Raw genomic sequence first — 50064 nt, 5'->3', positions numbered from 1 at the left:
AATAAAAAAAAAAAAAAAAAAAAAAAAAAAAAAAAAAAAAAAAAAAAAAAAAAAAAAAAAAAAAAAAAAAAAAAAAAAAAAAACCAAAACAAATCAGATAAAAAATGCCGTTTTTTTTCCCCATCGTTGCTGAACTCAAGGATGACTTGAGTACAACAATAGTAATACTTAAAAATATAAATAATTATTGATAATGACTATAACCTTTTAAGATAATAAAGAATGAAACCGTTTGTCAAAATAAATAAAAGAAAAATGAACGATATGTTCATTTTTGACTGTTTTTGTAATTATTTTTGTGATTGTTATTAATTAATTTTGGAATTATTTTTGTGATTGTTATTAATTAATTTTGGAATTATTTTTTCAGAATTTATTTTGAATATTTCCATTTTTTGACTTTTTGCAGATTATTCGGATTCGCCGACAATCATGCGAAGTCCGATAACCGTTTTTTCAACATCTTGTGCCGGGATTGAATACAATAATTCGTCGGGCATGATTTTGGTGTATGCGCGGCTGCCGCTGCATCCGATGGTGACGTTGGGTTTGCCGGATTTGATGACCTGGGCGACGGCATCGGAACAAACGCTTTGTTTTCCTGAAAATGCCGCCTCGATCCGGCCGCCGTCACGGTATTCCCAACCTTGCGTCAAAAGCATTGCCTGTTTCGGGTTGCAGATGAAAATCACGACATCCGGTTCAAATGTTGCTTTTTCAAGAGGGCCGTACACGGCCGCAGAATTGGAATTCGGCGCCAAAAAGGTAATAAGGTCCACCGTTTTCTTGGCCGCTTCAATCGTTTCAAAATGATGAAGCCCGTCACAGTAAAATTCCCCGCTTCTGACTTTATCGGAAAGCTTCGTCAGACCGAGCGCTGCGGCCCCGCCTTTGCACTGCTGCTCTTCCAACGTCGTGTAAAACATATCTCCCGTTCGGCGGACATGGTCCGTGATTTGACAGTGGCGCATCTGCCGGTCAAGCTTTTCATATTTGCCGATGACATCCGCTTCATTGCCTTCAGGAATCAGCTTAACGGCAACAGGAAATCCCTCCAGCTGAAGAAGCGACTTCAATTCAGCGCCGTAAGCATTGATCTGCTCCAAATTCATAATTTCCCTCTCTTGTTTTTAAAAAATATTAAAAATGATTTAACATTCGAAAAAGCAATCATTCTCCTGCAATATACGATAAATGACAGCGTTTTCGATATTCTATAATTATAAATGATGTTTAATAACTTTACCCGCATTTGCAGTTTTTTTGTTTTTGTTTTTTGTTTTGTTTGATTTTTAATTTCGTTTGAATTTTTAACTTTCGTTTACTTTTAATTTCGTTTACTTTTAATTTCGTTTACTTTTAATTTCGTTTGTTTTTTAATTTCATTTTGATTTTTAATTCGTTTGTTTTTTAATTTCATTTGTTTTTTAATTTCATTTTGATTTTTAATTTCGTTTGTTTTTTAATTTCATTTTGATTTTTAATTCGTTTGTTTTTTAATTTCATTTGTTTTTTAATTTCATTTGTTTTTTAATTTCATTTTGATTTTTAATTTCGTTTGTTTTTTAATTTCGTTTGCTTTTTAATTTCCGTTGTGTTTTCCTGTCTTCGATCAAGAAGTGCATAATTTCATTTCAGCTTTTAATTTTCGTTTTGTTTTTCTTTTTTTCATTCATTTTCGATGAAAAGTTTACAATAAAAAATTCCGTAAAACGCAGAAATATATAACGATCTGTCATTTTAAAACGGCTGAAACCGCCGGAAAAGAAAATATAGATTCGATTTCGGAAGAAATTTTGCTTGGAGGACGTTTAAGCATTCAAACCGGATTATAAATTCGGCCGAATTCGTTTTAAAAAAGATGCGGGAAATTTCACCACCATAAGGTTTTTAAAGTGAGACGAAATTGTAAAAAATATTGAATCTGGGAGGCTGTTTTCAGGGATTACAGATCAGAGGAGTTTATCATGATAATTCATGGACGAATATGTCATGATAAATAATTCAAAGAAGCATATAACATTAAATAGCAGAATAACGTCTGCGATTTACTCATACTGATTATTAATCTCTGATAAGAGGAGAAAAACAGTATAAGAATAACAGCCAAATAAACCTAAATGCATCTCAGTTTTCAATAGAGGAAGTTATTCAAAAAACGGCGAGAGAGGTTTTATCCCCGATCCGATCGGCGATAAAAAAGGTGATTGAATGAGTAAAACAGTAGAAATTAAACCGACAACCCGACACGAAGGCCATACGAATCTGGTCCTGACAGTCGATGATGAAGGAATCGTCGAGTCAGGAGCATATCACAGCGTGACGCCTGTCCGCGGGTTTGAGAAATTTTTATACGGAAAAGTTGCGGAGTTTGCACCGATTGCGGTTTCCCGTTTCTGCGGTATCTGCCCGACAGCGCACTCGACGTCTTCCGTCGAAGCGCTCGAACGCGCCTGCGGTATGGAACCGACAAAAGACGGCCTGATTTTAAGAGAATTGACCGCCATCGGAAACAAAATGCACTCCCATCCGCTGCACCAATTCTTAATCGCGCCGGATTATGTTCCCCAAGAGGACTATGCCGAAGTCGTGAAAAGAATTCAGGAAATGAGAAAAATCGGTCAGTATTTCGTTGACACAATCGGCGGCGAAGCCATTCACCCCCCGAACATCAAAATCGGCGGCATGGCCAAGAACATCTCACCGGAAGCCAAAGATAAGCTCATCGCCCGCGCGAAGAACTATCTGGAACTTGCGGCCGTTCAATGCGATTACATGATGAACATATACAACGAAGGAAAGCTCAACGACGGAACAGAACTTCCCGAAAAGCTCGGCTACCACGACTTCCCGCTTTTGGCAACCAGCTTAACTTACGGCGACATTTCCAAATTCGACTATTCACAAGCCGTTGAATATTCACCCTTTGAAGTTTATCCCAAAGAAGTGGCGCTCCACGCCTGCACCAACATTCCGAAATACAAAGGAAGTTTGGTCGAAGTCGGCCCGCGCGCCCGCATGGTCACATTTAAAGATTTCAAAGAAACAAAAGGCGCTCTCGGAATTCACAAAGCACGCGCTTTGGAAATGGCATGCTATGCCGAAAGAGCACTGGAATTGCTGGGCGAACTGAACACGAACGGCGCACCCTTCTGCACGGACCCGATTGTCGGAGACGGAGAAACAGTCGGTGTCGGCGCAATCGAAGCGGCCCGCGGCCACAACGTTCACGCAGCAATCGTCGGAAAAGACGGACGTATCGTTCACTACAGCGCAATCGTTGCAACCACCTGGAACATTCCGGTCATCGGAGAGGCAATCACCGGCAGTCATTACAAATTTGCCGAACACGTTGTCCGCGCCTACGACCCCTGTGTTTCCTGCGCAACACACATGATTGCCAAGGATTATGACGGAAACACCGTCGGTGAAAAGATATTCAAATAAAAGTCCCGCAAAGTATTTTTCCAATGATTTCCATATAAAAGACTTCATATAAATAAAAAAGAAGTGAAATATAAAGATTAATTCAGGTGACTTTATGCCGGAATACCTTGAGAAAGAAACATTAATTCTGGGCTGCGGAAATATCTTATTGGCAGACGACGGATTCGGGTTCGCTGTTGTTCAGCGTTTAAACGAAATGAAACAGACAAACCCGGAATTGAATTCGGAAAAGATCGCCATTATTGATGCAGGAACAGGCGCTTCACACTTCATTCTTTCTTTGATTGATGAAGAAACAAAAATCAAAAAAGTGATCATCGCTGATATTATCGATTACGGTTTGAATCCGGGAGAGTTGACCAAACTTTATCCCGAAGATCTGCCCAACATTCCGAAATATCACATTGACGCACATGACATGCCTCTTGCGGGAATGCTGAATGACATTCACGAAAGATTCGGCGTTGAAATTGTCGTCATCGGATGCCAGTACAAATATTTGTCTGCGCCGGATGTCTGCCTTGAACTTTCAGATGAAGTGACCGCTGCTGTTGATAAAGCCGCCGAGATGGTTTTGGAAGAACTGGAAAAATAACGGGACAGAGTAAAAGGCATTTACCAGATTTGTAAATGTATTTGAAATGTAAATTCGGGTGATTATATTGGTAAAAATCTCACATGTCCACATGAGCGGCTGTACGGGCTGTTTAATCTCGTTTGCTGATACTTATGAGAAACTGCTTGATATCTTAGGCGCCGTGGATCTCGTTTACGCCATTACATTGGCGGATGCCGTCACAAAAGTGACGGAAACAGAGGACAAACTCGTCATTGAACGCGTTTATCCGGATGAAGTTGATATTGCATTGGTGGAAGGAAGCATTTGTTTGGACGATCCCCATGCGGTTGAATTGATTAAAGAAGTGCGTGAAAAATCGAAAGTCGTCGTTTCACTCGGCGCCTGCGCCGCAACGGGCGGTGTCACACGCTTCGGCCGCGGCGGTCAGAACCCGCAGCCGACACACGTTTCATTTGTGCCGGTCGCGGAAGTCGTGAAAGTCGATTTCGCAATTCCCGGCTGCCCGCCGTCAACGGACGCAATCGTCAAATTCCTGATGGCTGCGCTTGAAGGCGACACGGACTATTTGGAAATGTACGCGGAATTCGTCAAATACCAGGACGCAAGCGGCGAAAACCTGATCAAACAGGTCATCAGCCAGGGTCTTTGTATGGGATGCGGCACGTGCGCCGCAGCCTGCCAAATGCGTGCGGTTGCCATGTATGACGGCAAGCCGGACGTTCGGATGGAAATGTGCATCAACTGCGGCTCCTGCGTTTTGCAGTGCCCGAGAATCAGAATGCCCAAATCAAAAGGACTTTTGGAGGTGTAAATGATGACAAAACCGATCGGAGAATATATTGAAATTATTTCCGCGCGCTCCACCGACCAGGAAATCTTAAAAAGATCTCAGGACGGCGGCATTGTAACGGCAGCATACATTTACGGTCTTGAAAACGGTCTTTTGGACGGCGCAATCGTTGCCGACACGACAGACGGCTTCAAGCCGATGCCGAAAATCGCCAAAACCCGCGACGATATTTTATCGGCCCGCGGCACGAAATATTCGCTCAGCCCGAACATGTCTCTTGTCAAGGATGCCGTTAAAGAGCACGCCCTTGAAAAGCTCGGATTTGTCGGCACGCCCTGTCAGGTGATTGCCATGAAAAAGATGATGCAGTACCCGGCCGCATTCCGCGGAACCGTCAACAACATCGGTCTTGTCATCGGCATTTTCTGTATGGAAAACTTCCCGTACAACGGCATGAAAACATTGATTGAAGAATATGCCGGCGTTAAAATGGAAGACGTTTTAAAGACGGACATCGGCAAAGGCAAGCTCTTCGTTTATCCGAAAGACGGCAGCGAACCGATTGCAATCCCGATTAAAGAAACACATCCGTTCGAACAGAAATCCTGTCATGTCTGCATGGACTACACGTCCGAATACGCGGACTTTTCAACCGGATCTGTCGGCTCGCCCGACGGCTGGAGCACGGTGATTATCCGAAACAAACGCGGCAAAGACTTCATTGACAAAATGATTGCTGCCGGCAAATTGGAAACTCAGCCGCTTGACATGGAAGGCAAAGTCGGATTCCCGATGCTTGAAAAATTGTCAAACGACAAGAAGACCAAAAACGCCAAGGAAATCGAACACCGCATTGAAATGGGATTCCCCGTTCCTTATTAAACAACAAACATTTGCTGAATTTTTAAATTTTCAAAATTCAAGAAAAACGGAAAATGGTCCGGAAAAACAGTTTTCGGATCATTTTTATTTTCGATTTGATTTGGGTTTTATTTGTTTTTTTGTTTCTTTGTGTTTGATTTTTTTCGCATTTTGATTTGTTTTTGGTTTGTTTTTGGTTTTAATTTATGTTTTATTTTTGGTTTTGTTTGTGCTTCATTTATTATACTTTAAAAGATAATTTAAAAACGGGGCCGCGGGTTTTTGTATATTTGAAAATGATGCGTTCGCGCGCGGCGAATGCCGGGAGCGGTGAATGCGGGAACAGCGAATGCAGGAACAGTGAATGCGGGAACAGTGAATGCGGAAACGGCGAATGCAGAAAACAGTGCTTCAAAAAGAAATGCGGCAATGCTGTAAGAATATCTGCTCAAAACTAAACGTATATAAATATTAAAAATAATTTACGAAACATCTATTTTATGTTTTTACATAAAGCTGCTAAAAACAGAAAAACCGGTGAAAATTATGGCAAATTTTTCAAAATATTTAGGCAAAGACGAGCGTGTCCTCAATTCCATTGACATGAAAGATGAGACCGTCTGGTCGCAAAATAACGTGGCAGCCTCCGAATACAAAAGCTGGACAACGCTGGTGCTGACAAATAAACGTCTTTTTTCATTAAACAAAAGAAAATTAAGCATGCGGGAATTCCGTTTGGAAGATGTTGTTTCAACGGGATGGACTTACAGACCTCAATGGGGCAAAATCCTTTGGGGCGCGGTCTATTTGATTGCCGCCGTATTGGTGTATTTGAATGCGGGAGCAATCGGCACTTTTTTGGCGAATTTCGCATCCGAATATTTCGGTGTTGACGGCGGCTCGGATGTTGCCGTGATGCTGTCGCAGTGGGCTGTTTACGGCGCGGTTCTCCTCGGTGTTTTGGCAATCATCAGCTTGTTTTCTTATTTCCTTTTGAAAAGAACAACTTTTTCAATGACAACGAAAGACGGCAGAGAATACAGTTTCCTGCTTCGCGGCAGACGCAATCATATTGACGAATTCCGTATGGCGGTTCAGGATGCCAGAGATTTGTACATTGAAGAAACCGAAAACCGTTATTTCGACAAGATGAGAACGGTTTTGTTCGACCAGTCCAATTATGAATACGCGCTGAACAATGTTCAGCCTGCGGGAACACCGGTTGAAGAACCGCAGACGGAAAAGCTGAAAAAGGAAGAATATCTGCTTTGGGAACGAAAGAACGCAAAGCTGGACAGCGGTCCGGAAAGAGAGCAGATCGGAAACGGCACAGGCCAGACACTGCTTCCCGAAACAACAATGCGGCTGGCATCCGACGGAACGCTTCTGCTGGACACAGGCGGCGCGCATCAATTGACGGCAGACGGAACGCCCCTTTTAGACGGCGGCCAAGACAATCTTGAAAACAGCGGAACCGTTAAATCGGCGGCAAACCTGGCCGAAGCGTCTTTGGCGGTGAAAGCGGCCGACCTTTTCGAGCAGACCGGTTTTGAAGTTTCAAGATTAAATGCGGATGACGCCGATTTGCTTCTTTACAAGGACAATTTCAGATACATTGTCGTTGTCGACGAAGACGAATTCGGAACAATCACGCCCGAAAAGATTGACCGGGTCATCAGCGCGAAAAGTCACTACAAAACAGATTTCGGCTTGTTTATTTCAGCCGGCGACATGCCGGACAATGTTCAGGAATATGCCAACCGGAACAATGTGAAAATTGTCTATATCAAAAAAGCGGAATAACCCTCCGCTTTCATTTTTTATTTTGATTTTGTTTTTTAATTTGACTTTATTTTTTCGTTTTGAGTTATTGTCTTTTTTTGATTGATTTTTTGACATTCATCTTATTTTCATCCGATTTTCAATCAGCATTCATCCTGTTTTCAACCAACTTTCATCCGTTTTTCAATCAGTTTTTACCGTTTTATCATTTTTTATTTTTCATTTGTTCTTAAAACATGAAGAAATTTTATTAATCTGCCAGTCCTATTCGCTGATATGTCAATTTATGATCAGCTTCAAGTTCTTCAATATGAATATGAGAAATACAGAGATTCCGATACCGATAAGCCGTCGTTTTTTTATTTTGTCGAGCATTGCGGAAGGGTCAAAGAGGTCACAGACAACTTTTTTGAAGAAGTTTCGGAAATGGGTGATGAAGGCCGGCCGCTTTTGGGGAAAAATGCCCGGACTGTTCAATTGATTCGAAACGCGGGGAAGAAAGCGATGGCGGAACAAAAATTAATTGCGCGGGCATCGGAACTTCCGATCAGCAGAGCCTGGACGGCGGACGGGATTGATGAAACGATTGCGCGGATTAAAAGATTGGAGCAAAACGCGTCTGCCAAGATTGAAAATTTGACGAAGATCGAAACGATGGTGACCACCACGATGACGGTCGGCAATTATAAAAAGATTCGAAAAATGGCTGCGGACGGTTTGAGAAAAAAGATTGACAATCCGAGATTTTCCTTTGAAAGCATAATTCCGGCTAAGTATCGGATTTTCGTCGGCAAAGAGGATATTCAAACCATCAACGCGATTTTGAATTTTATTGTTCCGGACATGGAAAAGCAGGATGTCGACGAGATTGAAAACATGAATTACGTCAGTTTCAAATATTCGATTTTGATGCTGATTACGGCGCTTCGCTTAACTTACGAATTCCCGCCGAATTATGAGATGTATAGATTCTGCGCAGCGCTTCCGAAAAATCCGAACGAAAATTCGGAACTGATTCCGAAGCTCGAAAATTTAATCAAATCGACGGATTCGAAAATGTCGAACATCATCAAATTGGCGAAAACATATGACAAATATGAACAATATGAAATGAAAGTTCTCAAAGAAAACGAAAATTGAAAAGAATCCCGTCGTAAGCGGATATTTGAAAAAAATTTACACATTTTAGAAAAATTATAAAAATATACGGCTTATGAATTTTTAGTCTATGACAAGAAGCTTCAAATATTTAATTTGCCTAATTCATAGTATGGATGGGAAAAGAAATATAATATTTTTATTTTTAATTATTTTATCATCGTGTCTGTTTATTTCAGGATGTCTTGACGACGGAGAATCTGAAAACGGATCTGTCGACGACAGCCAAGTTATCAGAGGAGCGACTTTTTACATTGATGATTACGGCGAAGCCAAAGCATCGGATGAAGAAGTTGTTTTAATGCTGGCGGAAATCATCCGGAATTTCCATATCATCGGCCTTCAGGGGATTTCGGATCCCGACAGCAAAGCCATGGATATTTTAATCAAAGAGATTAACAACGGCACGGATGAAAACGGAAAAGCTTATAATTACCAATACAATTTGAGCGACTCGGTCGGCCTCAATTCTGATTCAAAAGAGCAGTACGCTTACATTTACGACAGAAATGTGCTGTATCCGTCTTCTATTCCGCGCATTTACGCGGACAATGAGAATGCTTTTAATTATGACCCGTACATGATTGCGTTTCGTTCATATGCGGGACAGGGCGATGTTTTGTTTATCGTGTTAACGATAGATGAAAACAATACCAAGCAGGAAATTGATGCGCTGCCGCAATTGATTGAAAATGTCAAAATCAGATATGCCGGTCATGAAAATATCACGATTGTCGGAAATCTGCATTCCGACCGGCCGTATTATGATGAAACGTCCGATTCACCGCTTCGGTCCGACGATTTTGTCTGGATTATTACAAACGACATGGTGACCTCAACCAAAGGCAACTACACGTACGACAGAATTATCGCAACATCCAATCTGAAAAATTTCTATGCGGGAAAAGCCGGTGTTTTCAACTTCACCGAAGAATACAATTTAACGCAGGAAGAAACGGAAGCCATTTCAACGCACTATCCGGTTTACGTTGAATATTACAGCTCCCGGCCGAGATGAAAATAAGAAGGGAAACAGAAACGGAACTCCCGTTTCTGATTCCGTATTTTATTTCTTCAACTTTTCATTTTTTTCATTTTTTCATTTTTTCATTTTTATTTCTTTATTTTTCATTTCTCATGTCTCATTTTTCTTTTATTTTTAACAGAACCACCGCCGTATGTATTTTGTTCAAAAACCGTGGTTTCGTTTTGATTCGTTTTTCAAACGGATGCGGCTCGCGCGTAGCGGACGGTGGGCGGCAGCTGACGGGCCGGCAAGTCGCAGCCGACAGGCCGACAAATCGGCAACTGTATTGACGGAATCAGCAAGGTACTGTGCCAAACGGAAACGGTAAGGTACTGTGCCAAACGGAAGCAGCAAGGTACTGTGCCAAACGGAAACAGTAAGGTACTGTGCCCACGCTCGCGTAGCGAGCGGATGTGATAAAAATGAGATGATGCATATGGAAACGCAGCTCTCATTGCAAACGGAAGCAGTGGCACACAGGAATGCAGCTCTCATTGCAAACGGAAGCGGTGACACACTGGAATGCAGCTCTCATTGCAAACGGAAACGGCGACACACAGAAACACAACCCACACTATCAAGCAGAAGCGACGGCACACAGAGAAATGCGAATGACAGTGACAGCACACACAAAACAGAAACAAGAACAAGAATTTAAAGGGCGGTTTTTTGTTTTAATTGAAAATCATTTGGTCCATCTCCAATCCTCCTAATGCTTGCTCCGCTCACAAAATTCGGATTGGAGGGGCGGTTCACAGGGTTTTCATCTCATTCATTATATAAACCGAAACATCGGTTTATTTAAAGTTAAAGAAAAACGAACCCCCCGTTTTTCTTTTTTATTGTTTGAAGGCGGGGTTCGGGTTTGAAAAGTTATGAAAAACGATGTTTCAGTTTGACGAAAATAGATAAATCCGGTAACGCCGTTTCTTTGAGTATGAAATCGAAAACTCAAACGATTTTAACCGTTCTTTTGACTGTATTGCTTTTGACTTCTTTTTTTGCGGGCTGCATTGACACTGACATCGGATCGCCGACTTTGAACGAATGTCCGGCAGGCGATGAAATTCCGCCGGCCGTCGGAAACGAAACCGTCGGATCAAATGATTCGGTCCAAACGCCGGACCCGGGATATGAAACACCGGCCGCGGATCAAATTTCGATTGCGGCTTTTAACATTCAGATTTTCGGGCAGTCCAAGGCCGCCAAAGACGATGTGATGGAAGTTTTGACAAAAACGATCCGCCGCTATGATATTGTCGGCATCCAGGAAATCCGCGACGCAAGCGGCACGTCTTTGCCGAAGCTTGTGGAAATGATTAACGGCGGCGCGGATGAAAACGGCAATGCTTACAATTATGATTATGTTGTCAGCGACCGTCTCGGCCGGTCTTCCAGCAAGGAACAGTACGCTTACATTTACAACGCGAACAACGTTTTTGTCGCCAGCGAACCTTTGGTCTATCCCGAGCCTGACGGCACCGACCCGTTTGAGCGCGAACCGTATATGGTGACGTTCAGAGCCAATGACGGCGATTTTGACGCGCTTTTCATCTTGATTCACACCAAACCGGATGACGCTAAAAATGAAATTAACGAGCTTGACACAGTCGTTCAGTATGCCAAGTCCATTTACAAAGGACAGGAAAATTACGTCGTCATGGGCGATTTTAACGCCGACGGCAGCTACTTCAACGAAAGCGGCGATTCCGCCTTAAAGTCCGGCGAATACATCTGGCTCATCGGAAACGACGAAGTGACGACAACCAAATCCAAAAACACGTACGACAGAATCGTGATTACAACATCGCTTGCCCCGTACTTTACAAATGTCTCCGGCGTTTTCAATTACAGCGCCGAATACGGTTTAACGGAAGAAGAGACGCACGCGGTTTCCGACCATTATCCGGTTTTCGCCGAGTTTTGGACGGTTGTCGGCAATTGGTTCAGAATGTTGTTTGCGCATATGAGAATAAACGCATAAAAATATTAAAGAATTATGCAGAAGAATTTTCATCGCCAATGAAACGTATAGGAGTAAAATGGAATTGATTTTCCTGAAATTCTTGAATCAACAAATCCCTCATTTTAGAACTGACAATCCAATATCTTTGAACAAAATAAGGTGAACCATACTGACTTCCGAAAGATTCAGATGTTTGATTGATATCTTTTACATTCAAAAGAATATCACGGGGATAATACAGTTTAAAATCAGGAATTGTGATTTTCAAAGGAAATCGGGAAATTTTTATTTTTGTCGGAGGAACAGTAGGTGGTAAGAAACTTGAGCAGATAATTTGATAACGTTGCTGAATTAAAGAACTATCAACATCGATTTTTTTAGCAATTACGCCATCAAAAAAAGATTCAGTGACCTCTTCAAAAACTGTCCGAACCGGACGCGCATAAAATCCTCCAATATTGTTCTTTTGAAAAAGATTAAGGACTTTTTCTGTAATGATAATTTCACCAAAAATAGAAAGAATAATATCTTTATTACCTGTCTGTGCTAAATTAATTACTAGATTGGTTGTCGCCATTGAAATCGGTAATTCCGTCGATTTCCTTTTTTTGTTGGTAATTTCATAAGTTGCACTGATACCTGCATCTGCTCCGTTCGGTATGTAAAGATATAACTCAGACGATACAAGTTTTGACAAAAAGTAAGGCAAATCTTCTGTAAGTATGTATTTCCGAATGAAAAAAATGAAAAAAGTATCAATCACCATAGGAAACAACAAAGAAGACCAAACTCCGAATATTTGAGAAACACTCTCTGAAAATTCCGGAAAGAAGTTGGGAAATGAGTTTACAATAAAAGCAGATAAAATAACATTTAAAATCCAAAGCCCCGGAGTTGTAAAAAATAAACGGAGAAAGAATGAATCAGTTTTCGGATTCCAAGAAAAAATAAAATTCTTCTGCAATGCTAAATAAATTCCCGGAAGAATCGGAATAATCAAAAACAATAACTCATAACGATCTAAAAGCATAATTCAGGCCATCCAAAGTTCTTCCGGATTTTTTCCCTGAGCCGAAATTTTATGAATATGTCGGAAAAAGGAAATAAAAACAATATCAAAAATCAAAATAAATGCGTATATAAAAAGGGGAGAATTCCATACGAAAGAGTTGCCTGTGAAGTAAATGAGCAAATTATCAAATATTGTAAGAAGCAGAAATGGGAGAATTATAGCATTAAGAAGATACCCGGTCAGGTAAAAGAAAAGAAAAATACCTTCTGATGTAAGGAAAGAATCTCTTCGGACATTGATCATGAAAAAACCGCAGTTGGAAATACAATAAAATGCAATCCAAATTTGAACAAAAATAATACTCCATGCCAACATGTATCCATCGGGTTCAATAAAAACAACAAATAAAAAATAAAAAATGAATAAGAATACATAAAATGACCGAATTAAATATCTATAAGATTCTACAAAACCCATGATTTTACTCCTTATAAAAATAAAGAGTGGCAGTATTACTACCATTCTTTAAAAGTTATTTCATCAACATTTTATATTTTCTTTTATCCGTTTAATAAACTTGGATTGCAAATTGGGCAACTGCTGACATACCTAACAATAACAACCCGCCGAATAATATATTCCGGCTGTTCAGCAACAACTTCTGCAACAGCTTGTAAATCATTCGGATTTTGTGAAATTGTTTGGAATATAAGATCTTGCTCAGCTGTAGACATTATTTCTTTAAGAGTTTGAGAATTTAATTTGAATTGTTTCAAAGGAACAAGTTTTTTAATTGGAGTTAATGAACCTGCAACGCCGCCTAAAGCGAAATCTGATAGAACTGCATTACCGTCACCCACATAACTCATGTTCACCTTTTTATCCAGATAATAGCTTTCTGTGGCCCTTCCAGCCATTCCACCAATTGTGTTTCCGCAAGCTCCTGCCAAAGGCATGATTGTTGCCTGCAAGTAAGCCGCTCCAACCATTTGCCCACCGGATGATGTGATTGCTGCAGCAGAAAGAGCAGAACCTGCACCAAGAGTTAATCCAGCAATGCCGCCAGCAACGGCTCCGCCGAGGGCAGCACCATAAACCTGATTCATGTCAACTTCGCCACCATTTGCTTTTTGAGATAAGTATGAAACACCGCCAGCGACCAATCCACCTACAGCTGCACCGATTGCTGCCGTTACCAAAAGAGGTAAATGGCCGTCAGGATCAGTATAAGTTACAGGATTATTCAAACAATAGGCATAACGATTCAACGCTTGTGGATTATAAACGTCCGGAATAATACTGTCTGCCTGTGTGAAAGTAAAAGTTGACGGATTATAGTATCTGGCATCATAATAATAGAGACCGATGTCTTTATCCATTTCTTTTCCATTGAATGTATAAGTTTCCGATGCATATGAAAAAGAGACTGTAGACGCCATTGGGATGGAAATTGTTGTTTTATCAACACTTCCCAAATAAGGAATATTCTCATTGCACCATTCTACATCGGGTTCATTTCCTTCACCAAAAGTTTCTGTCAAGTCGATTAAAATGGGATCAGAAATATTCAATATTGTACTTTTCACCCCTATTGAACTCAACAAACTGAGAGGATTTGATGTTTCGGCGCTGTCACAGGTATAAACAGCACTGACAGTTTTTATAAATTCAGATTCATCAAACTCGAAGTCTTTTTGCCGAGTCGATTGAGCTGTCATCATTCTGTCAATGTCAGTAATTTCGGCCTTAATGTAATATTTATGACCACCTGCAATTTTTTGAGCTTCAAAAACATCTTTGGTTTTAAGAACTCTTTGATTTTTAAAAGCAGCCCATTCATCAGACAAAGAATGAGCCGAGGGATTAGCAGATGAATGCTCTAAAACTTGAACATTTCCATCATCTGCAAATCTGGAAATTTCAAATCCGCTTTCTGAGTCCAATTCCGATGAAACAGCCGTGGCTGCAGAAACTATTTCATTCACAAGGAGGTTTTCGCCACTTGTTTCTTCAAGCAAATTCTCAAGTCCGTTTTCAATAAATTCGTCCTCTGAATGAATATGGCCTGTAAGGACATTACTTCGTTCCATTGTAAAATCCATTTGCATAAACAAATTATCGACTTCGATTTGTTGGAAACTCGGTGTCAAAACAGCATCTCGTGGATTTCCGAATGGGTAATACATTATTTTTTCACTCAAATTACCGCTATTGTCAACGATTACATTTGTTGAACCCAAATAATCATTCAAATAGAAAAACAATCCTTCAGAACTTTCCTTGGCAACACGTTCACCGTTTGCAAAATAATAAACAGTTTCATTGCCGTCTTGAACATTATAAGCCAAATTGACATAATAAGAAGTGTTTCCATTTTCAATTTTTTTGATACGGGTACCACTTTCATCATACCAATATTGTGCAATTGTTAAATTATTATTTGATTTGTCAAAAACTTCTTTCAAACGATTAGCTTCATCATAAATGTACAAGAAATTACCGTCTTCAATCAAATTTCCATTTGAATCGTAATAAAGAGACATATTGCCGGCTTTTGTCGGGGCATGAATGCCGGCATTCTCTCCATGTTCAAAAAATGTAAGTTGTGTGCCGTCATAAAAAGCAAGCATACATCCCAACGGATTATAGATATAATTGTGGGAATAAGAATCACCATCAACATGAACCAAACGATCCAAATCATCATAATTGAATCTTTGTGTTTCATTAATTAGATGATCTGTGATTTTAATAATATTTCCTTTTGAATCAAATTCATAAGAAAAATTTTGCAAATTATTCGTTTGAAGATTTTTCAACCGATTTGTTTCGTTGTCATATTCAAAAATTGTTGTCATGCCATTTGAATATTCTTTTTTTGTTGTCAATGTTGAAGAATCATATTCAATGTTGTCAATGATTCCGGGAATCGATTTGAGTAAACCGCTTTCATCATATTCGAACGTTTGAGTTTGATTGTTCGGATATGTTATATTGACAGCACGGTCAAGTAAATCATATTCATATAATGTTGAATAAGTAATGTTGTCCAAAGTAATAGTTTCATTAATAACACGGAACCGGTTATCATACTCAAATTCTTTCTCCATAATTTCAGAAGTAACTCTGGAAAGTGTTCCAATACGGCCAATATCGTATTCATATATTGTTGCCGACTGTGTGGGATAATCAACTTTGGTTAAACGGTTCAAGGCATCAAATTCATAGTCAGTTTCAACTCCACGGCCATCTGCTTGCCAAATAAGATTTCCGTTTGCATCATATTCGTAGAACCATTCGCCCAAATCAGGGTCATCCATCTTTATTTGCTGACCTAATGAGTCATAGACAAATGTTGTATTGGCAACTTTGTAAGGAGCAGAATAAGGAATACCAACAGGGGAATCACTTTCAAACTTAAGAGTGGCAATAGACAAAGATCTGTTTACAAGACCGAGAGACGAAATATCAAATTCTACTTTGGCATTTTCGACGGTTTCCGCCCCGGTATTTCTTACTGTCAATTGAATTGATTCTGGAGAAGAAACTTGTTGAGTAACAATTTCGGGTGTATGCTTATGCCCAAAGATATAATCAATAAATGTACCACCGTCACGACCACCTTTTTTATAATAAAGCGAAGTCAGTTCATTTGCCGGGATGGTGCCGTTAAAAACATGAACAAGCTCATTGTCGTAATAGAAAGATGTCGTATTGACAGATGCATCATAAACGATTTTGTACAACATCATATTCTGAGAATAGGAATAACCTGAAGCACTTTGATTTCCGGACATATAAGATTGTGTCGGCATCCACATCATGGTTGTCCAATTTGTCGTTTCCGTTACATTAAAGCCGGCAAAATTAGTTCCAATATTGTCATTTGAAATTCCTGTATGATATATATTTTCAGGAGCAAATTCAAACGGATCAAATCTTGTATAAAAAACATATCCATCGGAAATGTCAACACTTTCAACAGACGTAAATGTATTCATATTAGAATTTAATGAACTGATGAAAACACCGACACCATCAATACATCCGATAGATTCAGTAACCCATGGGAATTGTCCCGTGCCGTTGCGTACCCAACCATTGTTAGATGTAAAATGATCATAGAAATCAAACAAAACTTTATTTTGAGGATTAGAACCATTTAAAGAAACATTAATTGTCATTGATTCATTCGCACCCAATGATCCGATTTGAATGATAGCTGTTTTCGAATCTAAAAGGAAATAAGGCGTAAGAATTTCATTTGAAAATGCAATGGAAGATTGATCATAATTTTGCATAGGAATTATTTTAACTAACCTGTCACAGGCATCATATTCATAATTTGTCTCATAAACCTCAAGGCCGTTGAATTCAATTACTTTCAAGATATTGCCATAAACGTCTTGCACAACTTTTGTTGCATGATCTTTTTCATCATACTGTGTGATGTTTAAGCCGTCATATTCAATAATTTTATAAGAATTATCAGGATTTGTTATTTTAATGACTCTTCCGGCTTGATCATATTCTGTTTTTGTGCTTCTTTTTTGTTCACCTGGAGCATACGGTTCAATTTCTTCAATTGCTTCTCCGTAATAATTGTACTTTATTTCCTCAGTGATAAGAATGTTATCGGGGCCGGGACGTTCAGTTTTTACAATGCGGCCGGCTCCATCAAAATATTTAAATGTTTCCAAAGTTTGATTGTCAGCCTCTTTAACTGTTGTTCGAATGCATTCAGGCCAGTTGCCGTCAAAGAAATACGCGTATTCTAAAGAAGGAGAAGCATATGAATCGAAAGGACGAATAACTTTGACAACACGGCCAAAAGTATCAAACACGTTTTCGATGGAAATACCATTAGGATCAGTCAATTTTATTAAATTGCCCGTTTTGATATCATATTCAAATTGTGTTGTTTGATTTAAAGCATTTGTCATGCGGACCGGATACAAATAGCCGGATGTTGCTGAATATTCCGCTTCTGTTCGTCCTCCATTCGCATCTGTTTCAGTAATTAAATTACCAAGAGAATCAAATTCATAAGAAGCAATAGCATCAGATCCATTATTATTCCATTTTATAACTTTTGTAACCAACCCTTTGGAAGGCGATATATTTTCATTCGCTGCTCCGTCATAATAATAAGTTGTTTTTGCAATTTCATTATCATCAGAATCATAGATTGATGTAGACTTTACGGAATTTAAAATCCATTTACTTGTATTATAATTATATTCAGTAATTGTTTTCCGTTCATCTCCAACAACTGTTACATCACCGGATTCTGCAATTTCAAGAATGTTTCCATAATTATCATAAGTATAATTTGTATGAATCGTTGCCCCGTCTAAGCGAGATTCTGTGGAAGACAATAAAATGTTGTAGACACCATCTGACGAAACCGTTTCTTCATATGTATGAATGTTTGAAGATCCAGAGAGAATCCAACGGGCAATAATAGAAACGCTTGATTCTAATCCTTTTTTATATTCATCCTGATGGAAATAATGATGCTCAATACTTCTGTGTGTTGTTACGCGGACATGATTGAAACCTCGGAATTCACTTTTGCCTTTAGGAGCAATAATCATAACCCCGCCCGTATAATTGTACTCTTTCTCAAGAGAAAGAATTGTATTGCCCTCATCTGTATAAACAGAACTGACCAACCACATTTTGCTGGCCATTTGCGGAATGTCTTGACTGTCATTATGATTATAATAAGCAGAATGTTTATAGGTAATATGAGTCGATGATCCAGCAGAATGAGAAATTGATGATAATTTGTACGGCGCTTTCGTATTCCGAACAGACGTACGATTGACATTCGGATTGAGGGTATTCTGCGTGAAATCAATCAAGCCGTCATGATTCATATCCACCGCAATGACCCCAAGATCAATGCCATTATTTGTAAAAGCAAAAGGAACATTGAAAGAATTATTTTCAATGAAACCATATCCCGTATTCAACCAAGTTCTGTTATAAGACGGATATTGAGAGTTTTGAGTGATGTCAATTAAACCGTCCCCGTTTAAGTCTAACAACCTGACACCCAGATCTTTTGAATTATTAACAAATGCAACAGGAGACTTCCAATTTTCATCTAATACGAAACCGGTTCCGGTGTTAATCCATGTTCTGTTATAATTAGGGTTTTCGGAGTTTTGAATAATATCAACAAGTCCATCACCATTGATATCAACAAAACGCACTCCTGTGTCTTGTGTATTATTTACTGTTTCAACTGGAATTCTCCAATTGTTATCCAACTCAAAACCTGCTCCTGTATTAATCCAAGTACGATTAACTGTCGGAGAAACAGTATTTTGAACAATATCTGTTAAACCATCACCATTAATGTCAATAAACTGCAAACCTGCACTGATTGAATTGTTAACTATTGCTTCAGGAATATTCCAAGTCGCATTTAATTCAAACCCTGTTCCTGTATTAATCCATGTTTCATTAACAGTTGGATTTAATGAGTTTTGAACTACGTCCACCAACCCATCACCATCAAGATCTACTAAACGAACGCCTGTGTCTTTTTTATTATCCATTGTAGCTGTCGGAAGTTTCCAACTGTTATTAAGAGATGTATTACCGCCAGAAATCCATGTTTCATTTGAATTAGGATTTAATGTATTTTTAACGAAGTCAATTTTGCCGTCACCATTCAAATCAACCGGAATAACGCCCAATGCCGAATAATTATCATAAGTCGGTGTCGGTAAATATAGAGATGTGTTTGAATAATTCGTACCAGGCAAATAATAATCAAAAATTGTCGCCGGTAAAGAAGTGACATTATCATCTCCGAAAAGAGCTATGGAACTTAAAAGAACATGATTTGCAGAGGTATTGTAATCAAAAGCATATCTTCGAACAAGCTCGGAATTCACATGCATAGAAATTCCGGATAAAAGATTCATTTCTTTATACCTGCACCCTTCTTCGTAAATATCGAAGTAATTTGTTTTAGGAATGCGTAAAAACTTTATTTCAGCTGATCCGTTGTTATAAGAAATGGTGTCAAGATAAGTAGCACCGATTTCCCCAGATGATGGATTTTGAATATAAGTGTAGTTAATATTTTTATCAAAAACGTCTGTGACCTGATCCAAATACCAACGAGATACATAATTTCGTCCCTCGACCGAATTCATAAATTCAGAATCAACATTGTATCCAAATCGATAAACATTTCCATCAGGTGTTTTAAGAACCCAATATTCTCCGTTCTGATTAGATGCTCCGGATTCTTTTGTAATATACATATACGTTTCAGATTTCGTATGATACCGATTTTCAGTTGCATTATAAATTAAATCATACCCTGTTCCATTAAAAATTAAACGAAAACTATCATCAGTTGTATTCAAAGGTGTATAATTCACTTTTCTGAAAATGTAATTATCATTAAGTTCCCAACCGTCACCAAGCCATCCGTAAGCACCTCCTGATGACAGACTGTTATAAGAGAGGGAAATAACGGGTTCAAATCCTGCAATACCTGCCGGGACTTGGAATCCATAATCATATGTTGCAGCACCAGAAAAAAGGCTTGTCAAATAAGCATCATTTGAATATGTAAATTCAGGGCCATTGACTTCAGTTATGCAGCCTGTATTTATAACAGATGGAATAGAGGATGCAAGCCTATTTGTTAAAAGCTGTTGATCATTATTTTTTGACTCGTCATAATTCAAATCGGAATCAAATTCATTATTTGAATCTGTATCATCAAGAATTTGAACAGAAGGTTCAAAATCAACACCATAAATATCGGAAGCATCAATATCAGAATTTTCAGTTGCCAATGAAAGTGGCAAAGTAGAAGTTAGAATCATCACGCTAAAAATACAAATCAATAATTTTTTCAAAAACATATAAACCAATTCCATTTCAGTCAATAGAGTTAACAAATAAATTTACTAAATAATCAGAAAATAAAAACAAATTGGGTTCATAGGATATAAAAATAACGTTGTAAAAATAAAATGAATGAGATAATAATTAATGAAAATTAAAAAATGATAATAATGAAAAAATATATATTAGAGAGAAAATTGTAGCGAACAAGATAATAGATAGAACTAATAAATATCAAAATGAATCATTTGATGTTTATTAGAAATTAAAAATGTTTAAAAAATAGGATTCATCAACTTCAATTTCTCCTTGGAAAGGGGATTCTGCTTCGCAGAATCCAGCAATCTGCTTGCGGATTGCCATAAGATATCTGTTGATCGTAATACGGCTTACGGTAATATGGGATATTTGAGTTGCATCTAAATCCAAAACAAAAAGCTTCACAATTTGATTTTACGAACGAAAAATGTATTTATTTTTCATTTGCATAGTCATGATTTTAACACCAAGTTAATGGTTGTTCTTATCATGACCAAAAAAAATTAATAAACAATTGCACCTTGAGAAACTCGAGAGCCGTCAGGAACAACAGCATTCGGCATGATAACTGCACCTTGCCCGATAACTGCATTTTTTCCAATAACAGCATTTGATTTTACAACAGCCCCTTGTCCGACTTTCGAATTTTGACCTATTTTGGCACCCGATTCAATGACAGCGCCTTGCCCTATGCTCACACCGGATTCAATTGTAACATTATTTCCAATTGTTGCTCCTTGGCCAATTTTTGCATCAGACGCAATACCCGAACTTTGCGGTGTTTCTATTCTTTGATTATTACTTTGATTAGAAGATGGAGCCGGCTCGGTGCCGTAATAATTCACATCAATGCATCCTGCCGATAAAACGACAGCCGACAATACAAACCCAATACAAAATATTTCATAATTCCACCATAATTTTTATTTCTGATTTTGCCCTTCAAAAATCTCCTTATACCGCGGATCCAATTCAAACGCTTTTTCAAACGCTTCTTCCGCTTTTTCCGGATCGCCGATGACCTGAAGCGCCACCGCTTTTCCGAAATAAGCTTCGGCGGTCGGCTCAAGCGCAATGGCATGGTCGTATAAATTCACGGCTTCTTCGGGGAAGCCGGTTTGAACGTAAACGAAAGCGGCTTCCATGTAAGCGGGCGCAAATGTCGGATCGATTTCAATGGCTTCTCTGAAAGAGCCGGCGGCATCGTCGAACTGTCCCAAAACAGCGTGCGTGTAGCCGCGGTTGAACCAAACATCCGCCTGGTCGCCGTCAATTTCGGACGCTTGAATAAAACATTCGAGCGCTTCGTCAAATCGGCCGAGCGCGTTTAAAAGAATGCCCATGTTGTTCCAGGCATCATCGTATTCGGGACGGATTTCAACGGCTTTTTTGTAAGCAATCAGAGCGTTGTCGGCATCACCCATGGAATCCAAAGCAAGCGCTTTGTAATACCAGACATCGGCGTTGTCGGGCTCTGATTCAAGCGCCTTGTCAAATGCGGCAACAGCTGCGGAAAATTCCCCGAGCGCACCGAGCGCGACAGCCTTTCCGAAATAAGCTTCTTTGTAATCGGAACGAAGCGCAAGCGCTTTGTCGTAAGCTTCCACCGATTTTTCAAAATTGCCGAGCTCGCCGTACGCAATGCCCTTGCCGAGCCACGGATTCGGGAACTGCGGGTTGGATGCAATACTTTGATCAAAAAACTGAAGCGACTCTTTCGCGCGGCCGCTTTCCATTAAAACATAACCCGCGCCGTTTGAAAAGACGGCGTCGTCCGGATAAAACGAAAGCGCCTTTAAATAAACCTGATAAGCCTCTTCCTTCTTGCCGTAACGGCTGAGAACGGCCGCTTTGCTGCGCAAAAGAACAGTATTCTCAGGCTCCAGCTCAAGACCGCTGTCAAAAGCATCCATCGATTCGTCAAGCGCGCCGTCGGCCGCCAAATCCATCGCAATCTTGTGCCACTTCTGCGCGCTGACCTCTTCGCCGCCGTCGGCATACGGGCAGGAAAAAGCTTCTTCATCTGCGGGAATAAACATATTTAATTTGTTTTCATCAGACATTTAAAAAACCTCATAACTTTCGTAAAAACAGATGTAAAATGATTACGAAACAGCAATAAAATATGTAATACAAAATACGGTTCAGATATATAAGCCATGAATAAGCCGCAAACGAATAAATAAAAAACGGATAAACAAAAAACGGATAAATAAAAAAACATGAGAGAATCGGGGTTATCAATATAAATCATGAAAACCATTTCAAATTGAAAAACCAAAGCAAAAATAAAGCAAAAATCAAATCGAACAGGCGAATCTTTTAAAGAATTTTTGAGGAATTTCCGGTGGACGTTAAAATTAAAGAATTATCATTTGAAGCTGTTTCTGAGGCTGTTGCAGACATTTTGAGAATCTCGGAAACAACGCTGCCGGAAGACACCATAAACGCCTTAAACCGCGCGGCGGAAACAGAATCCGACCCGATTGCAAAAGCACAATTGGAAGCAATTCTGAAGAACATTGAAATCGCCGGCGCTAAAAGCGTTCCGATCTGCCAGGACACAGGCATTTTCATTTTCTTCGTTGAAATCGGACGCGAACTCTGCCTGAATTTTGACCTGGAAGGCGCTGTTCGGGACGGATGCGCAAAAGCAACGGCACAAATTCCGCTTCGCCCCAATGTTGTCGATCCGCTGACGCGGCATAACACACAAAATAATCTCGGGGACGGGCTTCCCGAAATCAACTGGACATTTGCCCCCGGCAAAAATCTGAAAATAACAGTTGCGCCGAAAGGCGCGGGCTCTGAAAACATGAGCGTGCTGAAGATGTTTACGCCGACCGAAATTCCGAAAATCAAAGAATTTATTGTCAAAACCGTCATGGATGCCGGCGGCAAGCCGTGTCCTCCGGTGATACTCGGAATCGGAATCGGCGGTTCGTTCAACCAATCTGCAAAATTGGCAAAAGAAGCACTTTTGGAAGATTTGAGAGACCCGAACAATCCCGATTCGGGCTATGACGATTATGAAAAAGAAATCCTGGACGCAATCAATGCACTCGGAATCGGCTGCATGGGACTCGGCGGAGACACGACCGCGCTTTCCGTTCGAATCAAAAAAGCCTCCTGCCACACCGCATCCCTTCCCGTTGCCGTAAACATCCAGTGCTGGGCGAACCGTCACGCTTCCGCCGTTTATGAAGGAGGAAACCGCTGATGGTGCTGATGGCGCAAAAAACACACTATCTGAAAACACCGCTGCGTGAGGCCGATGCCACGGCAGTCAGCGCCGGCGACATTGTTTACCTGACGGGAACAATTTACACCGCCCGCGACGAAGCACACCTTCGGATTTTGGAATACGACGAAGAAAGCAAATCGCTTCCGTTCGATTTATCCGGCGGCGCCGTTTACCACTGCGGCCCGGTCATGGAAAAAAAGGACGGGAAATGGCACACTGTTGCCGCCGGTCCGACAACAAGCGACCGGATGACAAAAATGACGCCGGCTGTTTTAAAGAATCATGAGATTCGCATTCTCATCGGAAAAGGCGGAATGACCGGACTTGCCGGAACAATGGAAACACAGAAATGCATTTATTTATCATACACCGGCGGCTGTGCTGCAATGGCTGCTGACATGATTCAGGAAGTCCGCGGCGTCAGCTGGGAAGATTTGGGAATGCCCGAAGCCGTCTGGGAACTGCGGGTTGAAAATTTCGGCCCCCTGATTGCCGGGATTGACACCGCCGGAAATGATTTGTTCCGAGATGTTAAAGAAAGAGCTGAAACTGTTTTTAAAAAACAGTTTAAAAAGCCGTTTGCACGCGATTGAAACTTATTGAAAAGCAGCTTAATGGAACAATGATATTCCGGCAAACATCCGATGAAACAAATAATTAAAGGTCAAAATCAAGCCGAAAAACGGCCGTAACGAGTTTAAAAAAATGGCAGCTGATAAAATCATCATGCATATTGATATGGACAGCTTTTTCGCGTCTGTTGAAATCCGCGACAAGCCGGAATTAAAAGAAAAGCCGGTCGTTGTCTGTTCCAAGACATTTCATTTGCATATGGACACTTCCAAAGGCGTTATCAGCGCAGCTTCTTATCCGGCCCGCAAATTCGGTCTGCACTCGGCAATGCCGCTCTCGGAAGCCGTCAAACTCTGCCCGGATGTCATTTGTCTTCCCATGAACAATACGCTTTACAGACAGGTTTCCGACAACGTGATTAAGATCATTCAAAAACACGTCAAAACCGTCCAGAAAGTCAGTATTGACGAAGCTTATGTTCTTTTCAAAGACAACGTTATTTCTTACGAGGACGCGGCAGATTGTGCTTTAAAGATTAAAGAGGAAATCAAAGCCACGGAAAGAATCACGTGTTCGGTCGGAATCGCGCCGACAAAATCCGCCGCAAAAATCGCCTCCGGATTTCAAAAACCGGACGGGATAACCGTTGTCCGTCCGAATGAGATCAAAGATTTCCTGGCCCCGCTGCCGGTGACAAAAATTCCCGGCGTCGGCAAAAAAACGGCGGAAACATTTGATTTGCTCGGAATTCAAACCGTCGGCGATTTGGCAAAAGCCGATAAACGCCGGATTTATGAAAAACTCGGCAAACACGGAATGAATTTCCAGGACGTTGCCAACGGACTTGACACGACGCAGGTCATGGAAACGGCCGATGCCAAATCAATCAGCCGGTTTCATTCGTTAAGCCCTTATACAAACGATCCGGCCGCCGTGAAATTAGGATCCGAATCCGTCTGCGAAGAAGTTCATTCCATCTTAATGCAGAAAAAAATGTATTTTAAAACAATTTCCATCGGACTGAGATATTCAGATTTTACGACCGCGACAAAATCAAGAAGCCATACGGTTCACACAGCCGACATTTTCTTCTTAAAACGACATGCTCAAGATATGATTGACGAGCTGATGGCAAACACGGATTCCAAGAAAAAAGTCAGACAGATTAATATCGGCGTTTCAAACTTAAAGAAAACAGATGCCGGCCAAATGCAATTGACAGACTTCTTTTAACCGCGGCAGCCGCAGCCGAACGAAATTTACTTTTGCAGAATTGCATTTTTTGTTTTAAACGGCTCATTCTAAAAAATAAAAATACAATTACCCGATGAGAAAAACGGTTAAAAAAAGAACAAAAAGCAATCAATAACAATCGTTATTGAAGTTACTTCTTAAATTTGTTAATGCAGAGAACGACAAACAATGCTAAAAATGCAGAAGCACCTAACCCGACACCGGGTATTGTTTTAGCGGGTTCGCCGGAACCTGCCGGCGTGTTGTCAAATCCTTGCGCATGTTCATCAATTACGATGATTAAAGGAACATCATCAATTCCGTATGCTTTTCCTGCATCCTGAACAATCCGAATGACCTTGTTAATGTCTTCATCGGAATAAGTGCCGGAAACATAAACCTGGACATAAGAATGATGACATCCGTAACCGATAATAAATCCGCCGTTATCCCATAAATGCGGGTCCAACTGATTTTCGTCATTAATCTTTTTCACGGTTCCTTGAAGCAGAACAAACCATTCATATGATTCTCTGCCGGGTAATAAAACAGGAATATTTCCTGCGGCAGCAACGGTATTGCTGTCTTTTTTGGCCTGTTCAAATAAAACAGAATCCGGTGCAGGTGTGTTATTGATAATTTCCTGAATATATGATTCAGAGAAATAACTTTCCGTATCTGTCGCTCCGGCCAATGCGGGGGAAATTAATGAAATCAGTATAACTAAAACAAATAAATGGCGGATTGCCACGTTTTTGTTGTTTATCAGTTTAGTCATATTAATCAGATCGGAATTTTTAATTAAATATTTTAATTAAATTATGTGAATTAAACCATTTTTATGTCATACTATTATTTCGAATAAATAATAGTCGTAACATTTTGTGGTTACGTTTCCGACATATAAATACGTTTCCGACCGGGATACCGATTACAGCCAAATAAAGCAGGAGAATGGCAGAATATTAATCGGTTTAGATTAAAAAAAGTAAAATTCTATTAATAATTAGAGAGTGATAAAATTGGAGAATTCGATTAAGCAAAATTAAAACTTGAAGAAAAATTATTTTTTAAATTTGCTCACAATTAAAACGGCTGCAATAACTAATAATGCTCCGACCCCTAATCCGACTCCGGGAATTGTTTTCACGGCATCAGGCTGCGTCTGAGCATACCCTTGCGGAGGAAGGCTTTTTTCAATAATAATCGGAACATCGGAAATACCGTGTTTCTCGCCTGCGGATTGAACCGCTTGAATAACTTTTTTAACCTCACTGTCAGAATACTGCGCTTCGGAATGAACAGAAATTTCAATATAATCAGGAGTGCAGCCATACCCGATAATAAATCCGCCGTTATCCCAATGATAAGAAGCCAATAAATCTTCAGTGTGAATTTCTTTTAAAATGTTTTGAAGAATTAAATTCCAGTGATATGATTCCTCCCCTTTCGGAAGAGTCGGAATTGTACCGGAAACTGCAACAGTATTTTGACCGGAAGCGGCCTGTTTAATTAATTCAGGATTTGTTGCAGGCGTATTGTCGATAATAGATTTAATATAATCCGTCGGAAGTAAACTTTGACCGGTTTCGCCGTCAGAAGCAACCGATACGGGAAGCGTAACAGACACCAATAAAAGAATAAAAACAGCATATTTTAATAAATTATGCCGTAATATTTTTTTCGTTTCCATTAAGAATCCCTTCGCTCAATAATTAACGCCAATACAATTAATAACAATGATAAATAGTTGCAGATTATAATCAATTACTATAATTGATAGATACGAACAATTGGTATAAAAACATTACGAACAGAAACATAAATACGAGAAAATTAATAAAAATATTTATGATCAATAATCATATATCGTCAATGGAACAACATTAATATTCTCTTTAATTTCCGTACACGGAACATAATAAACCGTACCGTTTCCGTCCCCGCCTTCTAAAATGCCCAGAAGGACGGCAACATCTTTTTCAGTGCCGTTTATTTTCATATCTGTTTGGAGATAAATCGGCCCCCCGCTGTCTCCGGGAACAGAATAAGAATCAGCGGATGATTCTTTTATAACGCCGACATGATCAACCGTATAATTGATTGTGCCGTTTTTGACCGTGAAAGTTTGATTGTATCGGACACCGTAATAAGTTCCTTCGGTGTTTCCCGAAACCATTCCGGATTTACGGAGCAGCATTCCGCTGCTGACAGAACCTTCATGACCGATAACATCTAAAATCCGGTCGTCGCCTTCCCCCGTATAAATCGCTGCTTTAACATCAGAAGAATTCATCGGGATAAAAACAGAATCTCCGTCTTTACTCATTTTCGTGAAAAAACCGATTTTATTACCGTCCGTATATCCCTGACGAGGCTGATAAGCCGTTTTGTTTTCAAAATGGAAAACATGCGCAACCGTCACAATTCCGCGGATATCGGAATCAGAAATATCTTTCGCTGCGTAACCGACCGTGCCGCCGCTTGTAGAAGTTGCAACCATTAAACCGCCGACAATCGGACGGATTTTTTCATCGGCAAATTCTTTTTGAGTAATACGGCCGTCTGCCGGAAATTCCGTATAATCATCCGATTTGAAAATCGAAAAAACAGATAGAAGGCGCTCAATGAAAGAAAGATCTCCCGAAAGGGCTGTGTTTTCGAGATCCACAGACGCGGAAGAAAAAGCAGACGCATCCGGTGCAGTATTTAATCCATCCCGCAGAGGAGTCAGATTTTCATGTCCGTCATTAATTATTAAACCGCCGTATCCGGATTCCCAAAGTTCTAAAACCTGTTCTTCCGTCAGATATGAATCCGCCATTTTGCTTTTGAAAAATACAATCGGAGAATCGGAAAGTCCTTCAAGGGAAGCGTAATAATCAACCCGTTCTTTGACGGCAAGCATGTCTTCTTCCGTAAATTCATCTGCCCGTTCGTCCCAAATGATAATGGAAGTATAACAAACACATTGTGTTCCTTGACCGATAACAGCGCCGCCGTTCGAATAATGCATACGCTGAATGACAGGATCTTTGGAGAGAGCTTTAGAAATGTTTCCCATCTGAAGCCAATATTCGTAAGCTTCAATGCCTTTTGCTTTTTCGGGAATAATGCCGTAAACCGCCAGCACATCCGAATTCATTTGCAATTCATCAAACCGATCAATTTGAGTGCCTGTTGTTTCATCAACGACTTTTTGAATCGCTTCGGCCGTCATATTATGATAAGCAGAATATCTGAAATCATTAAACCCGAAAGCAGGCGTAATTAATCCTGTGACTGCGATGAATAAAACGGCACAACAAATGAATTTTGTATGAATCCGCATATAAATTGCCTCTTGATTGTTTTTGTCAAAAAATATAAAATCGGAACACAACAATAAAATGATGAATTTCGATAATAATACAATTATACAACAGTATATTATAATTTGCATTGAATGAGATTATTTGACCTGCCGAGACGAAAAATTTTTGAGAAGAACTTAGAGATTCAACACCGCGAAAAAAATGGCTGAATGAACAAAACGGAAAATAAGAACAAAGAAAATGAAAAATAAAAATGAAAACAGATAAAATCAAAAGAAAAACAAACAATATGGATTGATGAAATAAATTCAAAAATAAAAATATCGAAACAAAAAAAGAAATTTTAAAAATATAAAATAAAAAATGATCCGTCAAAAATGAAATGATATTAAAAATATCAATCATTTATAGTCAACGGAACAATTCCCATCTGTTCTTTAATTTCGGTACACGGAACATAATAAACCGTTCCTTTTCCGTCGCCGCCTTCAAGGATTCCGAGAAGAACCGCAACATCTTGTTCGGTACCGTTTACGGTCGCTTTTATTTTGGCATAAATCGGTCCGCCGCTGTCTCCGGGAACGGAACAGTTTTCTTCAGACATTTCCTGAATCACACCGACATGATTAACAGTGTAGTTGATTGTGCCGTTCTTTACCGTGAAAGTTTGGTTGTAGCGGACACCGTAATAGGTTGCTGCCGTATTTCCGGAAACAACGCCGGATTTATAAAGCGGCATTCCGCTGCTGATTGCGCCTTCGTAACCGATGACATCAAGAATTTCACCGTCACCGTTGCCGGTATAAATGGCCGCTTTAAGATCAGAAGACTTGACCGGAATAAAGACCGAGTCAATTTCTTTCGCCATTATTGAAAATGTGCCGAGCGAATTATTAGATCCCTGCTTCGGCTGATAAACAGTTTTGTTTTCAAAGTGGAACACGTGCGCCACTGAAACGATTCCTGTCACGTTGGAATCATTGGCGGCTTTTGCCGCATAACCGATTGTTCCGCTGCTTGTGGGCGTTGCAATCATCAATCCGCCGATGAGAGGACGAACTTTTTCAGTTGCCAAATCAACATCATTGCCGATATATCCGGTTGCGGAAAGTTCAATGACATCGGATTGTTTTTTGAAAAGTGACAACAAGCGTTCAATAAAGGATGTTTCTGATGAAAGCGCCCGATTTTCAGAATATTTTTCAAAGCCGATATTTTCGGCAGAAATTGAAATAAGGCGATTGTTTTGAAGCTGAGTCAAATTTTCAAACCCGTCCGTAATTGTCAGCCCGCCGTACCCGGATTCCCAAAGTTCCAGAAGCTGTTCTTCGGACAGATAAGAGTCAGGCATTTCACTTTTAAAGAATGCAAGCGGGGAGTCTGTGAGGCCTTCAAGGGATGCATAGTAGTCCACACGTTCTTTGATTCTCAGCATATCTTCTTCAGTAAAATCATCCAAACGCTCATCCAGAATCATAATTGAAGTATAGCAAATACACTGCGTGCCCTGACCAATCACAGCGCCGCCGTTTGTATAATGCATACTTTGCATAACTTCATCATTTGACAGTGCTTTTGATATATTTCCCATTTGAAGCCAATATTCATAAGCTTCAATTCCTTTCGCCTTCTCAGGAATTATACCGAAAACGGCCAAAGCGTCCGGATTATGTATCATCATTCCGTCAAATCTGTCTATCTGTGTTCCGGTTGTTTCGTCCACAATTCTCTGAATTTCTTCTGCCGACATATTATGATAAGATGAATATCTGAAATCATTAATTGCAGCAGCCGGAGAAAGCAAACCGAAAGCAACAGTAAGTATTAACACAGTGAAACATATCATTTTTGTAGTTACCCGCATCCCGATACACCATTTGATAAAAGTTTTTTTATTGAATTTTTTTGAAAGATAGCTCATTTTTGAAATAATATAGTTATCTTACATCTTATAACTAAATATATATTTAAATTTTCTCACGAAAATATACCTAATGAATAAAATAAACTAAATGGTAAAAATTTCCAATAAAGTGTTTTGATTAAGAACAAATCAATTTATAATCCCGCCAAGTACCGTTTTGAAAAGCGGCTGCCGGACTGACTAAATTTATTAATTCTGTTTGGATTTCTTTTTTCGGTTAGAATTTTCCTTTGAAGCAGACAAATCTTTTTTTGCGCCCGTTTGAGGAGGGCTGCTCAAATCAATTGACCCGGCCGAACTTGAATTTAAATCATCGATTAAATTTGAACCGGATTCATCGGCCGTCTTTGAAACAGGCTCCCCTTTCAATTTCCGTTCCAAATCCCGAACAATGTCACGCATTTGAATCGCGCGCTCAAAATCCAGCATTTCTGCGGCGAGATTCATTTCCGCTTCATATTGAATAATCAGAGCCGGAATTTCCGCTTTCGGCACATACTTAACATCCGAAATTTCGGCAACCTGTTCACGAATCGGTTTTATAATCGTCTGCGGGATAATGCCGTTTGCTTCGTTAAAGTCCATTTGAAGTTTGCGGCGCCTTTCGGTTTCTTCCATTGCATTTTTGATTGACCCCGTCATTTTGTCGGCGTAAAGAACAACTTTGGAATTAGAGTTACGTGCCGCGCGGCCGATGATTTGAATCAGGCTGCGCGAATCTCTCAAAAATCCTTCTTTATCGGCGTCCAAAATACCGATGAAACCGACTTCGGGAATATCCAAACCTTCCCGAAGCAGATTAATCCCGACCAAAACATCGAAATTTCCGAGGCGGAGGTTTCGAATAATTTCCGTCCGCTCAATCGTTTTAATATCCGAATGCAAATACCTTGTTTTGATACCGGCTTCCGCCAAATATTCCGTCAGTTCTTCAGCCAGCCGCTTCGTTAACGTTGTCACAAGCGCGCGGTCACCGTTTGCGATGACTTTGTTGATTTCAGCGATAATATCGTCAACCTGTCCTTTAATCGGGCGGATTTCAACGATCGGATCAACCAGGCCGGTCGGCCGGATCACTTGTTCCACAACCTGAGACGACTGATTGATTTCATAATCACCGGGTGTTGCCGAAACAAAAATGGCATGCTTCATATACTTTTCAAATTCTTCAAACCGAAGCGGGCGGTTATCGAATGCGCTCGGCAAACGGAACCCGTAGTCAATCAGTGATTTTTTGCGTGCGCGGTCACCGTTGTACATGCCGTGAACCTGCGGCAGTGTCTGATGGCTTTCATCAATCACGATCATAAAATCATCAGGAAAATAATCAATCAAACAGTAAGGCTGCTCTCCGGGTTTTCGGCCGTCAAAGTGCATGGAATAATTTTCGATTCCTTTGCAGCTGCCGGTTTCGCGGATCATTTCCATGTCGTAAAGGGTTTTCTGTTTCAGCCTGTGCGCTTCAAGCATATCCAGTTCGGGCAGCCGGTCTTCCAGCTCTTCCAATATGGCCTCAACGGCGCGTTCCTGCTCATTCTCCGGAACCACATAGTGACGCGCCGGATAGATGAAAAAAGAATCCATGTCGAAATTCTTTGTTGCGTTTAGGCCGTCGATTTCCGAAATTCTGTCGATTTCGTTTCCGAAAAATTCAATCCGGATAATATTTTCATAATAACCGGGCATGACGTCAACGGTATCTCCTTTGACTCGGAAGCGGCCGGGCGCAAGTTCCAAATCGTTGCGCTCAAACTGACTGTCAACCAATTTTCCGATCAAATCATTGCGTTTCATCTGAAGGCCGACAGTGACTTCCACACCCATTTGTTCAAAACGTTCCGGATTGCCGAGACCGTAAATACAGGAAACGGAAGCAACGACAATCACATCGCGGCGGGAGACAAGAGAAGCGGTCGCTTCAAGACGCATCTGTTCGATTTTCGGATTGATCTGCGCATCTTTTTCGATATACTGGTCCTTTGCGGGAATATAAGATTCCGGCTGATAATAATCATAATAAGAAACAAAGTATTCGACGCGGTTTTCCGGGAAAAATTCTTTGAATTCGTTGTAAAGTTGTGCCGCCAGCGTTTTGTTGTGCGCGATGACCAATGTCGGGCGCTGAACTTTTTCAATCACATTTGCAATCGTATACGTTTTTCCCGAGCCGGTCACGCCGAGAAGAGTTTGACAGCGGTTGCCGCGGTCGATGCCTTCGGCTAATCGCTCAATCGCATCCGGCTGAGAACCTTTGGGCGTCATGTCCGAGACCAGTTTAAACGGCGGAGAGTCACGCTTGCGCGTTTTGATTTCAAGATCTTTTTTGCTCATAATGATCGACTTTTCGTTTTTTATGATTTCAGCCGCGTTGAATTTTTCAACAGCCGGCGAAAGCTTTGATATGAATTGAATGATACTGATTAATGGATTGATTAACACTATGATTAATACAACAAAGTTGAAAATAATTGGAAATGAAAGAATTAAAAAATTAACTGAATTTAAAATGACATGTCTATATTAATCTTTAATCATCGGAGTGAAAGTAATAAAATAAAGATAAAAATAAAAATGGAAAATGAAAGAAACAAAATGAAACAATAAAATGAAACAAAATGAAATGAAACAAAATGAAATGAAAACAGGAGAAAACGACCGGTTATTGTAAAAGAAGAGTGAGGAAAGAGTGAGCTGAAAACTCACTCAACGAACTTCTTTTTATGTTTGGCGTAAAGCGCGTGGACCATGCCGTCGGACAAGCCGATAATCGGGGCGTAAATCGTTTGGATGCCGCAGGTGTCCATAATGTGGCGGTAAATCGAACAGGCGGGAACGATAATGTCGGCACGGTCTGGTTTTAAGCCGAGTTTTGTCATACGCTCTTCAATGGTGTAATTGCGCAGCATTTCGTCCAAAAAGTCCAGCTCTTCGATTTTCAGCGGCTCATTATTGATTTTGCCGGCCAGCAGATACAAACTGCGGATGTTGCCGCCGCTGCCGACACCGACAACATTTTTGCCGCGGACGTTTTTCTTCAGCCATTTGTCCATTTCTTTCCAGGTTTCTTTTAAAACGAATCCTTCTTTCAAACGGATACAGCCGACATTAAAAGATTTGGATTTCTGAACGCCGCCGCTGACAAACGTGATTTCCGTGCTGCCGCCGCCGACATCGATATAAAGATAAGAATAACGCGGGTCAAAGTTTTTTTCAATATGATTGGCGTAAATCAATTTCGCTTCTTTTTTGCCGTCAATGATTTGAAGGTCGAGACCCGTTTTTTTCTTGATTTGTTTGGCAATGGCTTTGCCGTTTTTCGCCTCCCGAAGCGCGGACGTGGCGCACGCCATTGTGTCGGCCACCTGAAAACCGTCAATAATTTCGTGAAAGCCGCACATTGTTTTGAGCAGCTGCGTGGTTTTGTCCGTTGAGATTTTGCCGCGCGAAAAAGCGTCCTCTCCCAACCGGACCGGCACGCGGAGAATAGCCAGGCGCTCAAAAACAACGTCATTTTTAATTGTCCGGACATCCGTCAGAAGCAGGCGGACCGCATTTGAACCGACATCAATGGTTGCAAAAATCATGAAATACCTCCGTTTTGAATCCGATAATGTGTAATTTTTATTATCCGATAATTTATGCGTTATGCGATAATTAATTCTGTGTAAATGAATGATGTCTCACATTTTAATTTTTTGTCCCGATGCCGATACATAAATTTATAAAAGGAACAGCGTATTTAAAAGAACAAAACGAATACCGATTTCAGCGGTATTCGAAAAACAATAAAAACACATAAAAACGCACCTTTTTAGGAGGTTTATAATGAGCTTAAACAATTATGCGCCGGACACTTCCGGAAATCAGTTCCTGTCAAAAGTCTATATGTGGATGTTTGTCGGAATGTTAATTACAGCAGTTGCGTCTTACGCAATTTACGCAAGCCCGTCACTTCAGGCAACATTTCTCGGAACAGGATTAATGTTCGTCTTAATCATCGTTGAACTGGCTGTTGTTATTCTTTTAAGCTGGAAAATTAAATCGATGTCGCCTTCAATGGCAACGGCGGCTTTTATTTTCTATGCGCTGATCAGCGGCATTACGCTGACGCCGATGATAATGTATTACACGCTCAGTTCCGTCTTCATCGTCTTTTTGATTACGGCGGGAATGTTCGTCGGTATGAGCTTGGTCGGATATTTCATTAAAAAAGATTTGAGCGGCATGGGAAGATTTTTCCTGATGGCATTAATCGGATTGATCATCGCTTCGATTGTAAATATTATATTGTATATGATTGCGCCCGGAACAGCCGTAATTATGGATTTCATTTTGAGTGTTGTTGCCGTCTTGCTTTTTGCAGGATTAACGGCCTACGATACGCAGAAAATCAAAAAGATCGGGCAATCTATTGAATACGGCGCGCCGTACTCCCAAAACCTGGCGATCATCTGCGCTTTAAATCTTTATTTGGACTTCATCAACCTGTTCATCAATCTTCTTCGGATTTTCGGAGACAGAAGATAAAATGAAATGTGAAAAATCACATTTTCATTTTACTTTTTTTAAAATGAAACATCGTGTTTTTTCAATTTTCAAAAAATTTGAACTCCGTTTTTTGCTTGAGCTTCTTTTCGCTTTTTTGTTTTTCGGGTTTTATCGGGAGTTCGGGTTTGCCAAAAATTAAAAAAACCGATGTTTTTGTTTAAATCGATACAGCAAACCCCACTCCAAATTACGAATTTCGGGCGGCGCGAAGCGACGAACGAAATCGGAATTTGGAGAGGTTTTCAAAAAAAAGAAAATTAAAAGAAAAACGAATAAACTTTTAGAATTCAAGTTCATCAACCCCGTTTATGTGTTTTCGTTGAATTCGCGGGACGAATCTCCAACGCCTCCTTTTGCTCACTTCGTTCACAAAACTCGCCGTTGGAGGTGGTTGTTTTTGTTTTTCGATAATTTTTCAAAAAAAGAAACATCGTGTTTTTTCAATTTTCAAAAAATTTGAACTCCGTTTTTTGCTTGAGCTTCTTTTCGCTTTTTTGTTTTTCGGGTTTTATCGGGAGTTCGGGTTTGCCAAAAATTAAAAAAACCGATGTTTGAGTTTAAATCGATACAGCAAACCCCACTCCAAATTACGAATTTTGGACGGCGCGAAGCGACGAACGAAATCGGGATTTGGAGAGGTTTTTCAAAAAAGAAAAATTTAAACAAAAACTCATTATTTTTTTGGAATTCAAGTTCATCAACCCCGTTTATGTGTTTTCGTTGAATTCGCGGGACGAATCTCCAACGCCTCCTAATGCTTGCTACGCTCACAAAACTCGCCGTTGGAGGTGGTTGTTTTTGTTTTTCGATCATTTTTCAAAAAATGAAACATCGTGTTTTTTCAATTTTCAAAAAATTTGAACTCCGTTTTTTGCTTGAGCTTCTTTTCGCTTTTTTGTTTTTCGGGTTTTATCGGGAGTTCAGGTTTGCCGAAAATTAAAAAAAACGATGTTTTTGTTTGAAATAAATACAGCAAACCCCGCTCCAAATTACGAATTTCGGGCGGCGCGCAGCGACGAACGAAATCGGAATTTGGAGAGGTTTCCCAAAAAAAGAAAAATTTAAAGAAACACTTGTCTTCAATCATGAAATTATTCACTTTCCATTGAATGCGGCTTCTCCATTTTGTTTACTTTATTATGTTTGCTCCATTCGTTTGCTTTTTATTCATTTCTTCGACTTTTTATTCATTTTTTCGATTTTTTGTTCATTTCTTGTCACTTTTCGGCTCATTTCTTTCAGTCTTATGCGCCGTTTTTTAATTTAAAACAGGAAGAATTGCACTGCAACGGATATGCCTTTATACTTTTCTGCCGATTATCCGCCATGAAAGATTTCATCATCATCGGAAACAAAGCCGTCAACGGCGGCAAGATTTCATTAAACGATCTGCCGGGGTCTGCCGGAAGAATGGATGTTTTGTGCCGCTGCGTGACGTCCGCTCTTTTTATCTCATTCGGAATGAGACGCGACATCAATGTTTGGCTGATTTTAAAAGGAGAGCCGGGACCGTCAAAAATTGTCCGCTTCAACGGCGAGACAATGCGCTCGCTCAATCCGGATGAAAGAAGTTCGGGATCTTTGATTCAAAAAGCACTTTTGATCGACGCGTCGGATGCCGAGAAACAATCGACGCCCGGCGTTTTTGTCAGATACGGAAATTTGGAACAGCTTCTGCAGAATTTTTCAGAAAACGGCCGGCCGCTTTTTTATTTAAAAGAAGACGGGAAAGATGTTTTGGAAATGACTCAAACACCGGAAACGGCGGCCCTTTTGGAAAACGGCGTTTACATTTTGGGAGACAATCAAGGCGTTTTTGAAGAAGATGAAAAAACGATTGAAGACGCGAACGCCTCAAAAATTTCCGTCGGCCCGATTTCGCTGCTTTCAAGCCAGTGCGTCACATTGATTTTAAACGCGCTTGACAGAGCGCAGGCGAATGAATAAGGCGAATGAATAAATACAAACAGAAGGAATATAAAAGAGAAGAAGAGAACAATTGCCCGAATAAATTTCATTTACAGATTACACAGATTGATTCGCATTGTTCGGCTTTCATTTATGAATTCAGCTTACAGTTTAATGATCGGAGGAAAGAAAATGACCCCTGAAGAAGAAAAAGTTCTTAAAGCAATGAAAGACATCGGAAAACCCGTCAGACCCGGCGACGTTGCCGAAGCGACAGGCATCGACAGCAAAGAAGTCAGCAAAATTATTGCATCGTTAAAGAAACAAGAACTTGTCGACTCGCCCAAAAGATGCTATTACGCACCGAAATGATTGATTTTCAATCATTTTGACTCTTTTTATTTTTGTTTTTCAAAGTGTTTTTCGCTTAACATATTTTTACATAATTTTACCAATTTGAGCCGTCGCATTCCATTGTTTTGCTGCTGTCATTATTATGCTGCTGTCACTGTTGTGCTGCTGTCACTGTTATGCTGCTGCCATTACTGTGCTGCTGCCGTCTGCTGCTTGCCGCCTGTCAGCACAGCGATCCATATGCATCTGCTCTTTTTTATCACATCCGCTCGCTACGCGAGCGTGGCACAGATTACCTTACCGTTTCCGTTTACCGCTGTTTCCGTTTACCGCTGTTTCCGTTTACCGCTGTTTCCGTTTACCGCTGTTTCCGTTTACCGCTGTTTCCGTTTACCGCTGTTTCCGTTTACCGCTGTTTCCGTTTACCGCCGTTTCCGTTTACCGCTGCCTCCGGTTACTGCCGCCACCTTACTGCTTCCGCCCGGCTGCTGTCAGCGGCGTGTTGCGCGCGCGGGCTGCCCCGTTTTTTAAATCCGATTTGAAAAAGTTTGCATCCGACTGTCTTTGAATTTATCACACCTATCCGCCCTTATCCTTTTATATATCTGTTCACCTATTCTATGGATAGAAAATCAATTGAAAGCGTGTTGAACGGAACAGGATTTCAAGCAGCAGGCACATAAGTTCTAAATTATTTTTATTTATTTTGAATCAAACAGATTCAATAATATTCGGTGAGAAATGATGGGAGAGAAAAAAGGCGTCGGCAGTTTTTTGAAAAAAGCTTTTGCACTCAAAAAGGATGAAGAAACAGAAGCATCTGAAACGAAAACAAAAGCAGCAGCAAAACCGGCGGCAAAGGCAGCAGCAAAACCGGCGGCAAAGGCAGCAGCAAAACCGGCGGCAAAGGCAGCAGCAAAACCGGCGGCAAAGGCAGCAGCAAAACCGGCAGCAAAACCGGCGGCAAAAGCAGCAGCAAAGCCGGCGGCAAAGGCAGCAGCAAAGCCGGCGGTAAAGGCGGCAGCAAAGCCGGCGGTAAAGGCGGCAGCAAAGCCGGCGGTAAAGGCGGCAGCAAAGCCGGTGACAAAAGCAGCGGCAAAACCGGCAGCAAAGCCGGCGGCAAAAGCAGCGGCAAGTCCGGCTGCCAAAACGGCGGCAAAACCGACAGCAACGGCTGCCGTGTCCGCGCCTGCAAACACCGCGCCGAAAACAAAAGCGCCGGTTGAGTTGTCAAAAAATATGACAAAAGCCGACAACGTCCGCCTTTACATTTATCAGAATTATTTTAAGCCCGCGAAACTGAAGGGGCAGAATAAAATCACATTAATCGCCGGCGATGTTCATACCGATATGGGTTTGAAATCGGAAATGCCGACCGTGACATCGGCGATGAAAACCAGAATCGACCGATTATACGATGTCGAAATCTTGGAAGTCAAACCGCCGGGAGGCGCCAATTCCAGATTAACCGTGAAGTACGACTTGAAAAATTTGTACATGGAAGAAGAATCAATCAAGCCGGTCACGGAAAAAATTGAAAAGCTCGGCGAAAACGCCGTCGGGAAGACAGCACCGAGAAAGGCGGCGAATGCCGAAAACAGCTATTTGATTTTAAAAGAATTGGAAGAAAAGCTGCGCGCGTTTGTTTCCGACCGTGTTGAAGCGCGTTTCGGGAAAGAGTGGTGGAAAGGAACGGACATGAGCTTTTTGGCCGAACGCTGGAACGAGCGCCGGATTATGAATGACCGCACAAACGCGGACAAAAAGAGAAGCACAAACGAACCGCTGATCAATTACGCCAGCTTCAGCGATTACCGCAGAATCATCAACAATCCGTTTGCGTGGGACGCATTTGAAGAATACTTCCCCGACCGCGGCTGGATTATTCAGCGCTTGAAAGAGCTGGATCCGATCAGAAACGCAATCATGCATCACACGCCGCTGGAAGACGACGATTACATCCGCCTCGGTTTGTATGCCCGAGATATTTTAAAAATTATTGACAAGCCGCCGGAGAAAAAAACCGCCGGCAGAAAAACAGTTTAAAAACGAAAAGAGAGGGGAAATTGTGAACAAAAATAAATCCAAGGGCAGCGACAGACTCAGCCGGGAAGACAAAGAAAACGTAACCGTTCTGCTTCAGGCAGCACTCGATGCCGGCGCCGTTGAAGCACTTTTTATTGATGCAAACGACATTATTGTGGATGACCGCGTCCGCCTGAAGTGTTTTGTTCCTCTCTGCCGCCATTACGGCGATTTGGTGTGTCCGCCGAACGTGCCGACACCGGATGAATTCAGAAAATATCTGAGCCTTTACAGATTTGCAATTCTTCTTTCAACCCAATACACAAACCCGCCGAAACCCGCGTCACTCATTGATTCCGAAGAAGTATCCAATGAAATCCGCAAAAAGTCCGTCGACTTGTCGGAAATTCTGCTCAAGCTCGAAGCCGTTTCCCTCCAAAAAGGATACCGGTTCGCCGCCGGATTTACGGGCGGCAGCTGCCATTACTGCGACGCGTGCGTCAAAACAGGCGGCGAATGCAAAACGCCTTACAAAGCCCGCCCGTCCATGGAAGCCGTCGGCGTCGACGTTGTCGGAACACTGAAAAATGTCGACATGGACTTAGAATTCCCCGTCAGCGACAAAGTCAAATGGTGGGGTTTGCTGCTGGTGGATTAAAAATCGTTTTTCATTTTTCAAATTATTTCATTTTTCAAATTATTTCATTTTTTAAATATTTTCATTTTTCAATTATTTCATTTTTCAATTATTTCATTTTTCAGTTATTTCATTTTTCAAAAAAATAAAAGAAACGGCTGATTAAGCCGTTTGTCCTTCCTTTTCAAGATTTTTCCGGTACAAGTGTCTGTAATACGCTTTTTTAATTTCAATAAACAGCAGCATCGCAAAACAAAGGACCGCAATGATCGCCCATTCCGAAAGCGTCAGCACCGTCAAGCCGAAGATGTCCCGTAAAAACGGCACGAGAACAATAACGACCTGAAGCGCGGCCGATCCGAAAAATGCCGCCCATAAGTACGGGTGCTCTTTGGGATGAATCCTGAAAATACTGCTGCGTTCCGACTGGAAACCGAGCGCCGCAAAAAGCTGAATCAGGCCGAGCGTCATAAACGCCATCGTCGTTCCTGTTTGAGCCGAGATTTGGCTGCCGGCAAAATAAGCCGTCAGCGTTAAAACGGCGCCGACAAGACCGATCGAAAAGATATTGGCCCATTGCCTTTTTGTCAGAATCGGCATTTTCGAATCGCGCGGCTTTCGCTCCATAATGTCTTTTTCCGGCGGCTCAACGCCCAATGACAAAGCGGGAAACGTGTCCGTGACCAAATTGACCCACAAAATATGAATCGGAGACAAAAGCGTAAATCCGAGAATTGTCGCCGTTAAAATGGCAATCACTTCCCCGATATTGGAAGAGAGAAGGAAGCTGACAGTTTTGTGAATGTTGTCAAAAATACCGCGCCCTTCCTTAACGGCAATCACGATTGTCGCAAAATTATCATCCGTTAAAACCATATCTGCAGCGCCCTTGGCAACATCCGTCCCCGTAATGCCCATCCCGACGCCGATGTCCGCCCGCTTGAGCGCAGGCGCGTCATTCACGCCGTCGCCGGTCATGGCGACAATATTGCCGCGCTTCTGCCAGGCATCGACAATTCTCACCTTATGCTCCGGCGAAACGCGCGCATAAACACCGATTTTTGTAATATTTTGATCTAATTCGGAATCACTCATCTCTTCCAAATCCGAGCCGGTAATCGCAATCCGCCCGTCATCCAAAAGACCGAGATCATTGGCAATCGCAACAGCCGTTGTTTTATGATCACCCGTAATCATCACCGGCGTAATCCCTGCTTTCCGGCAGATTTGAATCGTCTCCTTCACTTCCGGACGCGCCGGGTCAATCATTCCCGACAGACCGCAGAAAATCAACCCGTTTTCCGTCTCTTCCATATGATCAATATCGACATTCCCGGCCGAATCGGCGTCTTTGTAAGCAAACGCCAGAACACGCAGTGCTTTTTCAGCCATGTCTTCATTCGCTTTTAAAATCGAATCTCTCATCTCATCCGTCATCGGAACAATCTGCCCGTCCTTAAAAGCAGAAACAGACCGCTCGGCAATGCCTTCGGCCGTCCCTTTCACATAAATCCGAACGGAATGACTGCCGGTTGGGTCACGCATTTCTTTTGAAACCGCCACCGTTGAGCGCTTCCTTTCGGAATCAAACGGAATCTCGCCGACGCGGACCCGATTTCTGAGCTCGTCCGCCGTTTTCAGGCCGCTGTCCGTCAGATAATTCAAAAATGCGTTTTCCGTCGGATCGCCGACCACTTTTCCGTTTTCGTCAATGCGGGAATCGTTGCATTCGGCAAACGCTTCCGTCATCAGACTGAGTTCTTCCGAATTCGGATCGGAAATTTCTTTGAAAAGCCACATTTTTTGAACGGTCATTTTGTTCTGCGTCAGCGTGCCCGTCTTATCCGAGCAGATGACCTGAGTCGAGCCGAGCGTTTCAACAGCAGGCAACCGTCTGACAAGCGCACCTTTTTTGGCCATCCGCGACATGCCGAGCGCCAAAACAATCGTCACCACCGCGACCATTCCTTCCGGAATTGCCGCAACCGCCAAAGAAACCGCCGTTAAAAACATTCTCAGCGTATCCTGTCCCGTCAGAATGCCGATTGCAAAAACAGCCACGGCAATCACAATAACAAGAACAGAAATATATTTGGAAATTTGATTCAATTTTTTCTGAAGCGGGGTCGTTTCTTCCTTCGTCTCCGACAGCTCGCCCGCAATTTTTCCGATCTGCGTTTTCATGCCGACGGCGACCACCGCGCCGCTGCCGCGCCCGTAAACAACATTCGTTCCCATGAACGCCATGTTGATTTGATCGCCGAGCGCAACTTTTCGGCCGTTCGGCTTTGAAATCGGATCAATGTATTTATTGACGGGCTTGGACTCCCCCGTCAGCGCGGACTCTTCAACTTTTAAAGAACTTGATTCCAAAATACGAATGTCGGCCGGAATCGAGTCCCCGGCTTCCAAAAGAACAATATCGCCGGCAACCACGTCAGCGGCGGGAATAATTTTAACGGAACCGTTCCTCAGAACACGCGCGGTCGGCGCCGCCATTTTCTTCAGCGCTTCAAGCGATGTTTCCGCTTTGTATTCCTGAGCCGTTCCGAGAACAGCATTCAGAATCACAACAATTGCAATAATAACCGTATCAATCGGCGGTTCATTTTCCATATGACTGACATATGCCGTAATCAGCGCCGCCGCAATCAAAACCCAAATCATTAAATCTTTGAATTGGGACAAAAAAATAGAAAGCAAAGATTTTTTATTTTTTTCTTCAAGCTTATTCGGACCATTCTCCATTAAACGTTTTTCAGCTTCTTCACTTGATAATCCTTGAGAGTTTGTCTGAAGCAAACGGCAAGTTTCATCGGAAGAGACTTCACACCATTCTGTGAGCGTTTTTTCCGGATTCGTTGTCATTATTATCATCCTGTACTGCAGAGAGCAATACACAAAATAACGATACGGGACAAGTATATAAAAATATCACATAAAAAACAAAAACAAAAGCAAAAACAAAGCAAAAGAAAAAAACAAAAGCAACAGCAAAAGCAAAAGCAAAAACAAAAACAAAAACAAAAACAAAAGCAAAAACAAAAACAAAAACAAAAACAAAAGCAAAAGCAAAAGCAAAAGCAAAAGCAAAACAGAAATAAAAATAAAAACAGCTTACGGATTTGAATCCGCTTCAAAAAATGAGGCGGCCCGCGCGCGGAAACGCTCCCGCATTTCAAAAAATAAAAACAAAAACAAAAACAAAAATAAAAAACAAAAATAAAAACAAAAATAAAAAACAAAAACAAAAATAAAAAACAAAAACAAAAATAAAAACAAAAATAAAAACAAAAATAAAAACAAAAACAAAAATAAAAACAAAAAAGAAAGAAAGAACCGGAAAAAACCGGCCCCTTATTTTTCATTTTCAATGGTTGCCTGCGCCGCCACCAAACGTGCAATCGGCACGCGGTAAGGAGAGCAGCTGACATAATTCAGACCGAGTGAATAAGCAAAGCGGATGGAGCTCGGCTCGCCGCCGTGTTCGCCGCAGATGCCCATTTTCAATTCGGGCTTTGCGGATTTGCCTTTTTGAACACCGATTTTCATGAGTTCGCCGACGCCTTCCTGATCGATGGCAACGAAGGGATCTTCCGGCAAAATACCTTTTTCAATGTACAGCGGAATGAATTTCGCGACATCGTCTCTTGAAAAACCGAATGTCGTCTGCGTCAAATCGTTTGTTCCGAAAGAGAAGAAATCGGCTTCTTTTGCGATTTGGTCGGCAGTCATTGTCGCGCGCGGCAATTCGATCATTGTGCCGACAGTGTATTCGATTGAAACACCGCATTCGTCCATCACTTTCTTGGCCGTTTCGTTGACGTCCTTCTTGGTGATTTCCAGTTCGCGGACATGGCCGACGAGCGGAATCATAATTTCGGGTTTGACAACAATACCTTCTTTGTGAAGGCTGCAGGCCGCTTCAATAATTGCGCGCGTCTGCATGTTGTAAATTTCGGGATAAGTAATGCCGAGACGGCATCCTCTGTGACCGAGCATCGGATTGAGTTCGTGAAGATTAACGACACGGTCAATCATCTTTTCAATCTTTTCGATTTCGTCTTTGGATGCGCCTTTTTCTTTGAGTTTGTCCAAATCTTCTTTTAACTCATAGACTTTGGGAAGGAATTCGTGAAGCGGCGGGTCCAAATAACGGATCGTCACCGGTTTTCCCTGCATGACGCGGAGAATTTCCGTAAAGTCTTTTCTCTGCATCGGCAGGAGTTTGGCCAGCTGAAGTTCGCGCGCTTCTTTGGATTCGGCAAGAATCATGTCGCGGACGACCGGAATTCTATCTTCTTCGAAGAACATGTGTTCCGTTCTGCAAAGGCCGATGCCTTCTGCGCCGAGCTCTAATGCTTTTTGCGCGTCTTCGGGTGTGTCCGCATTTGTACGGACGCCGAGCGTGCGGATTTCGTCCGCCCAGCCGAGAAGAACTTCGATTTCTTCGCTGATTTCGGGCGGAATCAAAGGCATTTCGCCCAAAATAACACTGCCGGTGCTGCCGTCAATCGTAATGTAATCAAGTTCATTAATTGTCAAATCACCGACAAAGAATTTTTTGTCTTCGGATTCGGAAATTGTAATGTCACCGCAGCCGACAACACAGGGTTTGCCCATGCCTCTGCCGACAACGGCCGCGTGAGACGTCATGCCGCCGCGGACCGTCAAGACGCCTTCGGCCACATACATGCCGCCGATGTCTTCAGGTGATGTTTCGGTTCGGACCAAAATAACTTTTTCGCCGGCGCCGACTCTTTCTTCGGCGTCTTCAGGCGTGAAGACGACTTTTCCGACGGCTGCGCCCGGTGATGCCGGAAGTCCTTTGGCAATGACTTTCTGCTCGCAGGACGGGTCAATCATCGGGTGGAGAATCTGGTCAATCTGCGCCGGAGTGACACGATTGATGGCTGTCTTTTTGTCGATTAAGCCTTCTTCGACCATGTCAACGGCAATCTTCGTGGCAGACTTTGCAGTTCTTTTGCCGCTTCGGGTCTGAAGCATGTAAAGCTTGCCTTCTTCAATCGTAAATTCGATATCCTGCATGTCTTTGAAATGTTTTTCAAGCGATTGGCAGATATCGATTAATTGTTTGTAAGCGTCGGGAATTTTCTTCTCAAGCGTTGAAATTTCAGAAGGTGTTCGAATGCCGGCGACGACATCTTCGCCCTGGGCGTTGATGAGATATTCGCCGAAGAATTTGTTTTCGCCGGTGGACGGATTTCTGGTAAAAGCGACGCCCGTTCCGGACATATCGCCCATGTTGCCGTAAACCATGGACTGAACGTTGACGGCCGTTCCCCAGTCGCCGGGAATGCTGTTGATTTTACGGTATGTAATGGCGCGCTGAGAATTCCAGGACGCGAAGACAGCATTAATTGCCATGAATAATTGTTTTTCAGGTTCCTGCGGGAAGTCGAAGCCTTTTTCGTCTTGGACGATTTTCTTGGAAGCCGCGATAATTTCTTTTAAATCTTCCACGGACAAGTCGGTGTCGGATTCGATGCCTGATTTTTTCTTTCGGGCTTCAAGCGCTTTTTCGAATTTGTTGAATTCGATTCCCAAAACAACGTCGCCGAACATGGAAATGAAGCGGCGGTAACAGTCATAAGCAAAACGAGGATTTTCGGTTTTGGCAGAAAGGCCTTCGACAGAAACGTCATTGAGACCGAGATTTAAAACAGTGTCCATCATGCCGGGCATTGAGATTCTTGCGCCCGAGCGCACGGAAACGAGAAGAGGATCAGCGTTGTCGCCGAGTTTTTTGCCGGAAGATTTTTCAAGTTTTTCAACAGCGGCTAAAATTTCCGTGTGCATTTCGTCTGTTAACCCTTTGTTCGCTAAATAATGCGTACAAGCTTCCGTTGTAATCGTAAAGCCGGGCGGAACGGGAATGTTTAAATTGGCCATTTCGGCTAAATTCGCTCCTTTTCCGCCAAGGAGATTTCTCATGTCACTTTTTCCTTCTGTCTGGCCTGCGCCGAACATGTATGTGTACTTTACCAAAAGTTTTCCTCCGGTTCCTCTTTTTCGTCCCGCCATAATGTTTGTGCATACGGCCTGTCATCTTGTTTTACGGATGAAGTCCTCTCACGGATACACGGGACCGATTAAAAATGAGTCATACTTGAACACAACCGTCAGATTCGCCACAAATCAATAACGGCTGCTTAAATCTGAATTAGATTTATGATTGAAACATGATATATGTTCTATTAAACAGTTGTGCCTTCGGGATTTTTATAAATTTTTGATTATTCCATAAAATGACAAATTGTTTTTTCACGGATTTTTATTCATAATATTTCTTAAAAAGTACGGAAATTTCAAACAAAATATAAATAGAATTAAAAAACGGATTTTAAATTTAACACCCGAAACGTCAAATTCGAAAAAATGAATTCGAAAAGCGGATCAGAAAACGAATCCGAAAACGAATCCGAAAAACGAATCAGAAAACAAATCAGAAAAACGAATCAGAAAACAAATCAGAAAACAAATCAGAAAAACGAATTCGAAAAAAAGAAGGCGGAAAAATGAATCCGAAAAAAAGCCGGCTCGGCTTTGAATGATTTAAAACGGGTGCGGCTCACGCGCGGCGGCCGCAGCAAAACAAAAAAAAATCGGATTTTATTTCAAAATCCGATTGCTGAAAATACAAAACCGCATTATTCGCCGATGACGCTCATTTCGGAAATTCGAATCGAAGGCGTGACGATGCCGCCGACGGAACGGATATCTTTTCCGGCGCCGTCGATATTTTTGAGCATTTCAAAAACGTTGCCTGAAATCATGACGGATTTGATCGGTTTTGAAATCGCGCCGTTTTCAATCAGGAAAGCGTTTCTTCCTTCGACCGAGAAGTCGCCCGATATTTCATTCGCCGTGTGCGCTCCGATAACGGTATTGATGTAGATGCCGCGCTTTGTTTCGGCGATGACATCGCTTTGCGGGAACTGAATGATGAAATTGCTGAAATCGACCCCCGGCTCTGACGAATAAGAATATCGATAGCCGTTTCCGGTACTTTTGACATCGTCTTTGCCGGCCGTATAACTGTCATACAAATAAGAAGCTAAAACACCGTTTTCAATCACTTTCGTCTTCTGCGTCGGCGTGCCTTCATCGTCAAAAGCGCCGCTTGAAATGCCGCCTGAAAGTGTTCCGTCATCAACAATTGAGAGTTCCGGATTTGCAATCTCCTCGCCGAGACGTCCGGCAAGCCCCGATCTTTCTTTTTGGATGTTGTCGGCATCAACGGAAGGCGCCAGCGTGTTTTCCAAAATGTCGGCAAACGAAAAAGGATGGAAAATCACGGGAAGCTTTTCGGCGCCGATTGTCACGCCTTTTAAAGACTGCTTCGCCAATATTGCGGCATTCTCGCCGATGACTGAAAAGTCCAGATCTTTCTTTCGGGACACGCCGTAATCATACGCCGTTGAAACGTCTCCCGAAACGGTTGTCACGTCTGCAAAGCCCGAAACCGCGGTGCCCTTTTTCTGCGCGGAAAGCCCGTTTGTATTGGCAATCATAAAATAAGAAACCGAACGCGAAAAACCGCCGGATGTCGGAATCATATTTTCAACACTTTTAACGCCCGAAATCATATCCGAAGCGCATCCGATACATTCGTCCAGGCTCATGCCGACGATTTGCGCGTCATAAAGTCCGCCGACATCGGGATAAGAAGCTGTTTTTTCGGGAAATGTTTTAAAGAACGGATCCGCTTCCATGATTTTTGCGGATTCGACCGCTGTTCGAACCGTTTCTTCCAAATCCGACATCCTGTTTGTTCCGGCAAACCCGACGGCGCCGTTGACCGCCGCGCGAACGCCGTATCCGGCACCCGTGCTTTGCTTTGCGGTTTCAATGATGTCTTTTTTGAATTGAATGCTCGTCGACTCGCTTAAAGAGAAAACGATTTCCGCATCCGACGCCCCGAGTTTTTCGGAAAGCGCCAACGCTTTTTCAACGCCGGCATGAAGCTCGTCGACTGTCATCTTGCTTCCCGAAAACATTTTTTCAAAATCGAATTTTGACATTTCAGGCACCTCCGACCGTTGCTTTTGAAATTGAAATATGCGGCGCGCCGTCGGTGACCGGCACTGTCTGCCCGGATTTTCCGCAGTGTCCGGCGTGCAGTTTGACATCATTTCCGACCATCTTAATGCGGTTTAAAATGTCCAGCGTTTGTCCCGACAAGGAAACGTCGCGGACCAAATCGGAAATTTCCCCGTTTCGAATCAGATAGCCTTTTTCGGCGTTGAACTGGAAGACGCCTTCGCCCGTGTTGACCTGACCGCCGCGGGAGCCGATTAAGTAAATACCGTCTTTGATGTCTTCAAGCATTTCTTCAAATGCCGCGTCGCCCTTGTCGATATAAGTGTTGCTCATCCGAACGACCGGCATCGCATACCCTTGAGCGCGCGCGTTTCCGGAAACGCCTTCAAAAAGACCGGCGGTTTCACGGGAATGCATGTAAGAATTCAAAACGCCGTCTTTGATTAAAACGGTCTTTTCGGACGGAACGCCTTCGGCGTCAAACGGATAGTAACCGTATTCGTGAATGGTCGGATCATCAATCACGGTAACGGAAGGAACGGCAATCTGCTGTCCCAGTTTTCCCGAAAGAACGGAATCGTTCTGCATCACCAAATCCGCTTCGGACGCGTGTCCGACAGCTTCGTGCGTAAACACGCCGGCCAATTCCGGATCCAAAATGACGGGAAGTGCGCCGCCTTTGGGCGTTTTGGCCGTCAGCAAAGATTTGGCCGTTGCAGCCGCCTGCTTTGCCAGTTCGTAAGGATCGTTTTTCTCAAAAATTTCGTAACCGGAAATATTAAAACGGCTTTCTCTGCCGGCCTGATAATTGTTTCCGTCGGCGGCAACGGCCGAGACGGCAAATCCGCAGCGGACCGTATTATATTCCTTTTCATCGCCTTCGGAATTCATAAAGCGGGTTGTTAAGAGAGATTCGGAATATGAAACACGGGTGCTTTTGATGCCTTCTTCTTTGGCATATTTTTCGATTTCGCGCAAAAGATCGACTTTGTCTTCCGCGCTGATGTCTTCGGGACTGATTTTAATCTGCGGCATGCCGCCGACTTTTCGTTTCGGAACTTCGCCTAAAATAATTTTGTCTTTGGGCGTGCTCCGGTTCATTGAAACGGCCAGTTCGGATGCGTTTTGAATGCCGGTTTCCAAGTCTGTTTCCCCGTCGATGGAAGTGTATCCCCAAGAACCCCGGCAAAGCGCCCGAATGCCCGCGCCTTTGGAGCTGTTCTTGGAGATGGTTTCCAACTTCCCGTTGTCTAAAACAATTGTCATTGAACGCCCTTCAATTTGATTGGCGTCATAATATTGGATCTGATCCATTTTTTCGTCCTCCGTTTTTAGAAATGTGAAATACAAATTTTAGAAATATGAATAAATGAACAGGATAGAATGGACTTTAATTCTATTTATTTGTATTTTATTTTTAATTTTTATTTATGCCGTCTTCTCTGTTGTCCGTTCTGCCGCTTGTTCTGCTGTCTGTTCTGCTGTCTGTTCTGCCTTCTGTTTTGCCGCCGCCTGCGCGCGAGCCGCATCAATTTTCATACGAGTTAAAAAATCCCCGCCGATTTTAAAGAAGGGTCAAGATAAGAATAGAGGATTTTCTCTCAAGATTTTTAGGATTTTTTGATATAAATCTTCATTCCTATAATTGTACCTAAATTCACATTCTTTTAAATGAAGATAAAAATACTTTTTATGAA

35 protein-coding genes and 2 pseudogenes are annotated in these 50064 nt (G+C 41.8%); 19 read left to right on the top strand and 18 right to left on the bottom strand.

Annotated elements, in window-relative coordinates:
• Nucleotides 1-410: 410 nt before the first annotated feature.
• Nucleotides 411-1112: a DUF169 domain-containing protein gene (locus MmiAt1_RS01085; RefSeq protein ID WP_318785060.1), complete on the bottom strand. Its 702-nt coding sequence runs from the start codon at nucleotides 1110-1112 to the stop codon at nucleotides 411-413.
• A 1099-nt stretch (nucleotides 1113-2211) separates the two neighbouring features.
• Between MmiAt1_RS01085 and frhA the strand changes: the two genes are divergently transcribed.
• The 7 genes from frhA to MmiAt1_RS01050 all read left to right on the top strand — a co-directional run bounded on the left by frhA (nucleotide 2212) and on the right by MmiAt1_RS01050 (nucleotide 9636).
• Nucleotides 2212-3447 carry a coenzyme F420 hydrogenase subunit alpha gene (gene frhA / locus MmiAt1_RS01080; protein ID WP_318785059.1) on the top strand — a complete coding sequence of 412 codons (1236 nt, stop codon included), beginning with the start codon at nucleotides 2212-2214 and terminating at the stop codon, nucleotides 3445-3447.
• A gap of 94 nt (nucleotides 3448-3541) precedes the next feature.
• Entirely contained in the window at nucleotides 3542-4042 is a 501-nt protein-coding gene (gene frhD, locus MmiAt1_RS01075; RefSeq protein WP_318785058.1) for a coenzyme F420-reducing hydrogenase, FrhD protein, read from the top strand.
• 67 nt (nucleotides 4043-4109) lie between these two features.
• Entirely contained in the window at nucleotides 4110-4838 is a 729-nt protein-coding gene (gene frhG / locus MmiAt1_RS01070) for a coenzyme F420 hydrogenase subunit gamma (RefSeq protein WP_318785057.1), read from the top strand.
• Between the two features lie 3 nt (nucleotides 4839-4841).
• Entirely contained in the window at nucleotides 4842-5699 is an 858-nt protein-coding gene (frhB, locus tag MmiAt1_RS01065) for a coenzyme F420 hydrogenase subunit beta (protein WP_318785056.1), read from the top strand.
• Between the two features lie 525 nt (nucleotides 5700-6224).
• Nucleotides 6225-7481 (top strand): restriction endonuclease, encoded by a 1257-nt coding sequence (locus MmiAt1_RS01060; protein ID WP_318785055.1) that lies wholly within the window; start codon nucleotides 6225-6227, stop codon nucleotides 7479-7481.
• 255 nt (nucleotides 7482-7736) lie between these two features.
• Nucleotides 7737-8600: a hypothetical protein gene (locus MmiAt1_RS01055; protein WP_318785054.1), complete on the top strand. Its 864-nt coding sequence runs from the start codon at nucleotides 7737-7739 to the stop codon at nucleotides 8598-8600.
• A gap of 130 nt (nucleotides 8601-8730) precedes the next feature.
• The gene (locus tag MmiAt1_RS01050) at nucleotides 8731-9636 is read left to right on the top strand and encodes an exonuclease/endonuclease/phosphatase family protein (RefSeq protein ID WP_318785053.1); all 906 of its coding nucleotides are present in this window, start codon (nucleotides 8731-8733) and stop codon (nucleotides 9634-9636) included.
• 203 nt (nucleotides 9637-9839) lie between these two features.
• Here MmiAt1_RS01050 and MmiAt1_RS01045 read toward each other — a convergent pair whose 3' ends face one another.
• Nucleotides 9840-10121, bottom strand: coding sequence for a hypothetical protein (locus tag MmiAt1_RS01045; protein WP_318785052.1), 282 nt, complete (start codon nucleotides 10119-10121; stop codon nucleotides 9840-9842).
• 6 nt (nucleotides 10122-10127) lie between these two features.
• Between MmiAt1_RS01045 and MmiAt1_RS01040 the strand changes: the two genes are divergently transcribed.
• Entirely contained in the window at nucleotides 10128-10358 is a 231-nt protein-coding gene (locus MmiAt1_RS01040; protein WP_318785051.1) for a hypothetical protein, read from the top strand.
• Nucleotides 10359-10540: 182 nt separating this feature from the next.
• The gene (locus MmiAt1_RS01035) at nucleotides 10541-11629 is read left to right on the top strand and encodes an exonuclease/endonuclease/phosphatase family protein (RefSeq protein ID WP_318785050.1); all 1089 of its coding nucleotides are present in this window, start codon (nucleotides 10541-10543) and stop codon (nucleotides 11627-11629) included.
• Nucleotides 11630-11642: 13 nt separating this feature from the next.
• On the opposite strand, the gene MmiAt1_RS01030 is transcribed toward MmiAt1_RS01035, so the two are convergent.
• Entirely contained in the window at nucleotides 11643-12641 is a 999-nt protein-coding gene (locus MmiAt1_RS01030) for a hypothetical protein (protein WP_318785049.1), read from the bottom strand.
• Between the two features lie 51 nt (nucleotides 12642-12692).
• Here MmiAt1_RS01030 and MmiAt1_RS01025 point away from each other — a divergent pair, with 51 nt between their 5' ends.
• On the top strand, nucleotides 12693-12893 hold the full coding sequence (locus MmiAt1_RS01025; RefSeq protein WP_318785048.1) for a hypothetical protein: 201 nt from the start codon (nucleotides 12693-12695) through the stop codon (nucleotides 12891-12893).
• A gap of 290 nt (nucleotides 12894-13183) precedes the next feature.
• Here the strand turns inward: MmiAt1_RS01025 and MmiAt1_RS01020 are convergent, their stop codons facing one another.
• The 4 genes and pseudogenes from MmiAt1_RS01020 to MmiAt1_RS01005 all read right to left on the bottom strand — a co-directional run bounded on the left by MmiAt1_RS01020 (nucleotide 13184) and on the right by MmiAt1_RS01005 (nucleotide 22606).
• The gene (locus MmiAt1_RS01020) at nucleotides 13184-20536 is read right to left on the bottom strand and encodes an RHS repeat-associated core domain-containing protein (protein ID WP_318785061.1); all 7353 of its coding nucleotides are present in this window, start codon (nucleotides 20534-20536) and stop codon (nucleotides 13184-13186) included.
• A 247-nt stretch (nucleotides 20537-20783) separates the two neighbouring features.
• A pseudogene (locus tag MmiAt1_RS01015) lies at nucleotides 20784-20951 on the bottom strand (IS1595 family transposase); the annotation flags it as partial.
• A gap of 95 nt (nucleotides 20952-21046) precedes the next feature.
• Entirely contained in the window at nucleotides 21047-21388 is a 342-nt protein-coding gene (locus tag MmiAt1_RS01010; protein ID WP_318785047.1) for a DapH/DapD/GlmU-related protein, read from the bottom strand.
• Between the two features lie 78 nt (nucleotides 21389-21466).
• Complete coding sequence (locus tag MmiAt1_RS01005) at nucleotides 21467-22606, bottom strand: tetratricopeptide repeat protein (protein ID WP_318785046.1); 1140 nt, start codon at nucleotides 22604-22606, stop codon at nucleotides 21467-21469.
• Between the two features lie 284 nt (nucleotides 22607-22890).
• Here MmiAt1_RS01005 and MmiAt1_RS01000 point away from each other — a divergent pair, with 284 nt between their 5' ends.
• The 3 genes from MmiAt1_RS01000 (at nucleotide 22891) to dinB (ending at nucleotide 25593) form a co-directional block, all read left to right on the top strand.
• Nucleotides 22891-23763 carry a fumarate hydratase gene (locus MmiAt1_RS01000; RefSeq protein ID WP_318785045.1) on the top strand — a complete coding sequence of 291 codons (873 nt, stop codon included), beginning with the start codon at nucleotides 22891-22893 and terminating at the stop codon, nucleotides 23761-23763.
• A gap of 8 nt (nucleotides 23764-23771) precedes the next feature.
• Nucleotides 23772-24380: a FumA C-terminus/TtdB family hydratase beta subunit gene (locus MmiAt1_RS00995; RefSeq protein ID WP_318785044.1), complete on the top strand. Its 609-nt coding sequence runs from the start codon at nucleotides 23772-23774 to the stop codon at nucleotides 24378-24380.
• 112 nt (nucleotides 24381-24492) lie between these two features.
• A complete protein-coding gene (dinB, locus tag MmiAt1_RS00990) occupies nucleotides 24493-25593 on the top strand; it encodes a DNA polymerase IV (RefSeq protein WP_318785043.1) in 1101 nt (366 codons plus the stop codon).
• A 151-nt stretch (nucleotides 25594-25744) separates the two neighbouring features.
• Here the strand turns inward: dinB and MmiAt1_RS00985 are convergent, their stop codons facing one another.
• From MmiAt1_RS00985 to MmiAt1_RS00960, 6 genes and pseudogenes are all read right to left on the bottom strand, one after another.
• Entirely contained in the window at nucleotides 25745-26371 is a 627-nt protein-coding gene (locus MmiAt1_RS00985) for a hypothetical protein (protein ID WP_318785042.1), read from the bottom strand.
• A 285-nt stretch (nucleotides 26372-26656) separates the two neighbouring features.
• Nucleotides 26657-27286 carry a hypothetical protein gene (locus MmiAt1_RS00980; RefSeq protein WP_318785041.1) on the bottom strand — a complete coding sequence of 210 codons (630 nt, stop codon included), beginning with the start codon at nucleotides 27284-27286 and terminating at the stop codon, nucleotides 26657-26659.
• Nucleotides 27287-27448: 162 nt separating this feature from the next.
• Complete coding sequence (locus tag MmiAt1_RS00975) at nucleotides 27449-28924, bottom strand: chymotrypsin family serine protease (protein ID WP_318785040.1); 1476 nt, start codon at nucleotides 28922-28924, stop codon at nucleotides 27449-27451.
• Between the two features lie 380 nt (nucleotides 28925-29304).
• Nucleotides 29305-30753: a chymotrypsin family serine protease gene (locus MmiAt1_RS00970; protein ID WP_318785039.1), complete on the bottom strand. Its 1449-nt coding sequence runs from the start codon at nucleotides 30751-30753 to the stop codon at nucleotides 29305-29307.
• Nucleotides 30754-31188: 435 nt separating this feature from the next.
• Nucleotides 31189-33162 (bottom strand): annotated as a pseudogene (uvrB, locus tag MmiAt1_RS00965) (excinuclease ABC subunit UvrB); the annotation flags it as partial.
• A 368-nt stretch (nucleotides 33163-33530) separates the two neighbouring features.
• A complete protein-coding gene (locus tag MmiAt1_RS00960) occupies nucleotides 33531-34415 on the bottom strand; it encodes a Ppx/GppA phosphatase family protein (RefSeq protein ID WP_318785038.1) in 885 nt (294 codons plus the stop codon).
• Nucleotides 34416-34656: 241 nt separating this feature from the next.
• Between MmiAt1_RS00960 and MmiAt1_RS00955 the strand changes: the two genes are divergently transcribed.
• The gene (locus MmiAt1_RS00955; protein ID WP_318785037.1) at nucleotides 34657-35358 is read left to right on the top strand and encodes a Bax inhibitor-1/YccA family protein; all 702 of its coding nucleotides are present in this window, start codon (nucleotides 34657-34659) and stop codon (nucleotides 35356-35358) included.
• A 468-nt stretch (nucleotides 35359-35826) separates the two neighbouring features.
• Here MmiAt1_RS00955 and MmiAt1_RS00950 read toward each other — a convergent pair whose 3' ends face one another.
• Nucleotides 35827-36150, bottom strand: coding sequence for a hypothetical protein (locus MmiAt1_RS00950; protein WP_318785036.1), 324 nt, complete (start codon nucleotides 36148-36150; stop codon nucleotides 35827-35829).
• Nucleotides 36151-36705: 555 nt separating this feature from the next.
• Between MmiAt1_RS00950 and trmY the strand changes: the two genes are divergently transcribed.
• The 5 genes from trmY to MmiAt1_RS00925 all read left to right on the top strand — a co-directional run bounded on the left by trmY (nucleotide 36706) and on the right by MmiAt1_RS00925 (nucleotide 40324).
• The gene (gene trmY, locus MmiAt1_RS00945) at nucleotides 36706-37326 is read left to right on the top strand and encodes a tRNA (pseudouridine(54)-N(1))-methyltransferase TrmY (protein WP_318785035.1); all 621 of its coding nucleotides are present in this window, start codon (nucleotides 36706-36708) and stop codon (nucleotides 37324-37326) included.
• Nucleotides 37327-37479: 153 nt separating this feature from the next.
• Nucleotides 37480-37659 (top strand): helix-turn-helix domain-containing protein, encoded by a 180-nt coding sequence (locus tag MmiAt1_RS00940; protein WP_316557740.1) that lies wholly within the window; start codon nucleotides 37480-37482, stop codon nucleotides 37657-37659.
• Between the two features lie 158 nt (nucleotides 37660-37817).
• Nucleotides 37818-38183: a hypothetical protein gene (locus MmiAt1_RS00935; RefSeq protein ID WP_318785034.1), complete on the top strand. Its 366-nt coding sequence runs from the start codon at nucleotides 37818-37820 to the stop codon at nucleotides 38181-38183.
• Between the two features lie 202 nt (nucleotides 38184-38385).
• Nucleotides 38386-39687, top strand: a complete 1302-nt coding sequence (locus MmiAt1_RS00930; protein WP_318785033.1) for a Swt1 family HEPN domain-containing protein — start codon at nucleotides 38386-38388, stop codon at nucleotides 39685-39687.
• A 22-nt stretch (nucleotides 39688-39709) separates the two neighbouring features.
• On the top strand, nucleotides 39710-40324 hold the full coding sequence (locus MmiAt1_RS00925) for a DUF2284 domain-containing protein (protein ID WP_318785032.1): 615 nt from the start codon (nucleotides 39710-39712) through the stop codon (nucleotides 40322-40324).
• 141 nt (nucleotides 40325-40465) lie between these two features.
• Here MmiAt1_RS00925 and MmiAt1_RS00920 read toward each other — a convergent pair whose 3' ends face one another.
• From MmiAt1_RS00920 to MmiAt1_RS00905, 4 genes are all read right to left on the bottom strand, one after another.
• Nucleotides 40466-43171, bottom strand: a complete 2706-nt coding sequence (locus MmiAt1_RS00920) for a calcium-translocating P-type ATPase, PMCA-type (RefSeq protein WP_318785031.1) — start codon at nucleotides 43169-43171, stop codon at nucleotides 40466-40468.
• A 489-nt stretch (nucleotides 43172-43660) separates the two neighbouring features.
• On the bottom strand, nucleotides 43661-46348 hold the full coding sequence (ppdK, locus tag MmiAt1_RS00915) for a pyruvate, phosphate dikinase (RefSeq protein WP_420891259.1): 2688 nt from the start codon (nucleotides 46346-46348) through the stop codon (nucleotides 43661-43663).
• A gap of 626 nt (nucleotides 46349-46974) precedes the next feature.
• Nucleotides 46975-48348, bottom strand: coding sequence for a TldD/PmbA family protein (locus MmiAt1_RS00910; RefSeq protein WP_318785029.1), 1374 nt, complete (start codon nucleotides 48346-48348; stop codon nucleotides 46975-46977).
• Between the two features lies 1 nt (nucleotide 48349).
• On the bottom strand, nucleotides 48350-49681 hold the full coding sequence (locus MmiAt1_RS00905) for a TldD/PmbA family protein (protein ID WP_318785028.1): 1332 nt from the start codon (nucleotides 49679-49681) through the stop codon (nucleotides 48350-48352).
• Nucleotides 49682-50064 lie beyond the last annotated feature (383 nt).

This window comes from Methanimicrococcus hacksteinii, assembly GCF_032714515.1.
Taxonomy (GTDB): domain Archaea; phylum Halobacteriota; class Methanosarcinia; order Methanosarcinales; family Methanosarcinaceae; genus Methanimicrococcus; species Methanimicrococcus hacksteinii.
The sequence above is the reverse complement of the archived record's forward strand: the minus strand, read 5'-3'. Positions and strand labels throughout refer to the sequence as shown.

Excerpts from the sequence above, each read along its gene's own strand:
- MmiAt1_RS01020 (WP_318785061.1), bottom strand. The coding sequence starts at position 20,536 with ATGGAATTGGTTTATATGTTTTTGAAAAAATTATTGATTTGTATTTTT.
- MmiAt1_RS01060 (WP_318785055.1), top strand. The coding sequence starts at position 6,225 with ATGGCAAATTTTTCAAAATATTTAGGCAAAGACGAGCGTGTCCTCAAT.
- ppdK (WP_420891259.1), bottom strand. The coding sequence starts at position 46,348 with ATGGCGGGACGAAAAAGAGGAACCGGAGGAAAACTTTTGGTAAAGTAC.
- MmiAt1_RS00960 (WP_318785038.1), bottom strand. The coding sequence starts at position 34,415 with ATGATTTTTGCAACCATTGATGTCGGTTCAAATGCGGTCCGCCTGCTT.
- dinB (WP_318785043.1), top strand. The coding sequence starts at position 24,493 with ATGGCAGCTGATAAAATCATCATGCATATTGATATGGACAGCTTTTTC.
- frhA (WP_318785059.1), top strand. The coding sequence starts at position 2,212 with ATGAGTAAAACAGTAGAAATTAAACCGACAACCCGACACGAAGGCCAT.
- MmiAt1_RS00985 (WP_318785042.1), bottom strand. The coding sequence starts at position 26,371 with ATGACTAAACTGATAAACAACAAAAACGTGGCAATCCGCCATTTATTT.
- trmY (WP_318785035.1), top strand. The coding sequence starts at position 36,706 with ATGAAAGATTTCATCATCATCGGAAACAAAGCCGTCAACGGCGGCAAG.
- MmiAt1_RS00935 (WP_318785034.1), top strand. The coding sequence starts at position 37,818 with ATGCTGCTGCCATTACTGTGCTGCTGCCGTCTGCTGCTTGCCGCCTGT.
- frhB (WP_318785056.1), top strand. The coding sequence starts at position 4,842 with ATGACAAAACCGATCGGAGAATATATTGAAATTATTTCCGCGCGCTCC.
- MmiAt1_RS00920 (WP_318785031.1), bottom strand. The coding sequence starts at position 43,171 with ATGACAACGAATCCGGAAAAAACGCTCACAGAATGGTGTGAAGTCTCT.
- frhD (WP_318785058.1), top strand. The coding sequence starts at position 3,542 with ATGCCGGAATACCTTGAGAAAGAAACATTAATTCTGGGCTGCGGAAAT.
- MmiAt1_RS01040 (WP_318785051.1), top strand. The coding sequence starts at position 10,128 with ATGCAGCTCTCATTGCAAACGGAAGCGGTGACACACTGGAATGCAGCT.
- MmiAt1_RS00970 (WP_318785039.1), bottom strand. The coding sequence starts at position 30,753 with ATGATATGTTTCACTGTGTTAATACTTACTGTTGCTTTCGGTTTGCTT.
- MmiAt1_RS01005 (WP_318785046.1), bottom strand. The coding sequence starts at position 22,606 with ATGTCTGATGAAAACAAATTAAATATGTTTATTCCCGCAGATGAAGAA.
- MmiAt1_RS01055 (WP_318785054.1), top strand. The coding sequence starts at position 7,737 with ATGTCAATTTATGATCAGCTTCAAGTTCTTCAATATGAATATGAGAAA.
- MmiAt1_RS00955 (WP_318785037.1), top strand. The coding sequence starts at position 34,657 with ATGAGCTTAAACAATTATGCGCCGGACACTTCCGGAAATCAGTTCCTG.
- MmiAt1_RS00910 (WP_318785029.1), bottom strand. The coding sequence starts at position 48,348 with ATGTCAAAATTCGATTTTGAAAAAATGTTTTCGGGAAGCAAGATGACA.
- MmiAt1_RS00975 (WP_318785040.1), bottom strand. The coding sequence starts at position 28,924 with ATGCGGATTCATACAAAATTCATTTGTTGTGCCGTTTTATTCATCGCA.
- MmiAt1_RS00905 (WP_318785028.1), bottom strand. The coding sequence starts at position 49,681 with ATGGATCAGATCCAATATTATGACGCCAATCAAATTGAAGGGCGTTCA.
- MmiAt1_RS00980 (WP_318785041.1), bottom strand. The coding sequence starts at position 27,286 with ATGGAAACGAAAAAAATATTACGGCATAATTTATTAAAATATGCTGTT.
- MmiAt1_RS00995 (WP_318785044.1), top strand. The coding sequence starts at position 23,772 with ATGGCGCAAAAAACACACTATCTGAAAACACCGCTGCGTGAGGCCGAT.
- MmiAt1_RS01030 (WP_318785049.1), bottom strand. The coding sequence starts at position 12,641 with ATGCTTTTAGATCGTTATGAGTTATTGTTTTTGATTATTCCGATTCTT.
- MmiAt1_RS01085 (WP_318785060.1), bottom strand. The coding sequence starts at position 1,112 with ATGAATTTGGAGCAGATCAATGCTTACGGCGCTGAATTGAAGTCGCTT.
- MmiAt1_RS01025 (WP_318785048.1), top strand. The coding sequence starts at position 12,693 with ATGAATATGTCGGAAAAAGGAAATAAAAACAATATCAAAAATCAAAAT.
- MmiAt1_RS00930 (WP_318785033.1), top strand. The coding sequence starts at position 38,386 with ATGGGAGAGAAAAAAGGCGTCGGCAGTTTTTTGAAAAAAGCTTTTGCA.
- MmiAt1_RS00940 (WP_316557740.1), top strand. The coding sequence starts at position 37,480 with ATGACCCCTGAAGAAGAAAAAGTTCTTAAAGCAATGAAAGACATCGGA.
- MmiAt1_RS01050 (WP_318785053.1), top strand. The coding sequence starts at position 8,731 with ATGGATGGGAAAAGAAATATAATATTTTTATTTTTAATTATTTTATCA.